This is a genomic window from Microbacterium sp. UNCCL10, assembly GCF_000746195.1.
In the GTDB taxonomy this organism is placed as follows: Bacteria; Actinomycetota; Actinomycetes; order Actinomycetales; family Microbacteriaceae; genus Microbacterium; species Microbacterium saccharophilum.
Window position 1 is genome coordinate 1 of sequence record NZ_JQKT01000015.1, and the last position, 56354, is coordinate 56354.

Genomic DNA, 56354 nt, shown 5'->3' on the forward strand with positions numbered 1-56354 from the left:
GAGATGTCCGCGCACGCCCAGTTCCGCGTTGACACGGGCATCCCTGTGTTCTTCGCCGACCCGCAGTCGCCCTGGCAGCGCGGAACGAACGAAAACACGAACGGCCTCCTCCGGCAGTACTTCCCCAAGGGCACCGACCTGTCCCGCTGGTCCGCCGCGGAGATCGACGCCGTCGCTCACGCACTCAACACGAGGCCCCGCAAGGCACTCGGCTGGAAGACCCCCGCTGAAGCCTTCAACGAGCAGTTACTGTTGCTGTAACAACCCGGTGTTGCAACGACCGGTTGAATCCGGTCAGTTTCGTTCGCGGCGCTTCCAAGCCGAACTCGACCGGAACGGGCTCGCCGGCTCCATGGGTCGAGTCGGCGCTGCCGGCGATAACGCGGCCATGGAATCGTTCTTCGCGCTGCTGCAGAAGAACGTGCTCAACAGCCGCCGCTGGGCCACCAGGGACGACCTCCGCCTCGCGATCGTGACCTGGATCGAGCGAACCTATCACCGCCGTCGCCGGCAACGAGTCCTCGGCAAGTTGACGCCCGTCGAGTTCGAAGCCATCATGACCACACAAGCCACGTCCGCGGCCTAACAAGAAGAGTCACCAAGACCCTCAGCAGTCCCTTCCCGACAAACGACTGTTCGGAAACGCGTGGCGATGACAAACAGTCTTTACGTGACACGGCAATTGGCGGCGACGACGGTTTGCTCACCGGCGAGGATGGCGGTGGCATCGACTTAGGAATTGCCAGCGAAGACGCCTATCGCTGCGACCCGTCGCATCATGGCGCGGCTCCGATCGCTCAGGCGTGTTGTTCGGGCGAAGGATCCTCACTCGGCAGCTCCTGCATCGCGTGCAACAGCGCACGGATCCCCTGGGTGAGCGCGCGCAGGTCGTCGAGGGCAAGCCGATTGAGCGGAGTGCGGCTGAGCTCCGGCCGTCCGGCGAGCAACCGCTGCACGGTTTCACGCCCAGTGGCGGTGGCCGTGACCCGGCGCACCCGCTGATCGCGGGGATCGAGCGTGCGCTCGATCATTGCCTGGGACTCAAGACGGTCCACGATGCCCGACATGGTCGCGAGGGACACACCGACGGTCTTGGCAAGTGCCTGGATGGTGCTGCCGTCGGGCTCGGTCATCAGGATCGCGAGCACCTTCAGCTGCTGCATGGTGAGCCGCAGCGACAGCATCGGCTCGATAATCTCCGGGACGAACGACGTCTCGAGGTCGTTCTGCAAGTGGATGAGCTCAGCGAGCAGCGCTTCGCGCTCAGTGTGCTCGTCGGTGTCCATGTGTCGAGCGTAACCCTCGGTTCACAGTCGCAGCGCAGACACGCATGCGTAGCCTTATACTAAGCTTCGCGTGAGGCAAACCTTCTCGCGGGCGCTGCGCCCACTCCCTTCAGACTTCGGTGGTGTCCCTTGTATCGTCTTGCTCGCTTTAGCCTGGCCAATCGCACACTGGTCGCGCTCGTCACGCTGCTGATCGCCGCATTCGGAGTCTTCTCGCTGACCCAGCTGAAGCAGGAACTCATCCCGTCGATCGAGTTGCCGCAGACGACCGTGGTGACGGTCGTGCCAGGTGCCAGTCCGGAGGTGATGGATCAGCAGGTGAGCATACCCATCACCCAGGCTGTCGCGGACCTGGAGGGTGTCGAACAGGTAGTCTCGACGTCATCGTCGAGCATGTCGATGGTGTCGATCGCATACGCGTACGGGATCGACGTCGACGAGTTCCGAGCATCTGTGGAACAGGCGCTGGACGGGATCTCCTCGACCTTGCCGACGGACTCCGAACCCAACCTGGTGGCGGGAAGCACATCGGATATACCGGTGATCTTCATGACCGCGTCGTCTTCGGATGAGAACATCGCGTCGCTGTCGAGCACGCTCTCCGACAAGGTCGTCCCGCGCCTGGAGGCGATCGAAGGCGTGCGCTCCGCCGCGGTGTCGGGTGGCACGGTGGAGCGAGTCGTCATCACGCCGGACCTGGCTGCTCTCGCGAGGAACGGGCTCAGCGGGCAGGCGATCTCGCAGACGCTCGACGCGAACGGCATGACCCTTCCGCTGGGCAGCGTCACCGAAGACGGTGCCATGCTACCGGTGCAGGGTGGAACCCCGGTCACCTCGACCGACGACATCGCCGCGCTTCCGGTGGCGAGCCAGACCCAGCCCGGCAGCGTCGTGACCATCGGAGACGTCGCCGACGTCGAGCTGGTCACCGAGGATCAGACCTCGATCACTCGCATGAACGGGGAAGAGGCGCTGTCGATCTCGATCACCGCGAACCAGGGCGGCGACGTCGTCGCGATCTCCCACGCCGTCGGCGACGCGATCACCGAACTGACCGACGAGATCCCCGGCCTGGAACTGACGATCGTCTTCGACCAGGCGCCATTCATCGAGGAGTCGATCCAGCACCTGGCCACCGAGGGCCTCCTTGGTCTGCTGTTCGCGATCGTCGTGATCCTGGTATTCCTGCTGTCGGTGCGCTCCACGCTCGTCACGGCGATCTCGATCCCGCTGTCGGTGCTGGTGACCTTCATCGGACTGAACCTCGGCGGCTATTCGCTGAACATGCTCAGTGTCGGGGCGCTCACGATCGCGATCGGCCGTGTCGTGGATGACTCGATCGTGGTCATCGAGAACATCAAACGACATCTCTCCTACGGCGAGGAGAAGATCCACGCCATCCTCGCCGGCGTACGCGAGGTCGCCGGCGCCATCACGTCGTCCACGCTGACCACCGTGGCGGTGTTCCTGCCGATCGCCCTGGTCGGCGGCATGGTCGGCGAACTGTTCGCCCCGTTCGCGCTCACCGTGACGATCGCGATGCTGTCGTCGCTGCTGGTCGCGCTCACCATCGTCCCGGTGCTCTCCTACTGGTTCCTGCGTCCGCCGAAAGACATCGCCGACCCGGAGGCGGTGCGCGTCGCAGCGGAGGAGAAGGAGCACAAGACGTGGCTGCAGCGTGGCTACAAGCCGATCCTCCGCGGTACGCAGAAGCACCCGATCATCACCCTCGTCGCCTCCGGCCTGCTGCTAGTGATCACCGTCTCGCTGGTCCCGCTCCTGAAGGTCGACTTCCTGGGCAGCACCGGTCAGAACATGATCATGGTCACCCAGACCTTCCCCGCCGGCTCCGACCTCGCGACCATCTCCGACGGTGCCCGTGACGTCGAGGACTCCCTCCTGGACATCGACGGCGTCGAAGACGTGATGCTGATGGCCGGATCCGGCGGCGGCGGCGCCGGCGACTTCTCCGCGCTGCTGGGCGGTGGCGGCGGGACGGCGACCTTCATCGTGAACACCGACCCGGACGCCGACCAGTCGGCGCTGCAGGACGAGGTGCGCACCCAGCTGGCCGAGATCGACGGTCCCGGCGAGGTGGCCCTCACCGACCAGGCTGCCATGAGCGGCTTCGGCGGCTCGGTCGACGTCGTCGTGCGTGCCGCGAATGAGTCCGAGCTGGATGCCGTTGCTGACGACGTTTACGCCGCGCTGGAGGACACTCCGAACGCGACCGACGTCACGAGCGACCTCGCTCCCGCCCAGCCGACGGTGCAGATCGCCGTCGATCGCACCGTGGCGCTGGAGAACGGGTTCACCGAGATCCAACTGCTCGGCCTGGTCGGCAGCATCCTCTCGCCGCAGAGCATCGGCACGGTCACGATCGACGACAAGGAGTATCGCATCTTCATCGACGCCGCACCGGCACCGCAGACCGTGGACGAGCTGCAGAACTTGCAAATCCCCACCTCCACCGGGCTCGTGCCGCTGACCGACCTCGCCAGTGTCGAGGAGGTCATCGTCCCGACCTCGCTGACCCGTCAGGACGGCGACCTGGTCGCGACCGTGTCGATCACTCCCGCCCAGGGTGAGCTCGGCGCTGTGACGACCTCTGTGCAGGAGAGCCTCGACGACCTGGGTCTCCCTGACGGCACGAGCGCAACGATCGGCGGTCTCGCCCAGACTCAGCAGGAGTCGTTCCAGCAGCTGGGCATCGCGATGCTCGTCGCCATCGCGATCGTGTTCCTGCTGCTGGTGGCGACGTTCCGTTCGCTCGCGCAGCCGCTCATCCTGCTCGTATCGATCCCATTCGCCGCGACCGGCGCGATCGCACTGCTGCTGGCCACTGGTCGCCCGCTGGGCATCTCCGCGCTCATCGGCATGCTGATGCTGATCGGCATCGTGGTGACCAACGCGATCGTCCTGATCGACCTGGTCAATCAGTACCGAAAGCAAGGTCAGAGTGTGCGGGATGCCGTCCTCAACGGTGCCCGGCAGCGCCTGCGCCCGATCCTGATGACGGCGCTGGCGACGATCTTCGCGCTCATCCCGATGGCGCTGGGCGTGACCGGGTCCAGCGGTTTCATCAGCCAGGATCTCGCGATCGTCGTCATCGGCGGTCTCATCTCCTCCACCGCTCTCACGCTGATCCTGGTCCCGGTGCTGTACCTGCTGTTCGAGGACGGCCGTGAGCGTCGGGCCGCGAAGCGGAACGCCACCCCGGCGACGATCGAGTCCTCCGGCGACGGCGAGCACCCCGCGATCCGTCGCGAGTCCCGCACGACCTGAAGCCCGTGCCGACGGGATGGGTACCCCCGGAACTCCGCCCATCCCGTCGGCGCGTTCCAGCAGACCGCGGAGGTATTCCTCACAGGCCCTCTGCCCGGCAGAAATCCCAGGGCACCGTCCATCAACCGAGCCCGAGGCCGGTCAAAGCCTCGTCGAGGACGTCGGCGGGAGACCGGTCGCCGCCATGGTCGGCCCACCAGACCAGAGCGGTGTAGGCGGCGGCAGTCCACGCGGCAGCGAGCGTGATTGCGCGCAGACCATCGGGCGAGACGCGTTCGCTGTGGGCGATGTGCTCGGCGATGTGGCGGCTCATGCGTCGACGGGCGTCGGCACCCCACGCGTACACGTTGGGGTTCGCGTCGATCAGCTGCAGGCGCAGACGGGTCACGTCTGCGGTCGCTCCTAGCGGGGCGATCGCGGAGACGTACGCGGCCTTCACCAGCTCGGCGAGCGGCGTACCCTCTGCCGGCCTCGCAGCGTACGCCGCCTCGAATCGTTCATCCGCCTCCACAGTGCCGCCCCACACGAGGGCTGCTTTGGAGGGAAACCAGCGGAACAGCGAACGCCGACTGATCCCGCACGCCTGGGCGATCTTCGTCATGGTGATGCCGTCCGCTCCGTGCTCCGCGAACAGCCGCAGCGCCGTGAGCGCGATCGCATCCGGATCGGCTTCGATCGGACGCCCTGGGCCGCGCGAGGTGCTGCGTTCACTCTGCTCATCGACCATCCTCAAATTATGGCACTCAGTGCTAGTATTGGATCGAAGGACGGGGATCCCGACTTCATTAAGGGGTGAGGACAATGACCAACACAGTCGTCCCGGGCCGGTTCGCCGACAAGATCGCTGTCGTGACGGGCGCGGGTTCGGGAATCGGAAAGGCGACCGCGACCCGGTTGCTTGTTGAAGGAGCCACCGTGGTGGCCACCGACATCTCGCAGGAACGCCTCGACGCGTTCGCATCGGAGCCGGGTACCGAGAACCTGCGGATCGTCGCCGGGGATGTCGCGGCGCAGGCGACCATCGACGCGGTGATCGAGGCGGCCGGAGGCCGGGTGGATGCGCTGGTGAACAACGCCGGCATCATGGACGGGTTCGTCCCGACCGCCGAGATCGATGACGAGACGTGGGATCGGGTGTTCACGGTCAACGTGACGGCGCCGATGCGGCTCAGCCGTGCGGTGCTTCCCGGGATGGTGGAGCGCGGTGCGGGAACGATTGTCAACGTGGCCAGTGAGGCGGGAGTGCGTGCGGGGGCCTCGGGTACGGCGTATTCGGCGTCCAAGCACGCCGTCATCGGGCTGACCAAGAGCACCGCTTTCTTCTATGCCCCGAAGGGCGTGAGGGTCAACGCCGTGGCGCCGGGTGCGGTGAAGACCAACATCGAGGCACCATTCCGGTCGGCGTGGGCAGGGGAACGCCTCGGCCCGCTCATGCAGGTGACGGTGCCGCCCGCCGCGGAGTCCGAGGAGCTCGCCGCAGCGATCACCTGGCTGCTCAGCCCCGACTCGGCCAACATCAACGGCGTCGTGCTCTTCTCCGACGGCGGCTGGTCCACGATCTAAGGGCCCCTGCGGACCCACCGGCTGCTCTGAACCGATGGGTCCGCGACGATCATCGGCGCGCGAGTGCCGAGCTGATGGACCACAACCGAGAAGCCTGGGGGCCGCCCATCCGTGCTGCCGGATCGTCCGATGTGCGTTGTCGTCCGTGCGAGAAATCCAGTGCAGCTCCGTGGACGACGTGCGGCGTCGGGGGACGATCTGCTGAGGCCCAGCTACTGGGAGCACCCGCATCACCTCTCGCAAGCGAAGTCGGTGTCCGACCTTGCGAGGACGACGGGCTGATCGGAGCCCCATCGCTCCTCTATCCAGTTCCGACGTTCTTCCCCGGCGAAGAACAACCCGTCGTCGTCATCGGCGTGTCGTGACACTCGATGTCATTCAACCGCCCGCCTGTGTCGCGCAAGGCCGGTTTGTGTCACCCGAACACGTTTCCGACAGAAAGGTCTTGACGGGCGGCATCCGTGGGTCTAATCTACAACCAAATGGTTGTACAAGACACGCCCCAGCACTCCCCGCGGCACCGAGAGCTGACCGATGATGAGACCGATCGCCTGTTCCACGCCCTCGCGGCGGCGACGCGCCGTGACATCCTGCGGCGCACCGTGGAGCGCGAGCAGTCCGTCTCGGCTCTCGCGGCGGATTACGACATGTCGTTCGCGGCCGTGCAGAAGCACGTGGCGGTCCTCGAGGCCGCCGGCCTCATCGTCAAGCGCGCCGAGGGACGTGAGCGCCTCGTGCGTGCGGACCCCGTCATGATCGCCCGCGCCCGGGCGCTGCTGGCGCGCTACGAAGACCTCTGGCGCAGCCGGGTCGATCGCCTGGACGCCCTGCTGACCCACCCGGAACACCCGCAATACCCCGAACGCTGACACCGCCACCGGACGAAGGAGACCGACATGCCTGTCACCGATATCACCACCGATCCCGAGAAGCTCGAGATGACGCTCGTCGCGGAGTTCGCCGCGCCGGCGCACCGCCTCTGGCATGCGCTGACCGACCCGCGGCAGCTCGAGCGGTTCTGGGGCCCGCCGGGTTGGCCGGCCACCTTCACGGAGTTCGACTTCACCGTCGGTGGCCGCGCGAGGTACCACATGACGAGTCCCCGCGGCGAGGCCTCCCGAGGCGCGTGGGAGTTCCTGCGCATCGACGACGGCTCCTCGTTCGAGGTCATCGACTCGTTCGTCGACGAGCACGGCGCGGCGCTGGAGGGCTTCCCCGCCATGCGCATGACGTTCGCGGTCGACGACGCAGGAGGGGGCTCGCGCCTCACGAACGTGTCGCACTTCACCTCGCTCGAGGCGCTGGAGCAGATCGTGGCGATGGGCGGCGTCGAGGGCGCTCGCCAGGCGATCAGTCAGCTCGACGCGGTCCTTCAGGACCTCCGCGCGTACGCGCAGGGCACGGGCACCCGCACGGAGCTGCTCGATGACACGCACGTGCGGATCACGCGGCTCATCGACGGCCCCCGCGACGTCGTCTGGCGCGCCCACCATGACCCCGAGCTCATGAAGAAGTGGCTGCTGGGTCCGGACGGCTGGTCGATGACGGAGTGCGAGATCGCCCAGGGGGCCGGCGACCGCTACCGGTACGTCTGGGAGCAGGACGGCGTGCCAGACAGCGGCTTCGGCTTCGAAGGCGAGTCGCTCCTGAGCGAGCCGCCGCGCCGCGAAGTCACGACCGAGAAGATGATCGGGATGGAGGGCCCCTCGACTGTCAATGACATGACGCTCTACGAGGAGGACGGGGCGACCCTGCTGACGCTGCTCATCGAGTATCCCGACAAGGACACGCGCGACATGATCCTCGCCACCGGGATGACCGACGGCATGGAGGCCAGCTACGCGCGGCTCGAGGAGCAGGTCATCCGCGCCTGACGACGACGGACGCCCTCCCCGGGCTCAGGCGCGGGCGAGGGCGTCTTCCAGCGCGACCCATGCGAGCATCGCGCACTTCACGCGCGCGGAGAACTTCGAGACGCCGGTGAGGGCGGCCGCGTCCCCGTAGACGTCCTCGTCGAGCTCGAGCTGTCCGCGCGAGCGCAGCGCCTCGCGGAAGCCGTCGATCAGCGTGCGCGCCTCGGTTCGCGGCATCCCTTCGACGAGATCGGAGAGCATCGATGCCGACGCCTGCGAGATCGAGCAGCCCGACCCCTCCCACGTGACGTCGCGGATGGCGTCGCCGTCCGACGTGATCCGCGCGCGCAGCGTGATCTCGTCGCCGCACACCGGATTCCGCTGGTGCGAGGTGGCGTTGGCGCCGTCCTCGGCGGCGAGGCCGAAGTGCTGCGGGTGCTTCGAGTGATCGAGGATCAGTTCGCGGTACAGGCCGTCGAGGTCGCTCATGATTCCGCTCCGAAGTAGGCGCGGATGCCGGAGACCGCGTCGAGCAGCTCGTCGATCTCGTCCGCGGTGTTGTACAGCGCGGCGCTCGCCCGCACGGATGCCGTGATCCCGTACTGCCGGTGCAGGGGCGCGGCGCAGTGGTGGCCGACGCGCACCGCGATGCCCCGGGAGTCCAGGAACTGTCCGGCATCGTGCGCGTGCACGCCGTCGACGTCGAAGGACCACAGCCCGACCCGCTCGACCCCGGCGGCGTCGCCGAGGAGGCGGATGCCGGGGATCTGGCGGAGACCGTCGCCCAGGCGCGTCGCGAGGGCGCTCTCGTGCGCATGGATCGCAGCGAGGCCCACGTCGCCGAGGTAGCGGACGGCGGCTGAGAGGCCGATCGCCGGCCCCACCGGCTGCGTGCCCGCCTCGAACCGCTGCGGCGGCGGGAGGTATTCGGCGCCGTCGAGGGTGACGGTGGTGATCATGGAGCCGCCGGTGAGGAACGGCGGGAGGGCTTCGAGGACCTCGGCGCGGCCGTACAGCCCGCCGACGCCGTAGGGTCCCAGCATCTTGTGGCCGCTGAAGACCGCGAGATCGACCCCGAGGGCCGGAAGATCCAAGGGCAGGTGCGGCGCCGACTGGCAGGCGTCCAGCACCGTGACGGCGCCGACCTCGCGCGCGAGCGCGACCAGCTCGGCGACGGGATTGACGATGCCGAGCACGTTGGAGACGTGCGTGAAGGCGACGAGCCGCGTGCGGGCGCCGATGAGCGATGCCGCGGCGTCGAGGTCGAGCGTCCCGTCCTCGCGGGCGGGGATGTGCTTCAGCACGGCGCCGGTGCGGGCGGCCAGCTCCTGCCACGGGATGAGGTTCGCATGGTGCTCGATCGCCGTGGTGAGGATCTCGTCTCCGGGCTGCAGCGCGAACCGCGCGGCGGACGCGCCGCCGCGGCCGAGCGTCGCGTTGCCGATCGCGTAGGCGACGAGGTTGAGGCCCATCGTCGCGCCGCTCGTCCAGACCAGCTGCTCCGGGGCAGCCCCGACGAAGCCGGCGACGGTGGCGCGCGCGTCCTCGAAGAGATCGGTGGCCTCGGCGGCGAGCGTGTGCGCGCCCCGGTGCACGGCGGAGTTCGCGTGGGTGAGGAAGTCCCGCTCGGCGTCCAGGACCTGACGGGGCTTCTGGCTCGTGGCGGCGGAGTCCAGATAGATGAGCGGGCGCCCGTTCACCTGCTGGCCCAGGATCGGGAAGTCCGCGCGCAGCGCGGCGGCATCCAGACCGGGGATCGTCTGAGGGAGGGCGGAAGTCACCCCTCTAGGCTACGCCGTGCACGCCCGCCGGGCTCCGGCGGCGACGGCCCTACGGCTCCTCGTCGGTGTGCGCGACGAGCCCGTACGTCGCGAGCCGGCCGCCGCGGTCGTCGCCCGGCAGCGGGCGCGACCGGCGGCCGTAGACGAGCTCGGACGAGTCCAGCAGCCACGGAACGAGAGTCACCGTCACGCCGTGGACCATGAGGAGCTGCTGCGCGATGCGCCGCGCGCGGCGGTTGTGCAGCAGGGACTCCCACCAATGGCCGACCATGTACTGCGGCAGGTAGACGGTGACGACCGACGATCCGTGCGTCTCGCGGTACTTCTCGATGAACTGGACGAGCGGCGATGCGTAGTGCCGATACGGCGACTCGATGACGACGAGGGGGATCGGCATCCCATGCACCTCCCAGTCGGTCTGCACCGCGAGGGCGTCCTCCTTCGTCACCGCCACGTGCACCGCGAGCGTCTTGTCGTGGCGCGCGGCCAGCGCGTAGTCCACGGCCTTGGCGACCGGCTTCTGCAGGCGGCTGACGAGGATCAGGGCGAGATCGCCGGACGAGCCGAACCGCACCTCGTCATCCATCGTGATCTCGTGCTCGACATCGCGGTAGTAGCGGTTCACGCCGACCATGAGGACGGCCAGGAGCGGAATCGCGAGGAAGACGAGCCAAGCCCCGTGCGTGAACTTCGTCACCGTGACGATGACCAGCACGAGGATCGTGAACGTCGCGCCCAGCGAGTTGATGACGAGGCCGATGTAGGACTCGCGCCGCTGCCGCCGCCGCGTGGCCGGCAGCAGGCGCAGCTCGCGACGCCAGTGGCGCACCATCCCCAGCTGGCCGAGCGAGAACGAGACGAACACGCCGATGATGTAGAGCTGGATGAGCGTCGTCAGCCGTGCCTGGAAGACCACGAGCACCGCGATCGCGGCGAGGCCCAGCAGGATCATGCCGTTGGAGTAGACGAGGCGGTCGCCACGCGTGTTGAGCGCCTTGGGGGCGTAGCCGTCGCGCGCGAGCACGGAGCCCAGCAGCGGGAAGCCGTTGAACGCCGTGTTGGCAGCCAGCAGCAGCACGCACGCGGTCGCCGCCTGGATGATGAAGAACGGCAGTGAGCCGCCGCCGAAGGTCGCGGCGGCGACCTGCGCCATGAGCGAGGGCTGCGGCGCGGTGCAGTCGAACCCGACCAGGCTGCACGGGTTCTCGGCGTAGTGGACGCCGGTGACGAGTGCCAGCAGCGTGAGCCCGGCGAAGAGGCCGATGGCGATCGAACCCATGAGGACGAGCGTCGTCTGGGCGTTGCGCACCTTGTCCTCGCGGAACGCGGGCACGCCGTTGGACACGGCCTCGACGCCCGTGAGAGCGGAGCAGCCGCTGGAGAACGCACGCAGGATCAGCAGGATGACGGCCACCTGGGTGAGGTCCTCGGCCTGCACCGCGTACTGCGCGCTCTCCGCCACTGGGGCGTCGCCGAGCGCCCAGCGGACGAGACCCGTCACGATCATGACGGCGACGGACCCGATGAAGACGTAGGTGGGGATCGCGAACGCCGACGAGGCCTCCCGGACGCCCCGGAGGTTCACGACGATGATCAGCACGACGAATCCGACCGCGAACTCCACCCGCCACGGGTCCAGGCCCGGCAGGGCGGAGATGATGTTGTCGACACCGGATGCCACCGACACCGCGACCGTCAGGACGTAGTCCACGAGCAGGGCGGATGCCACCACGACACCGGGTACCTCGCCGAGGTTCGTGCGGGCGACCTCGTAGTCGCCGCCGCCGGACGGGTACGCCTTGATGAGCTGCCGGTAGCTCAGCACGACGACGACCAGCAGCGTCACGACGGCCGCGGCGACCCACGGGCTGAAGGCCAGGAACGCCGTGCCGCCGATCAGCAGGATCATCAGCAGCTCCTGCGGCGCGTAGGCCACGGAGGAGAGGGCATCGGAGGCGAAGATCGGCAGCGCACGCCGTTTCGGGAGCAGCTGATCGTCGAGCGTCTCGCTGGTGAGGGGATCCCCGATGAGGATGCGTTTGACGACGGGGGAATCGTCGGCCGGTTCGCCGATGTCGGTAGCCACGGCGGGCGACATTACGCCCGTGCCGCACGGCGTGCAATGCGGCTCTCTTCCGGGGGGAGGGAAGCGGGGCTCTCCTGCACTGGCCCCGTGCAGGTACACGTCCACCGGACCTGCACCCTGCTGCCCCTGCCGCGGTCATCCGACTACGCGGCAGCCGGAGCGAAGCTCAGAACTCGGCGTAGAAGTAGTACAGGATCGCCGTGACGGCGGCTCCGTCGGTGTCGGCCATCATGCTGTAGGAGGGAACCCCGCCGGCCATCGACGAGCGGTCGGCGGCGAAGACGTAGCGCGTGACGCCGTTCCGGTCGACTTCGGCATCCGGTCCGGCGGCCCGCACCGCGTCGACCGTCGTTCCGATCTCGATGCCGAACTCGCCGGTCACCGCGACCTCCCCCACCGTGTTCGCGGTCACGCGCGCCCACGACGGCTGCGAGTACTCCTCGCGCGGAGTGCCGCCCTCGATGGGCACCATGTCGTAGAGGGCGAAACCGCGCCACTGGTACACGGTGTAGTCCGGATAGTGGGTGCCGTCGCCCTTCTCGGTGCGCTGCTCGGGCGCGGCGCCGAACGCCTCGGTGAGGGCGGCGACCGCCGGCGCGCTCGGGTCGGACCAGCCGTAGGTGAACGTCTCCGCGCCGCTGTCGTCCACGAGGGCGAAGCCCGTGGCCACCAGCTGCACGCCCGCCGGCTCCTCGGCCGGGTCGGTCGGCTCGGCCGACGGCGCGGGGCCCTGCTCCGGGGCGGTCGTCTGCGCCGGCGTGCTCGGGCTGGGTGCGACCTGTGACGGCCCGCCCCGCGTGAGGGCGATCGTGAGCGTCACGCCCACGGCGACCGCGAGGATGCCGGCGATGATGCCGAGCACGATCGGGGTCTTGTCGCGACGCTCGCCGTCGGGGTTGTGCGGTTCGGTCACGCGGAGGCCTCCCCGAGGAACTCCCGCGCGGCGACGACGAGCGCGTCCACGCCGCGCTCGATCGTGGGGTGCAGCACGGGTGCGAAGAACGGCGAGTGATTGGTGGGGATGTCCTTCTCGACGGTCCCGGCGCTGACGGCATCCGCGTACTTCTGCGGGTCGACCCCGCCCCAGAACCAGTAGACGAGCGGCACGCCCGCCTCCCGGGCGAACCACGAGACGTCCTCGCTGCCGGTGAACATGCCGGGGTCCACGACCGTCCCGTCGCCGAACGCCGCGTCGAAGGCCGCCGTGAGCCGGGCCGTGGCGGCGCGGTCGTTGATGGTCGGAGGGAGGGAGTGATCGACCGTGATGATGGGGGCCTCCTCCGCGCCGGATGCCTGCGCCTCGGCGCGGATGATCCGCTCCACGCGGCCGAGGATGTTCGTGCGCGCCTCCTCGTCGGGGTAGCGCAGGCTCAGCTCGAGCTTCGCCTCGGCGGGGATGATGTTGTTCTTGAGGCCCGCGTGGATCGAGCCGACGGTCACGACGCCCATCTCACGCGGGTCGATCTCGCGGGACACGACGGTCTGCAGGCGCATGACGGTCGCAGCCGCCATGACGACGGGGTCGATCGTCGAGTGCGGGCGGGAGCCGTGGCCGCCGCGCCCGAGGAGCGTCACGGTGAGCCCGTCGGAGGCCGCCATCTGCGTCCCCGGACGGACCCCGATCACGCCGGCGGGGAGCGGCGTGAGGTGCTGGCCGAGCACGACGTCGGGGCGCGGGAAGCGATCGAGCACGCCGTCGGCGATCATCGCCTGGGCGCCGGCGCCGTACTCCTCGGCGGGCTGGAAGACCGCGACGATCGTCCCGCTCCATTCCGCGCGGGTCGCGGCGAGGCGCTCGAGGGCGCCCAGCATCGCCGTGACGTGCATGTCGTGCCCGCACGCGTGCATGACGGGGACGTCGAGGCCGGCGGGGTCGGTTCCGCGCGCCGTGCTCGCGTAGTCCAGGCCGGTCTGCTCCGGCACCGGGAGGGCGTCCATGTCGGCGCGCAGCCATACGACCGGCCCGTCGCCGTTGCGGATGACCGTCGCGACGCCCGTCTTGCCGAGCCCCTCGACGAACTCGAGTCCGAGGGCCTCGAGCTCCCGCGTGATCACGCCGGCCGTGCGGGTCTCCTGGAAGGAGAGCTCGGGGTGGCGATGCAGGTCGATGTAGAGGGCTTCGAGGTCGATCGTCATGGCCTCGAGCCTACGCGGGCCGCGCCGTCGAGTTCCGGACCACGAGTTCGAACGCGAGGGACGTGGGCTCCGGGGCGTCGCCGGAGCGGAGGACCGCGAGGACCGCCTCCGCGGCGCGCTCCCCCTGGGCGTGCGGGAACTGGTCGACCGTCGTGAGGGCGAAGAAGCCGCTCATCTCATGTCCGTCCACGCCCACGACGGACAGATCCTCGGGGACGCGCAGCCCCCGCTCGCGCGCGGCGAAGATCGCCCCGAAGGCCATCTCGTCGGAAGCCGCGAAGATCGCCGTCGGCCGGTCGGCGCGATCGAGGAGCCGCCCCGCGGCGCGATAGCCGCCGTCGATCGTGAAGTCGGCGGGCTCGAGCAGGTCGCCGTGCACGGGGATGCCGGCATCCGTCATCGCCTGCTCGAATCCGCGGCGCCGCAGCGTCGGCACGTGCACCTCGCCGTGCCGGCCGCGGCTCTCGCCGATGTGCGCGACGGCGGTGTGCCCGAGCTCCAGAAGATGCGCGGTCGCGAGCCGCGCGACGGCGCGGTCGTCGACCGTGAGGGCGACCAGCTGCGGGCTCTGCCGGCCGATCGCGATGACGGGCTTGCCCAGGCGCTGCAGCTCGGCCACCTCCTCGTCGTCCAGGAAGACCGACAGGGCGATGACCGCGTCCACGCGGTTGCGTCGCAGCGACCGGGCGAGCACGTCGCGGCGCGGCGCATGCGCGTCGGGCAGGTTGTAGAGCGTGAGATCGTAGCCCTCGGGCGACAGGCGCGTGGCGATGCCGCTCAGCACCTGGGCGTAGAACCAGCGGTCCAGCAGCGGCACGAGCACCCCGACATTGCGGGTGCGCCCCGTCGCGAGGCTCGACGCCGCGGCCGAGACGACGTAGCCGAGCTCGTCGGCGGCGGCGAGGACCCGCGCGCGGGTGGCGGCGGAGACCGTCCCGCGGCCGCTGAGGGCACGCGAGACGGTCGCCGTCGAGACCCCCGCGCGGCGGGCCACCTCGTCGATGCCGACCATGGGGCTCAGTCTGCCGTGAGCCAGACCGCGGTGTCGGCGGGAAGGTGCGTGCCGTCGAACTCCTCGCTCGCGACGAGCAGCGTGCCGGCCGGCAGGTCGACCGGCTCGCTGCCGAGGTTGGCGATGACCGTGACGTCGCCGTTGCGGAACGCGACGACGTCGTCGCCGTGACCGTTCAGCCACTCCAGCGCGCCGGTGCCGAGTGCGTGGGCGCGGCGGGTCGCGAGCAGGCTCCGGTACAGCCACAGGGTCGAGTCGGGGTCGGCCTCCTGAACGGAGCGCGCGAGCGTCGCCCACTCCTCCGGCTGCGGCAGCCAGGACGCGCCGCTCGGGCTGAAGCCGTAGGCGGGGGCGTCGGCGACCCAGGGGATCGGCACACGGCAGCCGTCGCGGCCGTAGCGCTCGCCGTCCGTCCGGAACCAGGTCGGGTCCTGACGGGTCTCGTCCGGGAGGTGGATGACCTCCGGGAGGCCCAGCTCCTCGCCCTGGAAGAGGTACGCCGAGCCGGGCAGCGCCAGCATGATCGTCGTCGCGGCGCGGGCACGGCGCAGGCCCACCTCGGGGATCGGCTGGCCCGGGGAGTCCGGTCCGATGCCGTGACCCTGGGGGTTCTCCGCGGTCAGCGCGAGACGCGACGCGTGCCGCACGACGTCGTGGTTGGAGAGCACCCAGGTGGCCGGTGCGCCGACGGCGGGGAAGGCGCGCAGCGATTCCGAGATGACCTCGCGGAGCTCCGCGGCATCCCACCCGGTCATCAGGTACGGGAAGTTGAACGCCTGGTGCATCTCGTCGGGGCGCACCCACAGGGCCGTCCGGTCGACGGTCGGGAGCCACGCCTCGGCGCAGAGGGCCCGGTCGCCGTCGTACTCGGCGAGGACGCGGTTCCAGTCGCGGTAGATCTCGTGGACGCCGTCCTGGCCCCAGTACGGCACGTCCTCGTCGCCGCCGCCCATCGAATCCGCCGTGAGGGGGTCCGCGTCGACGGTCGGCAGGTGGTCGGGCAGGCCGTCGGTCTTGACCAGCCCGTGCGCCACGTCGACCCGGAACCCGTCGACGCCGCGGTCGAGCCAGAAGCGGAGGATGCGGCGGAACTCCTCCTGCACCTCGGGATTGGCCCAGTCGAAGTCGGGCTGCGACGTGTCGAAGAGGTGCAGGTACCACTGACCGTCCGGCACGCGCGTCCAGGCCGGGCCGCCGAAGACGGACTCCCAGTTGTTCGGGGGGAGCTCACCGTGCTCGCCCTGCCCGTCGCGGAACATGTAGCGGGCGCGGGCGGCGCTGCCCGGGGCCGCGGCGAGGGCCTCCTGGAACCAGGCGTGCTGGTCGGAGCTGTGGTTGGGGACGAGGTCCACGATGACGCGGATGCCGTGGGCGTGCGCGCGGGCGAGCATGTCGTCGAAGTCGGCCAGGGTGCCGAACAGCGGGTCGACGTCGCAGTAGTCGGCGACGTCGTAGCCGGCATCCTTCTGCGGGGAGCGGTAGAACGGGCTCAGCCAGACGGCGTCGACGCCGAGCGCGGCGAGGTCGTCGAGGTGCGCCGTGATGCCGGCCAGGTCCCCGATGCCGTCGCCGTCCGCGTCGGCGAACGAGCGGGGGTAGATCTGATAGATCACGGCGGTGCGCCACCACTCGGAGCCGGGCCGGCTCTCGCCGATGGGCTCGAGGGTCGAGGTGAGGGGAGAAGTCATGCGCGGAAGTCTACTGCAAGCGCTTGCAGCGGGCCGTGCCGTCCCCGGTGGGCCGCCGGCGGGAGCGTAAGCTCGGCGGGTGCCCTCCGATGCCCTCGCCCGCGCAGAATCCCTCATCGCCCTGACGCCCGATTTCCCGGAGCCCGGCATCCTCTTCCGCGACATCTCGCCGCTCCTGGCGGACGCCGCGGCGCTGCGCGCCGTCGTGGATGCGCTCATCGAGCCGTTCGCCGGCACCTTCGACGTCGTGGCCGGCGTCGAGGCGCGCGGCTTCCTGCTCGCGGGGGCCGTCGCCGTCGCGGCGGGCGTCGGCACCGTCCCGATCCGCAAGGCCGGCAAGCTGCCGCGTCCCGCGGCATCCGTCTCCTACGACCTCGAGTACGGGAAGGCCACGATCGAGATGGCCGCCGACCTCCCGGAGGGGACCCGCGTGCTGCTCGTCGACGACGTGCTGGCGACCGGAGGCACGCTGCGCGCCGGCCGCGCCGTGCTCGCCGAGCTCGGCTACGTGCTGGCCGGCACCGCCGTGCTGATGGAGCTCGAGGCGCTCGGCGGCCAGCAGGTCGCCGGTCCCGTGCACGCCGTCTTCCGCGTCTGACAGGCCGGACGGCCGCGCGGCGGGGGATGCCGGGTCCGCGTCCCTCCGGATGCGATACTCGACAGCGCAGCCTCCAGCGGCAGCGCACCCGACAGAAAGGCTCCCGTGGGAACCGCCACCGAACCTCTCGTTCACCTCACCTCGAACACGCTCGCCCGCATCCACGTGGCCGGGGAGGTCGACGAGGTCTTCGCTTCGACGGAAGAGGGGCTGCGCGGCCGCATCGTCGAGTCGATCCGGCAGCTCGCGGCGTCGGCCGGTGAGCCCGTGACGGCGATCGTCGTCGACGGCGACGTGCGCTGGCCGCTGATCGTCCACCCCGACGGCGCCTTCATCGAGGCCACGGCCCTGGCCGAGCGCGAGAACGGCGAGCCGGCCCCGGCGCCCCACCCCGTGCGCACCGGCGAGGTGCCCGTCGTCGCGGATGCTGCGGACAGCGCGGATGCTGCGGACAGCGCGGATGCTGCGAGCAGCGCGGATGCTGCGGTCAGCGCCGCCGAGCCCGCCGCGGTCGCCGACGAGCCCGCACCCGTCGCGGAGCCGGCACCCGTTGCGGAGCCGGGGCCCGGCGCGGAGCCCGCACCCGTGGCGATGCAGCCGGAGCCCGTCGCGGAGCCCGCGCCGGTCTCCGTGGCGGCGCAGCCGGAGCCCGCTCCCGTCGGACCCCTCCGCAGCGATCTGTCCCGCAGTGACCTCGCGCGTCGCGAGAGCGCGCACCGCGATCCCGCGCAGCGGGCGACGCCAACCGTCGAAGACCTGCTCAACTCCCGCGCCGACCGCGCGAAGCCACGGGCCACCGAGGGCTGGCAGGGTGCCGTGCGCCGCGCCACCGGCGGGGCGATCTCGCCGCGCCCCGGAAAGGCCGAGCAGTCGCGACTGGATCGCGAGCGCATCGTGCAGCGGCGCCTCGACGCACCCCGCACGATCGTCGTGCTCAACCCCAAGGGCGGCGCGCACAAGACCACCTCGACGCTGCTGCTGGCCGCGACCTTCGGCACGCAGCGCGGCGGCGCGACGCTCGCGTGGGACAACAACGAGACCCGGGGCACGCTCGGCTGGCGGGCGCAGAACGCTCCGCACCACCGCACCGCCGTCGACCTGCTCGAGGACCTCGACCGGTTCACGACACCCGACCAGTCCAGCCTCGCCGCCCTCGACACCTACGTCCGCACGCAGGTCGATGCCCGGTTCGATGTGCTGGCCTCCGACGAGGATGCCGCGGCATCCTCCACCATCGACGCCGCCGCCTTCGACCGGTTGCACGGGGTGCTCTCGCGCTACTACCGGCTGCTCATCATCGACACCGGCAACAACATGCGCGCGTCGAACTGGGTCGCCGCCGTCGCCGCGGCCGACCAGCTGGTGATCGTCTCGACCGTGCGCGAGGACACCGCCGCGAGCGCCGCGTGGCTGCTCGACGGGCTGCGCGAGAAGGGCTTCGACGACAAGATCGACGACGCCGTCACGATCCTCGCGGCCCCCTCGGCGAAGCCCGATCGCAAGCTCGCCGAGCGACTGGAGCGCCACTTCGCGCAGGTGACCTCCGCCGTCGTGCACGTGCCGTTCGACGCGGCCCTCGTCGACGGCGGACCGATCGACTTCGACGCCCTGTCGGGCGACACCCGCGACGCGTGGCTCACCGCCGCCGCCGCGATCGCCCAGCGGCTCTGACCCGCGACCCGCGTTCATCCGTCCCTCGGGGTCGCTTCCGCGCACGCGTAGCGGTACGACGGGCCGGATGAACGGATGCGGGCCGAGCACCGCCCGCGCCCCGCGGCTCAGACCGCGCGCAACCCGCCGCCGAGGTCGACGGGGGTGCCGTCGATGTTGCCCACGATCCCGCGGATGATGCCAACACCGTCGGCGCCGCGCAGGCTCTCGTACCAGGCCTCGGTGGCGTCCACGTCGAACGCGTGCGTCTCGTAGCCGCGCTTGCGCGCCCGCAGCACGAGGTCGCCCGCGCGCTCCGCGCGCATCTGCTCGTACCGCTTCAGGGTGTCTTCGACGCTCACGGTGTTCGTCGCGAACGCGATGCCGAGCGCGAAGGCATCCTCGAGCGCCGAGCACGCGCCCTGCCCGATGTCGGGCGCCGTGTTGTGCGCCGCATCGCCGAGGATCGCGACGCGCCCTTTCGCCCACGTCGAAAACGGCGTGATGTCCCAGATCTCGACGCGATTGAGGGATGCCTCGGGATCGATGGCATCCACCAGTGCCTGCACGCCGGGAGCCCACCCGTCGAACGCCGCACGCAGCGGTGCGACGCCGTCGGCGCGGTCGTACTCGAGCCCCGCCGGCTGCGGCACGTCGAACCAGAAGTAGAACCGGTCGCCCGCGACGGGCATGACCGCCGCGCGCTTGCCGTCGGCGACGTAGGTCGTCCACGCGGTGGCGCGGCCGACTGCGGCATCCGTCGGAATCAGCCCGTTGAAGTTGGTGTACCCGGAGTACTCGCGCACGATCTCGGGTGCGCCCTCGGGCTGCACGTAGTCGCGCGTGATCGAGCGAGCGCCGTCGGCGCCGATCAGCAGGTCGCCCGTGTCGGTCGTGCCGTCGGCGAACGTCACCGTGACCTTCGTGCCGTCATCGGCGATGCCGACCACCTGGCGCCCGAGGTGGATGCGATCCATGCCGACGCGTTCCATCAGCAGCGCTTGCAAGTCGGCGCGGGCGACGGGGTAGGGCTTCTGCCCTGCCATCGCCGTGACCGGGGCGAGCGAGAAGTCGCACATCGTCTCACCGGTGTGTCCCTCGAGGTAGACCATGTCGGCCATGTCGCCGCCGAGGGCGGCGACTTCGGCGCCGACGCCGAGCCAGTTGAGCACCTTGACGCCGTTGGACCACAGCGACAGCGCCGCGCCGACCGGCTTGTTCTCACGCATCCGGTCGTAGATGACGACCTCGTGTCCGAGTCGTGCGAGCGCGATCCCCGCGCTCGTCCCGCCGATGCCCGCGCCCACGATGATGACCTTCACATCCGCAGGCTACGGAGGCTGTGTCACCGTCAGGTTTCGTCGCGCTACCGGGGCGTTACGCCGTCACGACCCGCGATACGTCGAGTACGCGAACGGGCTCAGCAGCAACGGCACGTGGTAGTGCGGACGGTCTGCGACGGTGAACGCGACCGTCACCGACGGGTAGAAGGTCTCGACTCCCTGCGCCGCGAAGTACGGCCTGGTGTCGAACCTCAGCGAGTAGTCGCCCGGCTCCAGCACGTCCGGACCGAGCGCGAGCCGCCCGTCGGCGTCGGTCTGTCCCGACGCGACGGCGACGCCGTCGGGTCCCGCCAGGGTCACCGCGACGCCCGTCGCCGGCACACCCGCGGTCGCGTCGAGGATGTGGGTCGTCAGGTGGCTCATGTCAGTCCTCCAGGCTTGAGCGCAGGCGCAGCAGCGCGATCTGGCGCAGCTGATCGCGCGCCTCGGCGGCCTCCGCGGCGTCGTCGTTGCCCAGGCGGCGGCGCACTTCGGCGAGCATCTCTTCGGCACTGCGGCCCGCGGCGCGGATCAGGAACACGCGCCCGAACCGGGCCTCGTAGTCGGCGTTGGCCTGTGCCATGGCATCCGTCGCCGACACGGATGCCGTCGCCATCGCCGCCTGCTCGCGGGTGCTCGCTGCGGCTTCCGCCCCCGACCCCGCGGGCTTCTGCCCGATGCGCGGGTGGTGAGCGAGCGCGGCATCCAGGTCGGCGTCGCTCCAGCGTCGGGCAAGCGCGTCGGCGCGCGCGGCAGCCTCGTCGACCGAGGCGTACGGACGTGCTGCGACGACCGCGTCGACCCACGTGGGTACCGCCGCCCACACCGCGACCGTCGCCGTGGCCGTCTCGCGGTCGGTGGCGTTGAACTCGTCGAGTCTCATGCACCGACCGTATCGCCGCGGCGTTTCGGCCCCGTAACGTGCGCTCAGCGCCCCGGGTCGACGGTGTCGCGTCGGCTGTGGGCCTCGCGACCGCGATGGTGCGGATGGGGCTGAAGACGAGCAAGCGCAGCGAGTACGTGAGCCCGCCCCGCCTCGTCGCTGTGTGAGGCGCTGCCCCGCGGCCGGGGTCACGCGTGATCGCCTGCGCCGTGCACCAGGTCGGAGATCTCGCGCTTGTACGCGTTGAACGCGGGGGTCGTGACATCCCGCGGCTCGGGCAGGTCGATCGGCACGATGCGCGCGATGTGCCCGGGCACGCCGTGCGAGGCCCCACCGGTCATCACCACCACGCGGTCGGCGAGGAACACGGCCTCTTCGATCGAGTGCGTGACGAAGACGACGGTTGTGCGGGTCTCGAGGTGGATGCGCTTGAGCTCGGCCTGCAGGTCCGAGCGGGTCAGCGCATCCAGCGCGCCGAACGGCTCATCCATCAGCAGCACGCTCGGCTCGTTCGCGAGGACGCGGGCGATCGCGACCCGCTGCTGCATGCCGCCGGACAGCTCGCCCGGGTACCGGTCGGCGAAGCGGCTGAGCCCGACGGTCTCGGTGAACCGGTCCGCAAGCTCGCGCACACGTGCGCGCGGCAGGCGCCGCCGTTTCGGGCCGTAGGCGATGTTCTCGCGCACCGTGAGCCAGGGGAACAGCCCGTAGTCCTGGAAGACGACCCCGCGGTCCGGACCGGGGGCGGTCACGGGCCGCCCGCCGACGGTGACGCTGCCGCTCGTGGCGGGCTCGAATCCGGCGAGGATGCGCAGCACGGTGCTCTTGCCGCAGCCGGATGCGCCGACGACGGCGATGAACTCGCCCGCCGCGATGTCGATGTCGACGTCGGCGACGGCCTGCACGCCGGCCCATTCCGGACCGTAGCGCTTGCCGAGATCCTGCAGGACGACGTCGGCGGTGGTCAGATCGGTCATGTGCTGTGCTCCCGTCACTTCACCAGGGGGCGCCCGCGCGTGAGCAGGCGGAAGACTCCGACGAGGATGCGGTCGGAGAGGAAGCCGGCGAGGCCGATCACGATCATGCCGACGACGATCATGTCGGTGCGCACGACGTCGCGGGCGAGGATGATCGCAGAGCCGAGGCCGACGTTGACGCCGACGCTCTCGCCGAGCACGAGCACGACCCAGGCGAGCCCGAGCCCGACGCGCATTCCGTTGATGACGGCTGCCGCCGAGGCGGGCACGACGATCTGGCCGAGGATCTCCCACCGCCTGGCGCCGAGCATCTGCCCGGCCTCGATGAGCCGACCCGGGACCTCTTTGGATCCGCTGATCGCGCCGAGCACGATCGGGAAGAACGACGAGAGGGCGATCAGGAAGATCGTCGCCTGGTCGCCCCAGCCGATGAGGAGGCCGACGAGGGGCACCCACGCCGTCGCCGGAATCGGCCGGAACAGGTTGATGAACGGATCGAACATCGCGTCCATCTTGTAGTAGCGGCCCATCAGGATGCCGAGGGGGATGGCCAGCACCGACGCGATGAGGAAGCCGATGAGCACCCGCAGCGACGACGCCCCGAGGTTGACCCACAGGTCGCCGGAGAAGGCGTCGTCGTGGATGCCCCCGAATGCGTAGTCCCACAGCGACGCGACGACGTCGCCGGGGGCGGGCAGGTACCCCATCCGGATGCCGATGAGGGGAATCTCCCACGCCTGGTCGCGCCCGACCTGCCACAAGACGAGGAACAGGAACGGGATCGGGATCCCGAGGAGGATCCGCGTGAGGAGTGCGCGCTGATTGGGTCGTTGCGCGGGAGGGCGTCGGCGCACGGGTCGCGCCGTCGTCTGCGTGGCCATGCGGCCGCCCTTCTGGCGTGCGGGGGAGGCCGCAGCCGCCCCCGCACGCGCGATCACGAGGTGAAGGAGGTGTCCACGATGTCGTCGCCCGTGGGCGTCGTGGTGATGAGCCCGATCGAGGCCATCGCCTCGGCGAGGGCGGAGAGCTGTCCGACGTACTCGTCGGACAGATCCGAGCGCAGCCAGAAGTTCGCCAGCGCCGACGTGAACACGTCCTCGTCACCGCCGAACTCCTCGACCATGCCGGGCAGCCACTCCTCGATGTTGTCGGCCATGTAGGCGGTCGTCGCGGCGTGCGTGTCGACGACTTTCTGCACGAGCTCGGGGTTCTCCTCGATGAGCTTGCCGGTGGTGACCAGGCCGATGTTGACCTTGCCGATGGGCGTCGAGTACGGATCGACGACCTCGGTGCCGCCCGCGTTCTTCGCGATCGAGACGCCGATCTCGACGCCCATGAACGCGTCGATGTCGCCCGCGATGAACGCCGACGCCATCTCGGGCACGGGGATCACCGAGAGCTCGAAGTCCTCGGGGGTGAGGCCGGCCTCATCGATCAGCAGGCGGAGGGCGACCTCCTGGGCCGAACCCTGGACGATGCCGATCTTCTTGCCGACGAGCTCGTCGAGGCTCGACTCGCCGTTGCCGATGAAGCCGGATCCGCCGTCGGCGGCGCTCGCGATGATCTTGAGGTCGCGGCCCTGCGCGATGGAGGAGATCGTCGGGGTGACACCCGAGATGGCGAAGTCGATCGACCCCGACACGAGCGCGTCGGACAGGGCGGGCGTCGTGTCGAGCGTGACGACCTCGAACTTCACACCGTCGACGGCGTGGTCGTCGTAGAGGAACGGCTGGTAGAAGTGCGGCTGGCCGCGCAGGGTGCCGATCTTGACGGTGACGGTCTCGGCGGCATCCGACGACGCGGGTGTCGTGTCACCCGAGCTGCAGGCGGACAGGATGAGGACGGATGCCACGGCCAGCGCGGCGGCGATGCGAGGACGGAATCGTGCCATGTGAAGGACTCCCGGGTTCGGTCCGCCGTCGACACGGCCGACGGACGGTGCGAGGTACTGTGTGGCCCCAGTAAAGCGAGCGCGGTCGCGCTCGCCATGAAGGCGGTGTAACGGTTGTGTTAAGTCATGACTGAACACGCGCGGAGTCGGTCGCGCATACGATGGGTCGCGCACGAGGACCGGAGGATGCCGTGGAAGAGAGCCCCCTGCCCGCACAGATCGGTGCGCGACTGCGTCGGCTGCGGACGGCCTCGGGCCGCTCCCTCGCGTCGGTCGCACAGCAGCTCGGCATCTCGTCGAGCGCGCTGTCGCAGATCGAGACGGGCACGATGCGTCCCTCGGTCAACCGGCTCGTCGAGCTCGTCGCCGTGCTGGGCGCTCCCGTGTCGGCGATCTTCGATGATCTCGATCTGTTCGCACCCGACCTCGATCACGCCGCAGGTGACGTCGCCGAGCCCGTCCCGGGGGTCCTCGTCACGCAACCGGGCGAGGCTGCCCCCGCACAGCTGGACCAGGGCGTCGTCTACCGGCGGCTGTCGCCGGCGCCTCTTCCCGGCGTGGACTTCTTCGAGTCGATCTACCCGCCTGGCTCCGCGTCGAGCGCCGACGGTGCGATGCTCGTGCATGACGGCCTCGAGTCGGGCTACGTGCGCTCGGGCGAGCTCACGTTCGAGTTCACGGAAGGCGCCGTGCGGCTCGGCGCAGGGGGGTCGCTCTCGTTCGCCGCGTCGCGGCCGCACCGCGTCGTCAATCAGACGGCGGAGGTGGCCTCGGCGATCTGGCTGACGATCCTCCCGGCGTGCGGCGTCTGAACCCCGCGGCGTTTCACACGCCCGTTACGTGGGGGTAATCGCTCGCGTCACGTTAAGCAATAGCTTTAGAAGCGTGAAGACCGGTGAAGTGCAGGTGGATGCCGCGGAGCTCGTGATCCGTGCGGAGCGCGCGTGGATCGACGGTGCGTTCCGCCCGGCCGAGGTCGTCGTGCGCGGCGGCGTCATCGCGGACGTCCGGGTGCCCCACGGTGCCCCGCGCGGCGCCGTCGAAGTGCCCGAGGACGCGGCCCTCGTCCCCGGTCTCGTCGACTCGCACGTGCACGTCAACGAACCCGGCCGCACCGAATGGGAGGGCTTCCGGTCGGCGACCCTCGCCGCGGCCGCGGGCGGCGTCACGACCCTCGTCGACATGCCGCTCAACTCGATCCCGCCGACGACGACGACCGAGGCCCTCGAGATCAAGCGGGCGGCGGCCGCGGCATCCGCCTATGTCGACATCGGGTTCTGGGGCGGCGCCGTCCCCGAGAACCTCGGTGCGCTCGGGCCGGTCCACGACGCCGGGGTGTACGGGTTCAAGTGCTTCCTCGCACCGAGCGGCGTCGACGAGTTCGGCCACCTCGATCGCGCCCAGCTCGACCGGGCGATGGCCGAGGTCGCGTCGATCGGCTCGCGCCTGATCGTCCATGCGGAAGACCCCGACCTCCTTTCCGGTGACGGGTCGCTCGGGCGCGGCTACGCCGCCTTCCTCGCGTCGCGCCCGCCGGCGAGCGAGGAGGCCGCGATCGACGCCGTCATCGCCGCCGCGCGGCGTCACGGCGCACGCGCCCACATCCTGCACTTGAGCGACGCCCGGGCTCTGCCCGCGATCGCCGCGGCGAAGGCCGACGGGGTCGACCTCACCGTCGAGACCTGCCCGCACTACCTGACGATCACCGCCGAGGAGATCCCCGACGGCGCGAGCGAGTTCAAGTGCTGCCCGCCGATCCGCGAAGCAGGCAATCAGGACCTGTTGTGGCAGGGCATCCTCCACGGAACGATCGACGCGATCGTGAGCGACCACTCGCCCTCCACCGTCGACCTCAAGCGCTCGGGGAACGGCGACTTCGGTCTCGCGTGGGGCGGCATCGCCGGCCTGCAGGTGGGGCTCTCGGCCGTCTGGACCGAGGCGCGCCGCCGCGGCATCCCGCTCGACACCCTCCTGCCGCTGTTCACGACCGGTCCCGCGCGCGTCGCGGGGCTGACGGGCGTCGGCGAGATCGTCGTCGGCGCGCCCGCGCACCTCGCGGTGTTCGGCCTCGACGACACCCTGCGCATCGAGGCGCGCGCCCTGCAGCACCGCAACCCCATCTCGGCCTACGACGGCAAGGTCCTCACCGGACGCGTGCGCCGCACGTGGCTGCGCGGGCAGAGTGTGTACGACGCGAGCGAAGGCGGCGCCGGCGAGGCGCCGTGGCTGAGGCGCTCACCGGCGGGCCGCCTCCTGTCGAGAGGAACGGCGTGAGCGAGATCCTGCAGCCCGGAGTCGGGCCCATCCCCGGCGACCACTACGTCGCCGCGTCGCCGCAGACGGTGCTGTGGGGGAGGTTGCCGTGCGAGACGGATGCCCCGGTGCTGGCCGTTCCGGCCGGGGCGACCGTCACGTTCGACACCGTCAGCCACGAAGGCATCCTGCCTGATCAGGGGCAGGATCCGTTCGCCTACTTCACGGGACACGGGGTCGCGCCCGAGGCCGTGCTCACCGACGCGATCGAGATCGCGGCATCCGTCCCCCGCGACGCCGCCGCGGACGGGCCGCACGTCGTCACGGGTCCCGTCTTCGTTGAGGGAGCCGAGCCCGGCGACCTGCTCAAGATCACGGTCGTCGATCTCGCACCGCGCGTGCCGTACGGCGTCATCTCGAACCGGCACGGCAAGGGGGCCCTGCCCGGCACGCTGCCGCGCGGCCCCGAGAACGTCAGCGTCTTCACGCCGGTGGCCGGCGGCGCGGGACGCCTGCCGCTCGTCGAGGGTGGCGAGCGCGTCGTGGGCTTTCCGCTCGCGCCGTTCCTCGGCACGATGGGCGTCGCCGTAGCGGGTCCGGAGCGCCCGCACTCGGTGCCCCCCGGGTCGCACGGCGGCAACATCGACATCAACCTTCTCGTGGAGGGCACGGTCCTGTACCTGCCCGTGCAGGTGCCGGGCGCCCTCGCCTACGTCGGCGACCCGCACTTCGCGCAGGGCGACGGCGAAGTAGCCCTGACGGCGCTCGAGGCATCCCTGCGCGCGACGCTGCGCTTCGAGGTCGTGCCGCGCGCCGAGGCGCTCGCCGCCTTCGGCGAGATCACCGGCCCCCTCGTGCGGACGGGCGAGTACCTCGTGCCGACGGGCCTCGACCCCGACCTCAACGAGGCGATGCGCAAGGCCGTGCGCGCGGCGCTCGACCTGCTCGCGGGCCGGTACGGCATGGCCGAGCACCTCGCCTACGCGTACCTGTCGGCGGCCACCGACTTCGACATCTCGCAGGTCGTCGACATCGTGTGCGGCGTGCACGCCCGCATCCGCGAGGCCGACTTCGCCGGCGTCGAGACGGCGGGTGACGCGTGAGCGCGGCGCATAACTCAGGCTGTTCGGGGCTCAAGCCGGGGTTTCGACGTCCGCGGGCGGGGTTCTGCCTGAGTTGTGCGCCCGCGTCGGCGGAGAGGGGTGACGCATGACCGAGATCCCCGCCGACCTGCGCGCGGCTTTCGACGCGTACGAGGCCGCGATCCTCGCGAACGACATCGATGCGCTGGATGCCGCGTTCGCGCCCGGCGCCGAAACGATGCGCGGCGACGGTGCGGGCCTGCTCGTCGGGCACGACACGATCAGCGCGTTCCGCGGCGTGCGCGGCGGGGTTCCGCCCCGGACGATCGAGCGCATCGAGTACCGCCCGCTGGCAGACGACGTCGCGCTGCTCGTGTCGGTCTCGCGCTTCCGCGGTGGTGGCACGGGACTGCAGACGCAGGTCTGGGAGCGCCTCGACGGGCGCTGGCTCATCACGGCCGCCCACGTCACGCCGCGCGCGCAGGCGCTCGACCGGTCGGTCTGGCGATCGGTCGGTGACCCGCTGTTCCAGGGCGCGTGGGAGGGCCCGCTCGAAGGCCTCACCGTCGCCGTCAAGGACCTCTTCGCGATCAAGGGCTACCGCATCGGCGCGGGCAACCCCACCTACCTCGACTCGGCGCGCGCCGAGACGACGACGGCTCCCGCCGTCGCCGACCTGCTCCGCGGCGGCGCGTCGCTGCGCGGCATCGCCCGCACCGACGAGTTCGCGTACTCGATCGCGGGCGACAACGCGCACTACGGCACCCCGCCCAACGGAGCCCTCCCGGGGGCCCTGCCCGGCGGCTCGTCGAGCGGACCGGCGACCGCCGTCGCGACGGGCCAGGCCGACATCGGCCTCGCGACCGACACCGCCGGATCCGTGCGCGTGCCCGCGTCGTACCAGGGGCTGTGGGGTCTGCGCACGACGCACGGCCTCGTGCCGCGGCAGGGCCTACTCCCGCTCGCGCAGAGCTTCGACACCGTCGGCTGGCTCACGCGCGACGGCGCGACCCTGCAGCGCGTCGCGGACTGGTGCCTCAGCTACGACGGGTCGGACTCGACCGAGTCGGTCTTCGGTGAGTCCGGCGCCGACCTGCCGTGGCGCTTCGTCATCCCGGCCGAGGCGCTGGATGCCGCAGATGCCGCCACGCGCGCCGCGTTCGAGGCCTTCGTCGCGGCATCCGCTCTGCCGGTCGAGACCGCCTCGATCGGCGACCTCGACGACTACCTCGTGCCGTTCCGCACGGTGCAGGGCGCGGAGGCCTGGCGCAACAACGGCGACTGGCTGCGCGCGCACCCGGGCGCCACGGGACCGGCCGTCGCCGAGCGGTTCCGTGCGGCCGCCGCCGTCACGGCCGCCGACGAGGCCGCAGCCCGCACCGCCATCGCCCCGTTGCGCGCGCGGCTGATCGACCTCGTGACGGATGCCGTCCTGATCCTGCCGACCGCGCCCGGCCCTGCCCCCGCGCGCACGGCCGGCGGCGCGGGCATCGACGCCGTGCGCCAGGCGACGCTGCGGCTCACGACCCCCGCCGCCGTCGCCGGGTTGCCCGCCCTGTCGGTGCCGCTGCTCACGGTCGCCTCGCCCCTCGGCCCCGCACCCGTCGGCGTCTGCCTCGTCGCGCGCGCCGGAACTGACATCGCCCTCGTGCGCCAGGGCCTCGCCCTGCACGCCCTCACCACCGGAACGGAAGCACCATGACCACCGTCATCCCCGGCCCCGCTATCCCCGGCCCTGCGATCCCCGGCCCGGTGGACCCGCCCGCACGCCTGCTGATGGGCCCTGGCCCCATCTCGGCCTACCCCAGCGTCCTGCGCGCGATGTCGGCACCGCTCGTCGGGCAGTACGACCCGTTCATGACGACCGCGATGGCCGAGACGCAGGAACTCTACCGACGCGTCTGGAACACCGCGAACGACGCGACCCTGCTCATCGACGGAACGAGCCGCGCCGGCATCGAGGCCGCCATCGTCTCGCTCGTGCGACCCGGCGATCGTGTGCTCGTGCCCGTTTTCGGGCGGTTCGGGCACCTGCTCGCCGAGATCGCCGAGCGCGCGCAGGCCGAGGTGCACACGATCGAGACTGAATGGGGGCAGGTGTTCCCGGCATCCGTCATCGAAGAGGCGATCATCCGCGTGAAGCCGACGCTGCTCGCCCTCGTGCAGGGCGACACCTCGACCACGATGAACCAGCCGCTCGAGGACATCGGCTCGATCTGCGCCCGCCATGGGGTCCTGTTCTACTCCGACGCGACCGCGTCGCTCGGCGGCAACGCGTTCGATGCGGATGCGTGGGGACTGGATGCCGCGACCGCCGGCCTGCAGAAGTGTCTCGGTGGGCCGTCGGGCTCGTCGCCGATCACGCTGTCTGAGCGCGCCGTCGACGTCATCCGCTCGCGCGGGCGTGTCGAAGCGGGCATCCGCGAGGCGGGCGACGTCGCGGCATCCGACTTCGTGCTCTCGAACTACTTCGACCTCGGCATGATCCTCGACTACTGGGGGCCGCGGCGGCTCAACCACCACACCGAGGCGACGAGCATGCTGTACGCGGCGCGCGAGTGCGCGCGCGTGCTGCTGCTCGAGGGGCGTGACGACGTCATCGCCCGGCACGAGCTCGCCGGCCGCGCGATGCTCGCGGGCGTGCGGGGCCTCGGCCTCGGCGTCTTCGGCGACGTCGCGCACAAGATGAACAACGTCGTCGCCGTCGAGATCCCCGAGGGCGTGCCGGGGGATGCCGCGCGTTCGGCCCTGCTGGAGGACTTCGGCATCGAGATCGGCACCTCGTTCGGACCCCTGCACGGACGCGTCTGGCGCGTCGGGACGATGGGCTACAACGCCCGCAAGGACGCCGTGCTCACGACGCTCGCGGCGCTCGAGGCCGTGTTGCGGCGGTTCGGGGCATCCGTGCCCGCGGGCGGCGGTGTCGAGGCCGCCGCTGACGTCTACGCGGGGGCCGCGTGAGCGCTGCGCCTCGCCTGCTCACCGCGTCGCCGGATGCCGTCGCGGCAGCAGCGCGCCGCGTCATGGCGCGCTGCGACGAGCTCGCCCGCGTCACCGCGACGCCCGGGCGCATCGAGCGCGTCTACCTCTCGCCCGAGCACGCCCGCGTCAACCGTCTCGCCGCCGAGTGGATGCGCGAGGTCGGCATGCGCACGTGGCAGGATGCCGCCGGCAACCAGGTCGGGCGGATCGAGGCGGCCGGTGGTCGAGTGCCGTCGCGCAGCGACGGTGTATCGAGACCATCCGACACCCCCGCACTGCTGCTCGGATCGCACCTCGACACCGTCATCGACGCGGGCCGGTTCGACGGCATCGCGGGCGTGCTCATCGCGCTTGAGGTCGTGCGGCTGCTGCGGGTTCCGACCGACACCGGCTGGGCCGTGCCGCTGCCGTTCCCGATCGAGGTCGTCGCCTTCTCGGACGAAGAGGGCACCCGGTTCGGCAAGGCGCTGCTGGGTTCGTCGGCTGTCGCCGGTTCGTGGAACGACGCGTGGTGGACGCTGACGGATGCCGACGGCGTGAGCCTGCGGCAGGCGTTCCTCGAGTTCGGTCTCGACCCCGCGCGGATCGGAGAGGCGGCCCGCCGCCCCGATGAGCTCGTCGCGTACCTCGAGGCCCACATCGAGCAGGGCCCCGCGCTCGACCGCGCCGGCGAACCCCTCGCAGTCGTGTCATCGATCGCGTCGGCACGCCGGTTCCAGCTCGTCGTCGAGGGTGAGGCGCGGCACGCCGGCGGCACCCCCTACGACATGCGCCGCGATGCCCTGCTGGGCGCAAGCGAAGCGGCACTCGCCGTCGAGCGCGTCTGCGCGGCGGAGCACCACATCATCGGCACGGTGGGCCGGTTCGAGGCCTTTCCCGGCGCCGTCAACGTGATCCCCGGCGAGGTGCGGTTCTCGCTCGATCTGCGCGGCGAGTTCGACGGCGAACGCGACCGCGTGTGGGACGTGCTCTCGCGCGACCTCGACGAGATCATGGGCCGCCGCGGACTGCGCTGGTCAGCCCGCGAGGTGCACAGCGCCCCGGCGGTGTTCTGCGCGCCCCTGCTGCAGGATGTCGTGGCCGCCGGCATCCGTGCAACCCTGCCCGTGCGCTCCGACGCGGCGCCCGTGCTGTTCAGCCCGGCCGGCCACGACGGCATGGCGCTCGGTGCGATCACCGACGTGGGGATGCTGTTCCTGCGCAATCCCGACGGCATCAGCCATCACCCCGACGAATTCGTGTCGGCGGGCGATGTGGCTTACGGCATCCGCGCCCTCGCCGAGTCGATCCTGCACCTCGCCGCCGAGCCGCGCTGACCCTCCGCGCTGCGCTGACCCACCGCTCCGCGCCGCGCTGACCCTCCGCGCCGCGCCGCCGTGTCAGGGCCGCACGGGCAGCGACAGCGCGCCGGTCATCTCGGCGCCGGGGGATGCCTCGCTGTGCGCCGGCGGTACGTAGTCGCGCAACCGCGCGAGGGCCTCGTCGGCCTCGGTCGCCACGACGAGCATGTCGGTGTAGCGCGGGTGGGTGAAGCCGCGGTCGCGCATGTTCGCGACGAACGCGAGCAGCGGATCGAAGTAGCCGTCGATGTTGAGCAGGCCGACGGGCTTGGTGTGGATGCCCAGCTGCGCCCACGTCCACTGCTCGGTGAGCTCCTCGAGCGTGCCCGGCCCGCCGGGCAGCGCCAGGAACGCGTCGGCCCGGTCGGCCATCATCATCTTGCGCTCGTGCATCGTGTCGACGATGACGAGCTCGGCGATGTTGTGGTTGACGGCCTCGCGCGCCTGCAGTGCGCGCGGGATGACGCCCGTGACGTGCGCGCCGGCTGCCACCGCGGCATCCGCCACCGTGCCCATGAGCCCGACGTGTCCGCCGCCGTAGACGAGGTTCATGCCGGCGCGACCGATCGCGGTGCCGACCGCGCGGGCGGCGTCGACGTAGATCGGGTCGAACCCCGGCGAGGATCCGCAGAAGACCGTGACTGTGAACCGTTCCATGGATAGACGCTAGAACCCGCGTGTTTCCGGGGCGTGCCTGCGTGTTTCCAGGCCGTGACAGCGCGGAAACATCGCCCGGATACCGTGACGAGCATGTCTCTTCTGGTCACCCACGCGCGACTCATCACGATCCCCGCCGGCACCGCCGACCCCGGGTACATCGAAGACGGCTGGATGCTGATCGAAGACGGCCGCATCGCCGCGATCGGGTCGGGGACGCCGGATGCCGCGGCCGACGAGACCCTCGACGTCGCGGGCGCCTTCGTCGCGCCCGGCTTCGTCTCGAGCCATTCGCACCTGTTCACGAGCGGCCTGCGCGGCCTCGGCGTCGCCGACACGCTCTACGGCTGGTGCGACGCGATGCTCGGCACGACCGCGCACATGACGCCCGAGCAGCTGTACTGGTCGACGCTGCACGGGTCGCTCGACTTCCTGTCCAACGGCGTCACGACGGCGTACAACTTCACCGACCCGCTGCAGGCGTGGGAGTCGATGGTCGACGGCAAGCGCACGGGCACCGCGGGCATCCGCGGACTCGAGTACCACTACCGGCAGGCTGACGGGACGCTCGATGCGGGCATCCGCTTCGTGGATGCCTCGGGCATGGACGTCACGGTCGGCAGCTCCGACGAGGTTTTCGACCGCTTCGCCGCCGAGGTCGCGCACACCCGAGCGATGGACGCCGACTTCGCCCTCGGCTCGTCGATCATGGGCCAGGTGCAGTGGTCGCCGCATCCTGAGGCCGCCGAGTTCGAGGTCGAGGCGATGCGTCGCTACGGCGTGACGAACCAGGCGCACTTCCTCGAGTCGCCCGAGGCGGTCGAGCACCAGCAGTCCAAGTTCGCGCTGTATCGGGATGCCGGGGCCCTCGGCCTCGGGCTCATGTTCGGCCATTTCATCCAGACGACCCCCGAGATCATCGCCGAGTCGGTCTCAGGCGGTGCGTCGATGTCGTGGCAGCCGGCATCCAACGGTCGCCTCGCATCGGGCGTCGCGCTGGTACCCGAAATGCTCGAGATGGGCATGAAGGTAGGTGTCGGGCTCGATGATCAGGCGTGCACCGACGTGAGTGACCCGTGGCAGAACATGCGCATGGGCATCTACATGCAGCGGGCACGCACGAAGGATCCTTTGTCGATGATGCCCGAGCTCATGCTGCGCCTGCACACTCTCGGCGGAGCCGAGATCATGGGCGTCGACGACCGCGTCGGATCGCTCGAGGTGGGCAAGTTCGCCGACTTCGTCGTCGTCGACCCGCGGATGCCGGATGTCGGGCCGCTGTGGCATCCCGTCCGCTCGTACGTGCTCGCGATGAGTCCCCGCAACCTCAAGGCCGTCTACGTCGGCGGCCGCCTCGTGAGCGAGAATGGGGTGTCGACCAACCCGCTGGCCGCCGAGGCGTCGGCGAAGGTGCACGAGCTGCCGGCATCCGTCATCCCGCTGCGCGGCCACCCCCACTGAGTGGCCCGCGGCGCGGCATCCGTCCGCCGCGCGGCTTCCAGCCCCGCCCCGCAGCATCCGCCCGCAGAACCATGTCCCAAAAATCGCTGGTTCAGCGCGCCAAACCCAACCTCTTTTGGGACATGGTCTGCGATAAGTGGGACATGGTCTGCGACCGTCAGGCGGTCAGCGGGACATGCCCATGCGGGTCAGGACGATGTTCTCGACGATCTGCACGAGGTTGTAGAGCAACAGCGTGATGAGCGTGATGAGCGCGATCGACGACCACAGCTGCGCGAACTGAGCCTGCGCGTTGAACTTAAGGATCGACCCGCCGATGCCGGCGCCCGTCGACAGCCACTCGGCCAGCAGAGCACCGGTCACCGCCCCCGGCACCGACACGCGCGCCGCCGCGAAGATCGACGGCAGCGCCCCGGGCAGGTTGACCTTGCGCAGCGCCGTGAGGCGTCCGCCGCCGAACACGTGCACGACGTCGAGACTCTGCCGGCTCGCCCGGCTCAGCCCGAAGAGCACGTTGGCGAGAGCGGGGAAGAGCACGACGATGGTGCCGATGACGGCGACGGATGCCGTGGTGCCGCGCCCCGTCATGAGGATGATCACCGGCGCGATCGACACGAGGGGGATCGTCCGCAGCAGCAGCACGAGCGGCATGACGCCCGCCTCGACCGCCTTCGACAGGCTGAACGCCACCGCCAGCACGATCGCGACGATCATGCCGACGACGAACCCGAGCGACGAGTCCACGAGCGTCTGCCCGACGAGCGGGAACAGCTGTGCGCGGTTCGCCTCGGCATTCGGCGACGTGAAGAGGAACTCCCACACGTCCAGCGGACCCTTCGCGATGTACGGCGAGATGCCGGTGAGACTGACGACCGCCTGCCACAGCAGAAGCAGCACGATGATCGTGATCCCGGCGTTACCGAGCGAGCGCAGCACCGTCTTGCGCAGTGCGCGCCGGCGCTCGGCGCGCAGGCGCGCCTGCGCCGCGGCATCCGCTGCCACGGCCAGCTGGACGGTGGCTCCTCCGGCGGTGACCGGATCGAGAGTTGCACGCGGAGACATCAGGCCGCCTTCCCAGCCACACCCGCGGCGCCTGCGACCCAGGGAGTGACGAGCTTGATCACGAGGCCGAACAGGCCGTACGCGGCGAGGGCGAACACGGCGCACAGCAGGAACACCGACCACACGCCGGCCGAGTCGAGTTGCCCCTGCAGGCGGATGAGTGTGGGCCCGACTCCTGCGGTGATTGAGCCGAGGTATTCGCCCAGCACGGCGCCGAGGAACGCGGTCGGCACGGCGATCTGCAGGGCGTTGAGGATCGCGGGCAGCGCCGCGATCAGCCGCACCTTGCGCAACTGCGTCCAGGCGCCGCCGCCGTAGACGCGGACGACGTCGAGGGATGCCTTGTCGGCGGACTTGAAGCCGAGGATCGCGCCGACGACCGTCGTGAACACGCACACGAGCGCGGCGAGGAAGATCGCCGTCGCCGATGGGTCGCCGGGGTTCTTCGCGCCGCCGAGCACGACGACCGAGATGCCGCCGACCGCGACGACCGGCAGGCAGTAGGTGACGACCGCGATCTGGGTGATGACGGTCTCGGTGCGGGGGAAGACGAGCACGGATGTCGCGAGCACGAGTGCGATGCCGTTGCCCCACAGATACCCGATCGCGGCGGCCGTGATCGTCGGCTGGAAAACGCTCCACGCGCCGGCGATGTTGCCCTGGATGAACAGCCATTCGAACACGGCGTACGGCGAGGGAACGGGCGTGAAGGTCGTGCCCTCCTGCTGCTGGAACGCGAGCAGCGAGAACAGCCACCACGCGAGGACCAGCCCGACGCCTCCGAGCGTCGCGGCGAGCCAGCCGGGTATGTGAGCCTTGGTCACCTCACGCCTCCGCTTCGGCGTGCCCGTCCGCACCGAACAGCAGTTCGGATGCCCGGTCCACGAGCGCGTGGAACTCGGGCGTGCGCATCATCTCGGGGGTTCGTGGGCGCGGCAGGTCGACCTCGATGATCTCCTTGACCCGCCCGGGACGCGGCGACATGACGGCGACGCGGTCGGCGAGGAAGATGGCTTCGCTGATGCCGTGGGTGACCAGCAGCGTCGTCGCGGGCTTCTCGGTCCAGATGCGCAGCAACTCAAGGTTGAGGTTCTGGCGGGTCATGTCGTCGAGCGCGCCGAACGGCTCGTCGAGAAGGAGCACAGAGGGCTTGAGCACGAGGGCGCGCGCGATCGAGGCGCGCTGGCGCATGCCGCCCGACAGCTGCGCGGGCTTCGCGTTCGCGAAATCACGCAGGCCCACGAGGTCGATGAGCTCGTCGACGTAGGCCTTGTCGACGGGGCGACCGGCGACCTCGAACGGCAGCTCGATGTTCTTGCGGATGCTGCGCCAGGGCAGCAGCGCGTGGTCTTGGAAGGCGATGCCCAGCTCGCTCTTCGCGCGAAGCTGGTCGGGCGTCTCGCCGTCGACGAGCGCCATGCCGTCGGACGGGTGGTCGAGAGCTGCGAGGATGCGCAGGATCGTGGATTTGCCGCACCCGGACGGCCCGAGCAGGGCCAGGAATGACCCCTTCTCGGTGTGCAGGTCGGTGTTCTGCAGCGCCTGCAGCGACCTGCCCCCGCGCAAGGTGAACGACTTCGATACTCCGGAGATCTGGATGCCGGTGCCCGCGAGAGCACCGGCATCCAGGGTTTCTGCCATGGTCATGTTGTTACGGGAGGTACGACTTCAGGTCGGGGTTCTCGGCGTAGATCTCGTCGATGATCGTCGTGTCGAACAACTGGTCGGCCGTGAGGTCCCAGCCCGAGGCGGCGAGCGACGCGAGGGTCTGCGTCTTCAGGTCGTCCGAGATCGTGAACAGACCGTTCGCCTCGGTCTCGTCCGTCGAGATCAGCTTCGCCTGGGCCTCGACGCCGGCCGCGACCTTGTCGGGGTCGAGGTCTCCGAAGGTGAGGTCACCGGCAGAGGCCGACTCGTTGTAGTACTTCGTCACGAGCGCGACGGTGTCGTCGATGGGCTGTGTGAAGGTGTCCGTCCAGCCCTTGATCTCGGCGATCAGGAACGCCTTGATGAGGTCCTTGTTGTTCGCGAGGTAGTCGTCGGTCACGGCGTACGACTCCGCCACGTAGGGCAGGCCGTTCTCGGCGTAGGCGAGGTTCGTGACCTCATAACCGGCCATCTCGACCGTGATGGCCTCATTGGTCAGGTATGCCATGAAGCCGTCGACGTCGCCGTTCATCAGCGGAGTCGGGTCGAAGTCGACCGGGACGATCGTGAGCTGGTCCTCGGTGATGCCGTTGGCGGCGAGCAGGGCCTTGAAGACCGAGGCGTTCGAGTCCTGCACGCCGATCTTCTTGCCGATGAGGTCCTCGGGCGTCGCGATGTTCGCGCCGTCCTTCAGCGACAGGATCGTGAACGGGTTCTTCTGGAACGTCGTCGCGATGATCTTCAGCGGGGCATCCTGCTCGGCCACCGCAGCGCCGACCGAGGCAGCGTCGGTGAGGGCGAACTGGACCGAGCCGGAGAGCAGCTTCGCCACGCCGGTGTCGGGGCCGGCGACGCCGACGACGTTCGAGAAGCCGGCCTCGTCGTAGTAGCCGTTGTCATAGGCGTAGAACTCGCCGGCGAACTCCTCGTTCTTGATCCACGAGTACTGCACGCTGATCTCGCCGAAGTCGGCGGAAGCGCCCGCGTCGCCCGAGGAGGACGCCGAGGGGGCGGCCGTCGACGAGCAGGCGGACAGGGCGAGCGCGGCGGCGGCCGCCAGCGCGAGGACGATTCCGCCGCGGCGGCGGATGGTGTGAGATGCGGGCATCGGGTCTCCTTGAGTGCTGTTGGTGCTCTCGTGACCCTAGGTCGCTTACGTTTCGGGCGTCCGTTCGGTGGTGTTTCCGGGATGTGACGAGTGTGCGAGACGCCACACCCGGTCGCGGCTGAAGGGCTGCGCGAAGGGCCGGATGCCCAGGGCGCGCGCGATCGCGTTGCCGATCGCGGGTGCCACGGGGTTGTACGGCGACTCGCTCATCGACTTCGCGCCGAACGGGCCCAGGTCGTCGCTCGTGTCGGCGAAGTACACCTCGGTCTCGGGCACGTCGGCGAACTGCGGCACGCGATACGTGCGGAAGACGGGCGTCGTGACCTTGCCCTCGGGCGAGACCATGACCTCTTCGTACAGCGCGCTGCCGATGCCCTGCGCGACGCCGCCCTCGATCTGGCCGCGGCACTGCGCGGGGTTCATGACGAACCCGGCATCCGCCGACTGGATCGACTGCAGGATGCGCACCGTGCCGGTCGTCGGGTCGACGGCGACGCGCACGGCGTGCACGTTGAACGCGAGCGAGCGCTGCTCGCCGAGCTCGCTGCCGTCGGCGGTGAGCTCACCGTCGGCGCACAGCTCGGCGAAGCCGACGAGCCCGGCGATCGTCTCGACTCCCGTCGAGGTGAGCGAAGCGGATGCCGCGTCGGTGCCGGTCAGCGCCGCTGCGCGCGCGCGCATCCGCCGCGCGAGCGTCAGGCACGCGGCATGCAGGGCCTTGCCCGCGACCGTGATGCCGGCCGACGCGAACGCGCCGGTGTCGTGCGCGACGGCATCCGTGTCGGCGTGCCACAGCTCGATGCGGTCGAAGTCGGCGGCGAGATCGGTCGCCCCGATCTGACGCAGGACCGTCGTCGTGCCGTTGCCGAACTCGGCCGTGCCGGCCCGCAGCAGGTACGTGCCGTCGGCGCGCAGGGTCGCGGTCGTGTGCGCGATGTGGCCGAACGGGGCCATCGTCGCGATCATCGCGGCCGCCATCCCCTCGCCGACGAGCCAGCCGTCGGGGGCGGTCGCGCCGTTGCCGCGCGCCAGGGCGTCCTGCGCGAGGTCGAGGCACTGGTCGAACCCGTAGCTGCCCCACACGAGGTCGTCGTGCCCGGGGTCGTCACCCGACCGGATCGCATTGATCCGCCGCAGGTCGAACGGGTCGATCCCGAGCCGCTCAGCGAGCATGTCCATCGCCGATTCGACGCCGAGCACAACCTGCCCGAGGCCGTACCCGCGGAACGCACCGGACGGGATGTTGTTCGTGTAGACGACCTCGGCGTCGACGCGCTTCAGCGGCACCCGGTAGATCGTCGTCGACTCGGCGAGCGAGTGGAACATGACGCCGCGCGAGTGGTTGCCGTAGGCGCCGGTGTCGCTCAGCAGGTCGATCTGCATCGCGGTGAGCGTGCCATCCGCATCCGCCCCGAGCGTCACCGTGACGCGCATCGGGTGCCGCACCGCGGCACGCAAGAACTCGTCGGTGCGGGTGAACTCGTACGCGACAGGGCGCCGGGTGCGCAGCACCGCGAGGGCGACGAGGTCTTCCGTGAAGATCTCCTGCTTGCCGCCGAAACCGCCGCCGAGCCTGGCCGCATGTACACGCACGCGGTCGCGCTCGAGGTCGAACAGTCGCGCGATCTCGTCGCGCGCAAGGAACGGTACCTGCGTCGACGAGCGGATGACCAGGCGCCCCTCGTCGTCGAGCCAGCCGACCGAGCCGTGCGTCTCGAGCTGCGCGTGCGTCACGCGCGAGGTCTGCCACGTGCCGGTGACGGTCACGGCGCTTGCGGCGAGGGCGGATGCCACGTCGGGCCCCGCGTGCACGCTCGCGATGACGTTGCGGTGCGCCTCGTCGACGCGGTCGTCCGGCGTGCGATCGGGGTGGATGAGCGGCGCGCCGGGCATCCGCGCCTCGTCGGGGTCGAAGACGGCCGGGAGCACGTCGTAGGTGATGTCGACGAGGCGGCACGCGGCATCCGCCGCTTCGGCCGTCTCGGCGACGACCGCGACGACGCGCTGGCCGATGTAGCGCACGACGTCGTCGAGCATGCGGGTGTCGTCGGGGTCGTCGGTGCGGTGCTCGTGGCGACCCGACGAGTAGCGCACCTGCGGGACGTCCTCGTGCGTGAAGACGGCGACGACGCCGGCAACGGCGCGCGCGGCGGTGGTGTCGATCGCGGTGACGCGCGCGTGCGCGTGCGGGCTCGCGACGACGCGCAGCACGAGCGCATCCGTCGCGGGGTGATCCGGCGGCAGATCGAACGTGAACGGCTCGCGGCCCTGCACGATGCGGCGCGCGGCCTCGGGGCGGGCGGAGGTGCCGACGTGCTGCAGGGCCGCCGTGGCCGGTGCCGTCGTCGCGGATTCGGCTCGCGGCCCCGTCTCGCGCACCTCGCCGAGCACCGACGCGCGGATCGCCTCGCGGATGGGGCGGTAGCCCGTGCAGCGGCAGAGGTTGCCCTTCATGCGGCGGTCGAGGTCGTCGAGATCATCGCCGCACAGCGTCGAGGCGGTCACGGTCATGCCGGGCGTGCAGAATCCGCACTGGAAGCCGAAGCCGTCGGCGATCGCCTCCTGCACGGGATGCAGCTCATCGGCGGGCGCGAGGCCCGCGGCGGTCGTGACGGCGTGGCCCTCGACGCGCACGGCGGGGATCAGGCACGAGTGCACGGGCACCCCGTCGAGCAGCACCGAGCACGCGCCGCAGTCGCCCGCGTCGCAGCCCTTCTTCACCTCGGTGTGGCCCGTCTCGCGCAGGAGGGTCCGCAGGCACTGGCCCGCGCGTGGGTCGGCCTCGACCGGCTCGCCGTCGACGTCGAAGATCATGCGAGCTCCGCCCGGATGCGTGACGCGAGCTCGACGCTGACCGCCCGCCGCCAGTCGGCGGCACCCAGGGGGTCGGTGTAATAGCCGGGAGCGGACGCCACGGCATCCGCCAGTTCCGTCTCGGTCGGCAGCAGCGCGAATCGCAGCACCGTCGGCGTCGCCGTGGCAGCGGTCACGGTGAAGACGGTCGTGCCGTCGGGGTCGACGCGGCCCGTCACGACAGCGCCGGAGCGGCCGTGCTCGGCGAGGGCGATCTTGCGCAGCAGGGCGCGCGAGGCGAGCGCGTGCGTGGGGATCTCAACGGCGCGCAGCACGTCGCCTCGGCCGAGGTTCGTGGTGCCGTTGCCCGTCACGAGATCGGCCACGGGCATCCGCCGTTCGTCGTCTTTTGTCCAGATGACAGCGACGGCGTCGAGTGCGACGCTCAGCGACACCATCGCTCCCGCGGCGAACGCGCGGCAGATGTTGCCGCCCACGGTCGCGGTGTTCCAGATCTTGAACGATGCCAACAGGGCGTTCGCGGCCGCCGGCACGAGCTGCGCGGCGGGCCAGTGCGCGGGAGCTGTCGCGGCCCACGCGACGAGGTTCGCGATCGTGCACGTCGCTGCGACGCGCAGGCCCTCGGGGGTCTCCTCGAGGTCGGGCCAGGCGAGCCCGGTGAGATCGACGAGGCCGGTCGTGGCGGGCTGCGGCTCGCTCATGATCCAGGTGCCCCCGGCGAGGAGAGCCTCGCCGGGGGCAAGCTGCAGATCCTCCCGAGAACGGGCGACGCGGTACGCCTGCACCGACGTGATGTCCATGTTGCCCTGCTCTCCGGATCGCGGCCCTAGCTCGCTGTCGCGCCCGATCGAGTGAAGCAGGCCCCCGTTTCGCGGGTGTTTCATGGCCGCAACACGGCCGCAATCCGGGGCGCATACCGTGAATGGCATGCGTGAGATCCTGCCTGTCGCCGCCCGTTGGGCGGGTGCGGAGCAGGCGTTCGCGATCGCGACGGTTGTCGGCGTCGGCGGCAGTGCGCCGCGCGAGATCGGCGCGAGCATGGTCGTCTCGGCGAGCGGCGAGGTGTTCGGCACGGTGTCCGGCGGATGCGTCGAGGGCGCCGTCTACGAGCGCTGCCTCGAGGTACTGGCCGGTGCCGCACCTCACGTCGACCGGTTCGCGTACAGCGACGCCGACGCGTTCGCCGTCGGGCTGACATGCGGCGGGACGATCGATGTCCTCGTGCGGGCCGTGCCCCCGGGGAGTGCCGCCGCGGCCGATCTGCAGCTGCTCGCGGCGCGCGAGGCCGCCGCGATCCCGACGGGGTTCGCGCTCGTGACCGCGGGGCCGGAACTCGGCGTCGGGCGAGTCGTGTCGTCGGACGCCGCAGCGCCCGCGGCGGTGCCGGGTGTCGTCTCGCTGCGGGTCGGGGTTCCGGCGCGGTTGATCGTCGTCGGCGCGGTCGAGTTCGCCGTCGCGCTCGCGCGGCTGGGCGCCGCGATGGGGATGCGGGTGACCGTCGTCGATCCGCGCGAGGTGTTCGCGACCGAGGCCCGATTCCCGGGTGCCGAAGTCGTCGTCGACTGGCCCGACCGGTACCTCGCGGGGGAGCGGCTGGATGCCGGAACCGCCGTCTGCGTCTTGACGCACGACCCCAAGATCGATGTCCCCGCGCTGCGCGCGGCGCTCGCGTCGCCGGCCGGATACATCGGGGCGATGGGCAGTCGCCGGACCCACGACGACCGCATGCGGCGCCTCGGTGACGCCGAGGTGCCGCTGGCCGCGCGGATGCGCGTGCGCTCGCCGATCGGACTGGATCTGGGCGGACGCAGCCCCGAGGAGACGGCCCTGTCGATCCTCGCGGAGATCGTCGCCGACCGGCACGGTGGCACGGGGGCCCGGTTGTCGGGGCTGTCCGGGCCTGTGCACGCTGCGGTCGGGCCGGGGGCGGGTTCGGGTTCTGATGCGGCTACCCAGGTTCCTGCCGCGGTGCCTTCGTCGGTGCCCTCGATCGAGTGCGCCTGGATGCCCGACGTCCCCGCCCGCTCATGAGCGTCGTCGGCATCGTGCTCGCCGCCGGCGCGGGCACGCGGTACGGCCACCCGAAGGCGCTCGCGACGGATGCCGACGGGCGAGGGTGGATCGCTTCTGCCGTCGAGACGCTGACGGATGCCGGATGCGCGCCCGTGCTCGTCGTGCTCGGCGCCCGACACGACGAGGCGACCGCGCTCGTCCCCGCCGCCGCGACGATCGTCGTCGCGGTGGACTGGTCCGACGGGTTGTCGGCCTCGGTGCGGGCGGGACTCGCCGTCGCGGCGGAGACCGCCGCGACGGCCGCACTCGTGGTCCCCGTGGATGTGCCCGAGCTGCCGGCATCCGCGTGCATCCGCGTCTCGGCGGATGCATCCGCCGAGACGCTGCGGCAGGCGGCCTACGGCGGCGAGGTGGGCCACCCCGCGCTCATCGGGCGGGCGCACTGGAGCGCGCTCGCCGCCGAGCTGGCCGGCGACCGCGGCGCGGGCGGATACCTGCGCGCGCACGGTGCCGCCCTCGTCGAGTGCGGCGACCTGTGGCACGGCCGCGACGTCGACGCGCCGCCCCCGCGGCATCCGTCCCTTCCCGCCGCATTCGCGCGCCCGTAGCGGCGCCAACGGCCGGATGAGCCCCGCGCGCGGCGCGCCGACCCCGCGGCATCCGTCCCTTCCCGCCGCATCCGCGCGCCCATAGCGGCACGGGCGGCCGGATGAGCCCGCCGCCGTGTAGCGCCACCACCAAGACCCGACGCATCCAGGAGGCGACGATGATTCCCGAGATCGACTATTGAGGATGCCGCGGCATCCTCCACCATCGACGCCGCCGCCTTCGACCGGTTGCACGGTGTGCTCTCGCGCTACTACCGTTTGCTGATCATCGACACCGGCAACAACATGCGCGCGTCGAACTGGGTGGCCGCGGTCGCGGCGGCCGACCAGCTCGTCATCGTCTCGACCGTGCGCGAGGACACCGCCGCGAGCGCCGCGTGGCTGCTCGACGGGCTGCGCGAGAAGGGCTTCGACGCGAAGATCGACGACGCGGTCACGATCCTCGCCGCGCCGTCGGCGAAGCCCGACCGCAAGCTCGCCGAGCGCCTGGAGCGCCACTTCGCGCAGGTGACCTCCGCCGTGGTGCACGTGCCGTTCGACGCGGCGCTCGTCGACGGCGGGCCGATCGACTTCGATGCGCTGTCGGGAGACACCCGCGACGCGTGGCTGACCGCCGCCGCCGCCATTGCCGAGCGCCTGTAGCCCCGCTCCGGCCGGGACCACAGGCGGGTCGCGCGGGCCGGTGCGCGGGCGGCCTGGTCCCCAACTCAGTCTCCTCGCGCCGGATCCGGCTGGTCTGAGCCCGCTGGGGCGCCACGAGCACCAGAGCAGACTGAATTGTGCCCGCTCGCTCCCGCGCACCGCGCACCCCGCTCTCTCCCGAGCACCGCGCCCGCGCGGGCCTCAGGTGCGGATGACGATGTTCTCCGGCTCCTCGTCGGCGAGCAGGTGCGCGATCTGGCGCTTCACAAGCGCCGCGATGCGCGGGTGCATGGCGCTGGAGGCTCCGCCGACGTGCGGCGCGATGAGCACGCCCGGAAGCCCCCAGAGCGGGTGCCCCTCCGGCAGCGGTTCGGGGTCGGTGACATCGAGCGCCGCGCGGATGCGCCCCTCCCGCACGTGCCGCACGAGCGCGTCGGTGTCCACGAGCGGTCCGCGCCCGACGTTGACGATCAGCGCGCCGTCGGGGAGGGCGGCGAGCTCGGCGTCTCCGATGATGTGCCGCGTCGCATCTCCGCCGGGAAGGGTCAGCACGACGATCTCCGCCGTCGGCAGCAGTTCCGGCAGCTCGTCGATGCCGTGCACGCGGATGCCGTCCTCGCCGCGCGCCCGCGACGCCACCGGCACGAGGTCCACCTCGAAGGGCGCCAGCCGTGCGGCGACCGCCTTGCCGACGCCGCCGTAGCCGAGCAGCAGCACCCGCCGGTCCGCGAGGCTCTGGGCGTAGCGAGGATGCCACACCCCCGCGCGGGTGTCGACGGCGAACGCGTCGAGGTGCCGCTGCGCGGCGAGGGTCAGCCCCACCGCCAGCTCGGCGGTGGAGGTCTCGTGCACAGTCGCGGCGTTGGCGAAGACGATCCCGGGCGGGAGCTTCTCCGCGGTGCCCTCGTAGCCGATGGACTGGCCCTGCACGAGTCGGGTCGTCACCCCCGCCAGCAGCGACAGCCCGTTGCCGCCGGACATGTAGGGCGGTACGACCAGGTCGATGCGGTCGCGCGGGGCTGCGGCATCCATCGCCCATACGATCACCTCGACGCCGTCCGGGAGCGGCTCGAGGTCGCGGGCGAGTTCGGGGCGGGGGACGGAGACGACGAGACTCATGACCTCGACGCTACCCGCCCGTGCGACGGGCGCGCCCAGTATCCTCGCCCCAGGAGGTGCGCATGTTTCCGGAGATCAACTACTGGGCGGTGCTGCTGGCGACGGTGGCCGCCATCGTCATCGGGTCGGTCTGGTACACGCCTCGCGTGTTCGGCGACCGGTGGAAGAAGTGGGGGCAGGTCGCCGATCCCGAGACCTCGGCGCAGTCGTGGCTGCCGATCCTGGTCTCGATCGTCCTCGCGTTCCTGCTCGCGTGGGTGCTCGCCGGGTCGGTCGCCATCGCCTGGCACTTCTACGGCGGCACCTACTTCGGCTCCGCGATCGTGACCGGGCTGACGCTGTGGGCCGGCTTCACGGCCGGTCGCTTCATCACGCACGACGTCTTCGCCGGGCGCCCCTCGCAGCTGACGATCCTCAACATCTCCTACGAGCTGGTGCTCGTGCTGGTGATGTCGGTGATCATCGGCGTGTGGCCACCCGCGGGCACCGTCTGACCGGCCGATGCCGCGGCGCGCGGCATCCGTGCGTGTATCGCGCGGCGCGGGTCAGGCCGCGGCGCCCACGACGGCCGCAACCGCCGAGGTGAAGAACGCGAGACCGTCGACGCCGGAACGCATCGCGGCGGCGGTGTCGGGGCCGAAGCCCGGCTCCACGGCGTGCTCGGGGTGCGGCATGAGGCCGACCACGTTGCCGCGGGGGTTGGTCAGGCCGGCGATGTCGTCGAGCGAGCCGTTCGGGTTGACCCCGACGTAGCGGAACGCCACGAGCCCCTCGCCCTCGATCCGGGCGAGCGTCTCCGCGGAGCAGATGTAGCCGCCGTCGGCGTTCTTCAGCGGAATGGTGATCTCCTGCCCGACCTCGAACTGCGACGTCCAGGCCGTCGAGGCGTTCTCGACGCGCAGGCGCTGGTCGCGACGGATGAACTGCTGATGCGCGTTGCGGATGAGCCCGCCCGGCAGCAGGTGAGCCTCGACGAGCATCTGGAAGCCGTTGCAGATGCCGAGGATCGGCATGCCGGCGGCGGCGGCATCCTTCACCTCGGCCATGATCGGCGCGAGCGCGGCGATCGCGCCGGCGCGCAGGTAGTCGCCGTAGCTGAAGCCGCCGGGGAGGACGAGGGCGTCGACGCCCTCGAGGTCGTGCGAGCCGTGCCACAGGGCGACGGGCTCGGCGCCGGCGAGACGGATGGCGCGCTGCGCGTCGCCGTCGTCGAGGGAGCCGGGGAACGTGATGACCCCGATGCGTGCGGTCACTCGACGACCTCGATGCCCACGACGTCCTCGATGACGGCGTTGGAGAGGATCTCGTCCGCGAGCTTCTTGACCGTCTCGAGCGTCGCGTCATCGGCGCGCTCGACGGTCAGCTCGAACCGCTTGCCGATGCGGACACCGGAGAAGCCGTCGACCCCCAGCCGCGCCAGTGCGCCGGCGACGGCCTTCCCCTGCGGGTCCAGCAGCTCGGCCTTGGGCATGACGTCGACGACGATGGTGGGCATTCGAGGCTCCAGGAGTCGCGGGATGGGGTGCGCCGTCCAGTCTACGGGGCCGCTCGTGCGGCGACCCCCGTCGGCTTGTGACCGAACCGTGACCTGACTGTGGGAGCGCTCCCTTGACGCGCGTGGGAGCGATCCCATAACGTGTCCATCAATCGGTGAGAGCGCTCCCATCCTGGGACGGGAATGCGACCCGACGCACCCAGCATCACCCACATCCACAAAGGAGTGACACGTGAAATCACGCGCACTGCGACGCATCGGCCTCGTGGCCGGCTTCGCGACCACGTCGGCGATCGTCCTCGCGGGCTGCGCCGGCGGCGGCAGCACCCCCGCCCCGACCAGCGGCAGCGACGGCGACTTCGAAGGGGTCGAGCTCACGCTCGCCACCTTCAACGACTTCGGCTACACCCCCGAGCTCCTCGCGGAGTTCGAGGAGGAGACCGGCATCAAGGTCGTCCACAACAAGGCGGCGACCTCCAACGACGCCCGCGCGAACTTCTTCCAGAAGCTCGGCAAGAGCGGCCTCGCCGACGTCGAGGCCGTCGAGGTCGACTGGTTCACCGAGATGATGCAGTACTCGGACCTCGTCGCTCCGGTCCCCGACGACCTCAAGGGCCGCTGGCTGGACTGGAAGGAAGCCGCCGCGACCGACGCCGACGGCAACCTCGTGGCGTACGGCACCGACGTGGGGCCGCAGGCCATCTGCTACCGCTCCGACCTCTTCGGTGCGGCCGGTCTGCCCACCGACCGTGAAGAGGTCGCCGGCCTGTTCACCACGTGGGACGACTTCTTCGAGGTCGGCGCCGACTACGTCGAGAAGACCGGCAAGCCGTTCATCGACTCGGCCAACTCCGCGCTGCAGGGCCTCGTGAACCAGCTCGAGATCGCGTACGAGGAGCCCGACGGCACCATCGTCGCGACCGAGAACGACGACATCCGCGCCGCCTACGACACCGTCGTGGACAAGGCCATCCCGATCTCGGCGTACGCCGGACAGTGGAGCGACGACTGGTACGCCGCCATGGCCAACGGCGACTTCGCCGCGATGCTGTGCCCGCCGTGGATGCACGGCATCATCTCCGGTGAGGCCCCCGACATCACCGGCTGGGACGTCGCCGACGTCTTCCCCGAGGGCGGCGGCAACTGGGGCGGCTCGTACCTCGTCGTCCCGGCCAACGGCGAGAACGTCGCCGCGGCGCAGAAGCTGGCCGACTGGCTGACGGCTCCCGAGACCCAGGCGAAGGCCTTCGTCAACGCGGGTACGTTCCCCAGCCAGATCGAAGCGCAGGAGAGCGCCGAGCTGACCGGCTTCACCAACCCGTACTTCAACGACGCCCCCACCGGTGAGATCGGCATCAACCGCGCCAACGCGGTCAAGGTCGCCACCTATAAGGGCGAGAAGTACTTCCAGTTCCACGACGCCCTGCAGAACGCGGTCACCCGTGTCTTCGACGGCCTCGAGGACAAGGAGACCAGCTGGGACACCTGGGTGAACGAGGTCGGAGCCTTCTGAGCTCCCCCTCTCCCTCCGGGGGTGCGGGCCGTCAGGCCCGCACCCCCGGGCATCCCACCCGAACCCGAAGGGCGATCGTGACCGCTACCGATTCGCGACCGGCGACGCGCGCCGAGGCCGCATCCACACCCCCGCGCCAGCCGCGCGTGATCTCGTTCTCACAGAAGCTCAGCAAGTGGGACCTGAAGTTCTCGCCGTACCTCTACATCTCGCCGTTCTTCATCATGTTCGCGGTCGTCGGGCTCTTCCCGATCGCGTACACGGCGGTCATCTCCTTCATGGACTGGGACCTCGTCCGCAACTCCGGTGAGTTCATCGGCTTCGACCAGTACATCTGGATCCTGAGCCAGCCCCACTTCTGGACGGCGCTGCGCAACACGTTCAGCATCTTCCTGCTCTCCAGCGTCCCGCAGCTGATCCTCGCGATCTTCGTCGCGGCCGTGCTGGACCGCAACATCCGCGCCAAGACGTTCTGGCGGATGAGCGTCCTCGTGCCGTTCGTCGTGGCGCCGGTCGCCGTCGGCCTCATCTTCAACGCGATGTTCGCCGACCAGTCCGGCCTCATCAACAGCTGGCTGCAGACGATCGGCATCCCCGCCATCCCGTGGCACAAGGACCCATTCTGGAGCCACGTCGCGATCGCGACGATGGTCAACTACCGCTGGATGGGCTACAACGCCCTCATCCTGCTGGCGGCCATGCAGGCGGTGAACCGCGACTTCTACGAGGCCGCGACCGTCGACGGCGCAGGTCCGATCCGCCAGTTCTTCAGCATCACGATGCCCTCGCTCAAGCCGACCCTCATCTTCGTGATCATCACCTCGACGATCGGCGGCCTGCAGATCTTCGACGAGCCCCGCGTGTTCGACCAGTTCGGTCGGGGCGGAGCCGCGCAGCAGTGGCTCACCATCACGCTGTACCTCTACGACATCGGCTGGGGACAGTGGAACTTCGGCCGGGCCGCCGCCATGGCGTGGATCCTGTTCATCATCATCCTCGGCATCGGCCTCATCAACCTGCTCATCACCCGCTCGCTCGTGCGTGACGAGGGGCTCCGCGGCGGGATCAGCAAGGCGCAGCAGAAGAAGTCCGCCCGCGAGGCGAAGAAGAAGGTCAAGGAGGCCCAGCGATGAGCACCATCGGCACCACCCCCGCCTCCCTCGCGGTCGTCGAGGAGAACATCCCGAACGCGAAGAAGGCCCGCCGCGCCGGCAAGGGCATCCGCATCCGCGGGTCGCGCCCCGGCTTCTGGGCGTACGCGACGCTCGCCGTCGTCTTCCTCTCGGCGATCTTCCCGCTGTACTGGTCGTTCATCATCGGCTCAGGCGACGCCACGACGCTGCGCAAGCCCTTCCCGTGGATTCCGGGCGGCAACTTCTTCGAGAACGCGGCGGCGGTCATGAACAACCCGGCCGTGAACTTCTGGCCGGCGCTGTGGAACTCGATCTACAGCTCGTTCCTCATCGCCGCCGCCGTCGTCATCACCTCGACCCTCGCCGGCTGGGCGTTCGCGAAGCTCCGGTTCCACGGCGGCCCCGCACTGCTCGTCTTCGTCGTCGCCACGATGGCGGTGCCGCAGCAGCTCGGCGTCGTGCCGCTGTACATCCTCTTCAGCGAGCTGGGCTGGACGGGCCAGATCGGCGCGATCATCATCCCGGCGCTCACGAGCGCGTTCGGTGTGTTCTGGATGACGCAGTACCTGCGCCAGTCCGTGCCGGATGAGCTCATCGAGGCGGCCCGCGTCGACGGCGCATCCATGATCCGCACGTTCTGGACCGTCGGTGTCACCGCCGCCCGTCCCGCGGCGGCCATGCTGTTCCTCTTCACCTTCGTCGGGTCGTGGAACAATTTCTTCTGGCCGTTCATCGTGCTCGACCGGCAGAACCCTACGCTGCCCGTCGCGCTGTCGCTGCTGCAGTCGAACTACTTCGTCGACTACTCCGTCGTGCTGGCGGGCGTCGTCCTCGCGACGATCCCCCTCCTGCTGTTGTTCATCTTCGCGGGCAAGCAGCTCGTCAGCGGCATCATGCAAGGCGCGGTCAAGGGCTGACGCCCCGACCGCTCACGAAAGGCACCACACACATGACCGATACTTCGCGCGCGTTCCCGGCGGGCTTCCTCTTCGGCGCGGCAACCGCCGCGTACCAGATCGAGGGCGCCGCGTTCGAGGACGGCCGGCGGGCATCGATCTGGGACGAGTTCAGCCGCCTGCCCGGAGCCGTCATCAACGGCGACAACGGCGACGTCGCCTGCGACCACTATCACCGGTACCAGGGCGACGTCGCGATCATGAAGGACCTGGGCCTGGACACGTACCGGTTCAGCGTGTCCTGGTCGCGGGTCCGTCCGGACGGGGGCCCGCTCAACCCGAAGGGGCTCGACTTCTACAAGCGCCTCGTCGACGAGCTGCGGGATGCCGACATCCTGCCGTGGCTGACCCTCTACCACTGGGACCTCCCGCAGGCACTCGAGGCGCGGGGCGGCTGGACCGTCCGCGAGACGGCCGACCGGTTCACCGAATACGCGCTCGACGTGCACGATGCACTGGGTGACCGCGTGGCGAACTGGACGTCGCTCAACGAGCCCTGGTGCTCGTCGTTCCTCAGCTACACCGCCGGCATCCACGCGCCCGGCCGCTACAGCGTGACCGACGGCGTGCTCGCCGCGCATCACCTGCTGCTCGGCCATGGACAGGCCGTGCGCGAGCTGCGCGCCCGCGACGCGTCGCTGAGCCTCGGCATCACGCTGAACCTCACCGTCGCCGAGCCGGCGAACCCGCAGGATGCCGCCGACCTCGACGCCGCCCGCCGCATCGACGGCCAGTTCAACCGGTGGTTCCTCGACCCGATCTTCCGCGGCTCGTACCCGGCCGACACCGTCGAGGACATCCGCGCGGTGGATGCCGGCGCCATCGACGCGCTGGACGCGGCGACGCGGGACGGCGACCTCGCCACGATCGCGCAGCCGCTCGACGCGCTGGGCGTCAACTACTACCACGGCGAATTCGTCGGCGGCCGGCCCGACCCGAACCCGCCGGCGCCCGGCGATGCGCCCACCGACCGTCGCGCCGAGTCGCCGTTCCCCTCGCACGAGGGCATCCACTGGCACGAGCGGGGCCTCCCGCGCACGTCGATGAACTGGGAGGTGCAGCCCGCCGGGCTCACCGAGCTGCTGCAGCGCGTGTCGACGGAGTACGCCGCGCCGGCCGGGACCGCGCTGTACGTCACCGAGAACGGCGCCGCCTACGACGACGAGCTCGTGACGGAGGACGGCGAGCGTCGTGTGCACGATGCCGACCGCGTCGCCTTCCTGCGCGGACACCTCGGTGCCGTGGCGGATGCCGCCGCCGCCGGCGTGGACGTCCGCGGCTACTTCTACTGGTCGCTGCTCGACAACTACGAGTGGGCGTGGGGGTACGAGAAGCGCTTCGGCATCATCCGTGTCGACTACGACACCCAGGAGCGCACCCTCAAGGACAGCGCGCTGGAGTATCGTCGGGTCATCGCCGCCCGGGCGATCGACGTCCCCGTACTGAGGTAGAGAAGCGCCGTGACCATCGAGACCTCGCGCGCAGCCGCCACCATCGAGGAAGTCGCCGCCGTCGCCGGCGTCTCCCGGTCGACGGTGTCGCGCGTGGTCAACGGGTCGACCGCCGTGAGCCCTGCCGCGCTCGCGGCCGTACAGCGGGCCATCGCCGAGCTGAACTACGTGCCCAACCGCGCGGCGCGCTCGCTCGCGAGTCGCGCGACGATGGCCCTGGCCCTCGTCGTGCCCGAGGACACCACCCGCTTCTTCGGGGACCCGTTCTTCGCCGCCATCGTGTCGGGGATCAACGCCCGGTTGAGCCGGTCGGACTACGTCCTCAACCTCATCATCGCGAGCGACGATCCGCGCGACAAGACGACGGCGTACGTGCGCAGCGGCGCCGTCGACGGCGCGATCGTGGTGTCGCATCATACGAGCGACACCTTCATCGACCGGATCGCCGCGGCCGTCCCGGTCGTCTACGGCGGCCGGCCGGTGCGCGAGCGGGAGCGCGACTACTACGTCGACGTCGACAACCTCGCCGGCGCGCGCGCCGCGACGGAGTACCTGATCGCCAAGGGTCATCGGAAGATCGCGACCATCACGGGTCCCCTCACGATGCCCGCCGGCATCGACCGCCTCGCGGGGTTCCGGGAGGCGCTCGGCGACGCCGGGCTCGAAGAGGTCGCCGTGGAGGACGGCAACTTCACGGCCGACGGGGGCGGCGCGGCGATGCAGCGGATCCTCGCCTCCGGCGCGGAGTTCGACGCGCTGTTCATCGCGAGCGACCTCATGGCCCGCGGGGCGCTCGCCTCGCTCGCCCGCGCGGGACGGCGTGTGCCGGACGACGTGGCGATCATCGGCTTCGACGACTCCCCGGTTGCGACGAGCGTGCGCCCGAACCTCACGACGATGCGCCAGCCCTCGCACGCACAGGGCGAGCGGATGGCCGACGTCCTGCTGTCGCTCCTGGCCGGCGGCACCCCGCCGCACGTCACGATCCTCGAGACCGAGCTCGTCGTCCGCGACTCGGCCTGAGTCGGCCGGGAGGCCGTGGCTCGTCCGGGTCGCCGGCTCGGTGCGATCTGCAGGATCGAGTGTGACCCGTGGGGCGGGGGAGGCTCATGCGCCCCATCCGTCACACGGCATCCTGCAGTTTGCTGCGGAGGCGCCCCGAAACGAGGGGATGCCGGTGGCCATCGCTCGCATGAACGACGGGCCACCGGCATCCGGGTGTGCGCGGGCTACTGCGGGTCGCCGCCCAGCTGGCCGATGGGGACGATGGGTCCGCCGTCGTCGGCGCCGGTCTTGCGCGCCCGCGCGATCGCGTTGCCGACGTGGTAGATGACGAGCGCCGCGACGGTGCCGAGGACGATACCGCCGAAGGTCAGCGCGCCCCAGTTCATCGAGTAGCCCGCGATCGCGAGCACGAAGGACACCGCGACGGTGTACTGGTTCACCGGGCGGGAGAAGTCGACCTGATTGTCGACCCAGATCTTGATGCCGATGACGCCGATGAGGCCGTACAGCGCCGTCGTGACGCCGCCGATGACGCCGCCGGGGACGGTGAAGAGGACCGCGCCGATCTTCGGCGAGAACGCCAGGACGATCGCGATGGCGCCGGCGACCCAGTAGACGGCGGTCGAGTAGATGCGGGTGGCGGCCATGACGCCGATGTTCTCGCCGTAGGTCGTGGTCGCCGAACCGCCGAAGCCTCCCGCGAGGGTCGTCGCGAGTCCGTCGGCGATGAGCGCGCGCCCGGTCTGCTTGTTGACCGACGGGTCGGCCGCCATGGTCGCGACACCGCGGACGTGTCCGACGTTCTCCGCCACGAGCACCAGCACGACCGGGAGGAACATCGGGACGAGGCCCCACGCGACGCCGTCGCCGAAGGCCGGGAGGTGGAACTGCGGCAAGCCCAGCCAGGCGGCCTCGTTCACCGCGGTGAAATCGACCTCGCCGAGGAAGAGCGCCACGATGTAGCCGACGACGACGCCGAGGAAGATCGAGATGCGACCGAGGAAGCCGCGGAAGAGGACGCTGAAGAGGATGGTCGCCGCGAGCGTGATCGTGCCGAGCAGCGGCTGCGTCTGGAAGTTGTTCCACGCGGCGGGCGCGAGGTTGAAGCCGATGAGGGCGACGATGGCGCCGGCGACGACCGGCGGCATGAGCTTCTCGATCCAGCCGGTGCCGAACGCCTGCACGACGAAGCCGACGACGGCCAGCAGGACGCCGGCGATCACGACGCCGACGAGCGCCTGACCGATCTGCTCCGGCGTCTCCAGCGGCGAGCCGTCGTTGAGCGCCGTGATGGGGGCGATGAACGCGAACGACGATCCCAGGTAGCTGGGCAGGCGGTTCTGCGTGATGAGGAGGAACAGGAGCGTGCCGACTCCCGAGAACAGCAGGGTCGTCGAGACGGGAAAGCCGGTCAGCAGCGGCACGAGGAAGGTCGCGCCGAACATGGCGACGACGTGCTGCGCGCCGACGGCGATGGTGCCGGGCCAGCTCAGACGCTCGCCGGGCTTGACGACGGCGCCGGGGGCGACGTGCGTGCCGTCGCCGTGCAGGGTCCAGATGGGCATGGGGGTGCTCCTCGGAATCGGGTGGGGGATGCTGCTGTCACCCTACTCTGGGAGTTCCCTGGGAGCCGCCACATCGTGCGGGGCGGCGTGCGGGCCGGATCAGGCGGCGGTGAGGCGCGCGAGGAGTTCGCGGTACTTGGCGCTCGTCTGCTCGACGATCTCGGCCGGAAGGGTGGGGGCGGTGCCGGTCTTGTCCCAGTTCGCGGCGAGCCAGTCCCGGACGATCTGCTTGTCGAAGCTGGCCATCCGCTCGGCGGGCGTCGCACCGCTGCGCCAGGTCTCGGCATCCCAATAGCGGGAGGAGTCGCTCGTCAGCACTTCGTCGGCGAGCGTGAGGACGCCCTCGGCGTCGAGGCCGAACTCGAACTTCGTGTCCGCGAGGATGAGCCCGCGGGCCTCGGCGATCGCCGCGGCCCGCGCGTAGATCTCCAGCGATGCGTCGCGCAGTTGTGCGGCGAGGTCGGCGCCGACCAGCTCGGCGGTCTGCTCATACGAGATGTTCTCGTCGTGCTGACCCATCGGCGCCTTGTAGGCGGGCGTGAAGATCGGCTCCGGCAGGCGGTCGCCGTTGGCGAGCCCCTCCGGCAGCGGGATGCCGCACACGGTGCCGCTCTCCTGGTACTCCGCCCAGCCGGAGCCGGTGAGGTAGCCGCGGACGACGCACTCGACGGGCTGCATCGCGAGCGCCTTGACAACCATGGCACGGCCCGCGACGGCGTCCGGGATGAGGCGCTGCACGTCGTCCGCGGTGTTCGCGATGCCGTCGGCGCCGAGGGTGAGCTCGTGGGAGGCGGCGAGGTGGTTGGGGATGCGGATGCCGCCGTCGGCGCCGGAGAGCTGGTCGAACCACCACAGGCTGAGGGTGGTCAGCAGGGTGCCTTTGCCGGGGATCCCGGGCTCGAGCACGACATCGAACGCGCTGACCCGGTCGCTCGCGACGACGAGCATGCGGTCCTCGCTGCCGTCCTCGGGCCGGTAGAGGTCGCGGACCTTTCCGGAGTACACATGGGTCCAGCCGGGCAGGGGGAGGGTGGCATCCGTCACCTGCCCATTATCGACTGCGGCGGCGGGTGCCCGAGTCTTCGTCGATCCATAGGGGACCGAGAGGATGCCCTTGTGGCGGTGCGGAAGACTTTCGAGCATGATCCCCGAACCCGACCAGACCCCGGACGGTCCCGCCTTCGAGGGCCGCCTGCTGCACCGAGCCGACGAGGAGGTCGTCGATCAGGGCGCCGCATTCGATCTCGGCACCCTGGTGAGTCGCCGCGGCATCCTGAGCCTTGTCGGCATCGGCCTGGGCGCCGCCGCATTGGCCGCGTGCGCGCCGTCGGCGACCGGCTCCGGGCCGACGGCCACAGGGACCGCTTCAGGGACACCGACGCCATCCGCGACGCCTTCCGCCGACGCCGCCCTGCCGTCCGGCGAGATCCCGGATGAGACGGCCGGCCCGTATCCGGGCGACGGGTCGAACGGCCCGGACGTCCTGGAGCGCACCGGCATCGTCCGCAGCGACATCACCTCGAGCCTGGGCGGAGGAGCCACGGCCGCAGGCGTGCCGCTCAGCTTCACCCTCGCGATCACCGACACCGCGAGCGGCGACCGCCCGTTCGCGGGGGTCGCGGTGTACGCGTGGCACTGCGATGCGGAGGGCCGGTACTCGATGTACTCCGACGGGGTGCAGGACGAGACGTACCTCCGGGGCGTGCAGGTGGCCGGCGCGGACGGCACGGTCACCTTCCGCTCGATCGTGCCGGGCTGCTACACCGGCCGCTGGACGCACATCCACTTCGAGGTGTATCCCGACGTCGCGTCGATCACCGACTCGACGAGCGCAATCGCGACCTCGCAGTTGGCCTTCCCGCAGGCGATGCTCGACACCGTGTACGCGGGCAGCGGCTACGACGGCTCCGCCCGGAACCTCAGCCAGATCTCACTGCAGTCCGACAACGTCTTCGGTGAGGATGCCGCCGCGCTGCAGATGGCGACCGTCGCAGGCACCGCGGATGCCGGCTACACCGCCTCCCTGTCCGTGCGCGTCGACACCCGGACGACGCCCACCGGCGGCGGTGCACCCGGCGGCGGCGGAGGCCCGCGTCCGTGACGCTGTGACAGTGCCGGCGCCAGGACAGAGCTCTCCCCCACGCCTCAGCTGACGAGGTCGTACCGGGCGCGGCCGCCGAGCCGTGGCCGTCGGGCAGGATCCAGCCAGGCCGGCGGGACGAACCAGACGCGCGCCGTGACGCCCATGCCCTCGACCCTGATCTCCCAGCCATCGTCGTGGATGCGGTGATGACATGCGGTGCAGAGCAGGATGCCATTGCTGAGATCGGTCGGTCCTCCGTCTCGCGCCCACCATCGGATGTGATGCACGATGCAGCGGGCCGGGGGAGCGCCACAGGAGGCGCAGCCGCCGTCGCGCTCGCCGAGGGCGAGCTTC

Annotated in this window: 53 protein-coding genes and 1 pseudogene (1 of these 54 running past the window's edge); 26 read left to right on the plus strand and 28 right to left on the minus strand. The window is 70.6% G+C overall.

All coding sequences use genetic code 11. From position 1 onward, the window contains the following. Positions 1-261 (plus strand): IS30 family transposase (locus tag BR85_RS13415; RefSeq protein ID WP_156106816.1); only part of this gene is annotated, 261 nt, incomplete at its 5' end. Between the two features lie 34 nt (positions 262-295). Further along, positions 296-586 (plus strand): annotated as a pseudogene (locus tag BR85_RS13420) (integrase core domain-containing protein); the annotation flags it as partial. Between the two features lie 211 nt (positions 587-797). Here BR85_RS13420 and BR85_RS13425 read toward each other — a convergent pair. Then, positions 798-1286, minus strand: coding sequence for a MarR family winged helix-turn-helix transcriptional regulator (locus tag BR85_RS13425; protein WP_028497130.1), 489 nt, complete (start codon positions 1284-1286; stop codon positions 798-800). Positions 1287-1415: 129 nt separating this feature from the next. Here BR85_RS13425 and BR85_RS13430 point away from each other — a divergent pair, with 129 nt between their 5' ends. After that, on the plus strand, positions 1416-4571 hold the full coding sequence (locus tag BR85_RS13430; RefSeq protein ID WP_051526397.1) for an efflux RND transporter permease subunit: 3156 nt from the start codon (positions 1416-1418) through the stop codon (positions 4569-4571). Between the two features lie 121 nt (positions 4572-4692). Here BR85_RS13430 and BR85_RS13435 read toward each other — a convergent pair whose 3' ends face one another. Beyond that, the gene (locus BR85_RS13435; RefSeq protein WP_036273141.1) at positions 4693-5298 is read right to left on the minus strand and encodes a TetR/AcrR family transcriptional regulator; all 606 of its coding nucleotides are present in this window, start codon (positions 5296-5298) and stop codon (positions 4693-4695) included. A gap of 74 nt (positions 5299-5372) precedes the next feature. Here BR85_RS13435 and BR85_RS13440 point away from each other — a divergent pair, with 74 nt between their 5' ends. The 3 genes from BR85_RS13440 (at position 5373) to BR85_RS13450 (ending at position 8008) form a co-directional block, all read left to right on the plus strand. After that, entirely contained in the window at positions 5373-6134 is a 762-nt protein-coding gene (locus tag BR85_RS13440) for an SDR family NAD(P)-dependent oxidoreductase (protein ID WP_028497131.1), read from the plus strand. Between the two features lie 482 nt (positions 6135-6616). After that, positions 6617-7003: an ArsR/SmtB family transcription factor gene (locus tag BR85_RS13445; RefSeq protein ID WP_051526398.1), complete on the plus strand. Its 387-nt coding sequence runs from the start codon at positions 6617-6619 to the stop codon at positions 7001-7003. Between the two features lie 27 nt (positions 7004-7030). Then, positions 7031-8008, plus strand: a complete 978-nt coding sequence (locus BR85_RS13450; RefSeq protein WP_028497133.1) for an SRPBCC family protein — start codon at positions 7031-7033, stop codon at positions 8006-8008. A gap of 24 nt (positions 8009-8032) precedes the next feature. Here BR85_RS13450 and sufU read toward each other — a convergent pair whose 3' ends face one another. The 7 genes from sufU to BR85_RS13485 form a co-directional block, all read right to left on the minus strand. Beyond that, positions 8033-8476, minus strand: a complete 444-nt coding sequence (gene sufU / locus BR85_RS13455; RefSeq protein ID WP_028497134.1) for a Fe-S cluster assembly sulfur transfer protein SufU — start codon at positions 8474-8476, stop codon at positions 8033-8035. After that, positions 8473-9768, minus strand: a complete 1296-nt coding sequence (locus BR85_RS13460) for an aminotransferase class V-fold PLP-dependent enzyme (protein WP_028497135.1) — start codon at positions 9766-9768, stop codon at positions 8473-8475. The genes sufU and BR85_RS13460 overlap by 4 nt, the downstream gene beginning before the upstream one ends. A 49-nt stretch (positions 9769-9817) precedes the next feature. After that, complete coding sequence (locus BR85_RS13465) at positions 9818-11866, minus strand: APC family permease (protein ID WP_028497136.1); 2049 nt, start codon at positions 11864-11866, stop codon at positions 9818-9820. Between the two features lie 154 nt (positions 11867-12020). Then, on the minus strand, positions 12021-12767 hold the full coding sequence (locus BR85_RS14990; RefSeq protein ID WP_051526399.1) for a hypothetical protein: 747 nt from the start codon (positions 12765-12767) through the stop codon (positions 12021-12023). After that, positions 12764-13990, minus strand: a complete 1227-nt coding sequence (locus BR85_RS13475) for an amidohydrolase (RefSeq protein ID WP_028497137.1) — start codon at positions 13988-13990, stop codon at positions 12764-12766. Before BR85_RS13475 ends, BR85_RS14990 begins: the two co-directional genes overlap by 4 nt. A 10-nt stretch (positions 13991-14000) precedes the next feature. Then, a complete protein-coding gene (locus tag BR85_RS13480) occupies positions 14001-15002 on the minus strand; it encodes a LacI family DNA-binding transcriptional regulator (protein ID WP_028497138.1) in 1002 nt (333 codons plus the stop codon). A gap of 5 nt (positions 15003-15007) precedes the next feature. Then, entirely contained in the window at positions 15008-16690 is a 1683-nt protein-coding gene (locus tag BR85_RS13485) for a glycoside hydrolase family 13 protein (RefSeq protein WP_028497139.1), read from the minus strand. Positions 16691-16769: 79 nt separating this feature from the next. Between BR85_RS13485 and BR85_RS13490 the strand changes: the two genes are divergently transcribed. Together BR85_RS13490 and BR85_RS13495 are read left to right on the plus strand one after the other, a co-directional pair. Then, complete coding sequence (locus BR85_RS13490; RefSeq protein WP_028497140.1) at positions 16770-17288, plus strand: adenine phosphoribosyltransferase; 519 nt, start codon at positions 16770-16772, stop codon at positions 17286-17288. Positions 17289-17393: 105 nt separating this feature from the next. Further along, positions 17394-18959 carry a chromosome partitioning protein gene (locus BR85_RS13495; protein WP_028497141.1) on the plus strand — a complete coding sequence of 522 codons (1566 nt, stop codon included), beginning with the start codon at positions 17394-17396 and terminating at the stop codon, positions 18957-18959. 107 nt (positions 18960-19066) lie between these two features. Here the strand turns inward: BR85_RS13495 and hpxO are convergent, their stop codons facing one another. From hpxO to uraD, 3 genes are all read right to left on the minus strand, one after another. Then, entirely contained in the window at positions 19067-20260 is a 1194-nt protein-coding gene (hpxO, locus tag BR85_RS13500) for an FAD-dependent urate hydroxylase HpxO (protein ID WP_028497142.1), read from the minus strand. A 63-nt stretch (positions 20261-20323) separates the two neighbouring features. Continuing rightward, positions 20324-20644: a hydroxyisourate hydrolase gene (uraH, locus tag BR85_RS13505; protein WP_028497143.1), complete on the minus strand. Its 321-nt coding sequence runs from the start codon at positions 20642-20644 to the stop codon at positions 20324-20326. Position 20645: 1 nt separating this feature from the next. Beyond that, on the minus strand, positions 20646-21143 hold the full coding sequence (uraD, locus tag BR85_RS13510; protein ID WP_028497144.1) for a 2-oxo-4-hydroxy-4-carboxy-5-ureidoimidazoline decarboxylase: 498 nt from the start codon (positions 21141-21143) through the stop codon (positions 20646-20648). A 38-nt stretch (positions 21144-21181) separates the two neighbouring features. Between uraD and BR85_RS15815 the strand changes: the two genes are divergently transcribed. Beyond that, positions 21182-21310 carry a hypothetical protein gene (locus tag BR85_RS15815; RefSeq protein WP_261798687.1) on the plus strand — a complete coding sequence of 43 codons (129 nt, stop codon included), beginning with the start codon at positions 21182-21184 and terminating at the stop codon, positions 21308-21310. Positions 21311-21331: 21 nt separating this feature from the next. Here BR85_RS15815 and BR85_RS13515 read toward each other — a convergent pair whose 3' ends face one another. Genes BR85_RS13515 through BR85_RS13525 form a run of 3 tightly spaced genes read right to left on the minus strand, consistent with a single transcriptional unit; the run spans position 21332 to position 24011 of the window. After that, positions 21332-22120, minus strand: coding sequence for an ABC transporter ATP-binding protein (locus tag BR85_RS13515; protein WP_028497145.1), 789 nt, complete (start codon positions 22118-22120; stop codon positions 21332-21334). Between the two features lie 14 nt (positions 22121-22134). Then, positions 22135-23001, minus strand: a complete 867-nt coding sequence (locus tag BR85_RS13520) for an ABC transporter permease (protein ID WP_051526407.1) — start codon at positions 22999-23001, stop codon at positions 22135-22137. A gap of 53 nt (positions 23002-23054) precedes the next feature. Continuing rightward, positions 23055-24011 carry an ABC transporter substrate-binding protein gene (locus BR85_RS13525; protein ID WP_028497146.1) on the minus strand — a complete coding sequence of 319 codons (957 nt, stop codon included), beginning with the start codon at positions 24009-24011 and terminating at the stop codon, positions 23055-23057. Between the two features lie 191 nt (positions 24012-24202). Between BR85_RS13525 and BR85_RS13530 the strand changes: the two genes are divergently transcribed. The 6 genes from BR85_RS13530 to BR85_RS13555 all read left to right on the plus strand — a co-directional run bounded on the left by BR85_RS13530 (position 24203) and on the right by BR85_RS13555 (position 31644). Continuing rightward, a complete protein-coding gene (locus BR85_RS13530) occupies positions 24203-24823 on the plus strand; it encodes a helix-turn-helix domain-containing protein (protein ID WP_036273144.1) in 621 nt (206 codons plus the stop codon). An 88-nt stretch (positions 24824-24911) separates the two neighbouring features. Beyond that, positions 24912-26285, plus strand: a complete 1374-nt coding sequence (allB, locus tag BR85_RS13535) for an allantoinase AllB (protein WP_197018636.1) — start codon at positions 24912-24914, stop codon at positions 26283-26285. Further along, complete coding sequence (locus BR85_RS13540) at positions 26282-27367, plus strand: acetamidase/formamidase family protein (RefSeq protein WP_028497148.1); 1086 nt, start codon at positions 26282-26284, stop codon at positions 27365-27367. Before allB ends, BR85_RS13540 begins: the two co-directional genes overlap by 4 nt. A 106-nt stretch (positions 27368-27473) precedes the next feature. Next, positions 27474-29048 carry an AtzH-like domain-containing protein gene (locus tag BR85_RS13545; RefSeq protein WP_028497149.1) on the plus strand — a complete coding sequence of 525 codons (1575 nt, stop codon included), beginning with the start codon at positions 27474-27476 and terminating at the stop codon, positions 29046-29048. Beyond that, positions 29045-30307 (plus strand): pyridoxal-phosphate-dependent aminotransferase family protein, encoded by a 1263-nt coding sequence (locus tag BR85_RS13550; RefSeq protein ID WP_051526401.1) that lies wholly within the window; start codon positions 29045-29047, stop codon positions 30305-30307. Before BR85_RS13545 ends, BR85_RS13550 begins: the two co-directional genes overlap by 4 nt. After that, positions 30304-31644: a Zn-dependent hydrolase gene (locus tag BR85_RS13555; RefSeq protein ID WP_028497151.1), complete on the plus strand. Its 1341-nt coding sequence runs from the start codon at positions 30304-30306 to the stop codon at positions 31642-31644. The genes BR85_RS13550 and BR85_RS13555 overlap by 4 nt, the downstream gene beginning before the upstream one ends. A 63-nt stretch (positions 31645-31707) precedes the next feature. Here the strand turns inward: BR85_RS13555 and BR85_RS13560 are convergent, their stop codons facing one another. Next, positions 31708-32325, minus strand: coding sequence for an LOG family protein (locus BR85_RS13560; protein WP_028497152.1), 618 nt, complete (start codon positions 32323-32325; stop codon positions 31708-31710). Between the two features lie 93 nt (positions 32326-32418). Between BR85_RS13560 and BR85_RS13565 the strand changes: the two genes are divergently transcribed. Then, positions 32419-33786 carry an amidohydrolase family protein gene (locus BR85_RS13565; protein ID WP_028497153.1) on the plus strand — a complete coding sequence of 456 codons (1368 nt, stop codon included), beginning with the start codon at positions 32419-32421 and terminating at the stop codon, positions 33784-33786. A 165-nt stretch (positions 33787-33951) separates the two neighbouring features. Here the strand turns inward: BR85_RS13565 and BR85_RS13570 are convergent, their stop codons facing one another. The 6 genes from BR85_RS13570 to BR85_RS13595 are packed head-to-tail and all read right to left on the minus strand — an operon-like array spanning position 33952 to position 41217. Next, positions 33952-34848 (minus strand): ABC transporter permease, encoded by an 897-nt coding sequence (locus tag BR85_RS13570; RefSeq protein WP_036273146.1) that lies wholly within the window; start codon positions 34846-34848, stop codon positions 33952-33954. Next, positions 34848-35672, minus strand: a complete 825-nt coding sequence (locus BR85_RS13575) for an ABC transporter permease (protein WP_028497155.1) — start codon at positions 35670-35672, stop codon at positions 34848-34850. Before BR85_RS13575 ends, BR85_RS13570 begins: the two co-directional genes overlap by 1 nt. Position 35673: 1 nt before the next feature. After that, a complete protein-coding gene (locus BR85_RS13580; RefSeq protein ID WP_174799848.1) occupies positions 35674-36495 on the minus strand; it encodes an ABC transporter ATP-binding protein in 822 nt (273 codons plus the stop codon). A 4-nt stretch (positions 36496-36499) separates the two neighbouring features. Then, positions 36500-37603, minus strand: coding sequence for an ABC transporter substrate-binding protein (locus BR85_RS13585; RefSeq protein ID WP_028497157.1), 1104 nt, complete (start codon positions 37601-37603; stop codon positions 36500-36502). A gap of 45 nt (positions 37604-37648) precedes the next feature. Further along, a complete protein-coding gene (locus BR85_RS13590) occupies positions 37649-40417 on the minus strand; it encodes a molybdopterin-dependent oxidoreductase (RefSeq protein WP_028497158.1) in 2769 nt (922 codons plus the stop codon). Further along, entirely contained in the window at positions 40414-41217 is an 804-nt protein-coding gene (locus tag BR85_RS13595) for an FAD binding domain-containing protein (RefSeq protein WP_028497159.1), read from the minus strand. Before BR85_RS13595 ends, BR85_RS13590 begins: the two co-directional genes overlap by 4 nt. A 127-nt stretch (positions 41218-41344) precedes the next feature. On the opposite strand from BR85_RS13595, the gene BR85_RS13600 reads away from it, so the two are divergent. The 3 genes from BR85_RS13600 to BR85_RS13610 all read left to right on the plus strand — a co-directional run bounded on the left by BR85_RS13600 (position 41345) and on the right by BR85_RS13610 (position 43680). Continuing rightward, complete coding sequence (locus BR85_RS13600; RefSeq protein ID WP_051526402.1) at positions 41345-42448, plus strand: XdhC family protein; 1104 nt, start codon at positions 41345-41347, stop codon at positions 42446-42448. Next, positions 42445-43038, plus strand: coding sequence for a nucleotidyltransferase family protein (locus BR85_RS13605; protein WP_051526403.1), 594 nt, complete (start codon positions 42445-42447; stop codon positions 43036-43038). Before BR85_RS13600 ends, BR85_RS13605 begins: the two co-directional genes overlap by 4 nt. Positions 43039-43296: 258 nt before the next feature. Further along, the gene (locus BR85_RS13610) at positions 43297-43680 is read left to right on the plus strand and encodes a MinD/ParA family ATP-binding protein (RefSeq protein WP_231565523.1); all 384 of its coding nucleotides are present in this window, start codon (positions 43297-43299) and stop codon (positions 43678-43680) included. A 201-nt stretch (positions 43681-43881) separates the two neighbouring features. Here BR85_RS13610 and BR85_RS13615 read toward each other — a convergent pair whose 3' ends face one another. Beyond that, complete coding sequence (locus tag BR85_RS13615) at positions 43882-44799, minus strand: 2-hydroxyacid dehydrogenase (protein WP_028497160.1); 918 nt, start codon at positions 44797-44799, stop codon at positions 43882-43884. A 62-nt stretch (positions 44800-44861) separates the two neighbouring features. On the opposite strand from BR85_RS13615, the gene BR85_RS13620 reads away from it, so the two are divergent. After that, entirely contained in the window at positions 44862-45293 is a 432-nt protein-coding gene (locus BR85_RS13620) for a DUF1761 domain-containing protein (RefSeq protein ID WP_028497161.1), read from the plus strand. Positions 45294-45344: 51 nt separating this feature from the next. Here the strand turns inward: BR85_RS13620 and purQ are convergent, their stop codons facing one another. Together purQ and purS are read right to left on the minus strand one after the other, a co-directional pair. Beyond that, entirely contained in the window at positions 45345-46052 is a 708-nt protein-coding gene (gene purQ, locus BR85_RS13625) for a phosphoribosylformylglycinamidine synthase subunit PurQ (RefSeq protein WP_028497162.1), read from the minus strand. After that, entirely contained in the window at positions 46049-46294 is a 246-nt protein-coding gene (purS, locus tag BR85_RS13630) for a phosphoribosylformylglycinamidine synthase subunit PurS (protein WP_028497163.1), read from the minus strand. Before purS ends, purQ begins: the two co-directional genes overlap by 4 nt. Before the next feature lie 232 nt (positions 46295-46526). Here purS and BR85_RS13635 point away from each other — a divergent pair, with 232 nt between their 5' ends. The 5 genes from BR85_RS13635 (at position 46527) to BR85_RS13655 (ending at position 52370) form a co-directional block, all read left to right on the plus strand. After that, entirely contained in the window at positions 46527-47807 is a 1281-nt protein-coding gene (locus BR85_RS13635; RefSeq protein ID WP_028497164.1) for an ABC transporter substrate-binding protein, read from the plus strand. Between the two features lie 77 nt (positions 47808-47884). Beyond that, the gene (locus BR85_RS13640; RefSeq protein ID WP_028497165.1) at positions 47885-48940 is read left to right on the plus strand and encodes a carbohydrate ABC transporter permease; all 1056 of its coding nucleotides are present in this window, start codon (positions 47885-47887) and stop codon (positions 48938-48940) included. Beyond that, positions 48937-49857 carry a carbohydrate ABC transporter permease gene (locus tag BR85_RS13645; RefSeq protein ID WP_028497166.1) on the plus strand — a complete coding sequence of 307 codons (921 nt, stop codon included), beginning with the start codon at positions 48937-48939 and terminating at the stop codon, positions 49855-49857. The genes BR85_RS13640 and BR85_RS13645 overlap by 4 nt, the downstream gene beginning before the upstream one ends. Positions 49858-49889: 32 nt before the next feature. Beyond that, positions 49890-51347 (plus strand): GH1 family beta-glucosidase, encoded by a 1458-nt coding sequence (locus BR85_RS13650; RefSeq protein ID WP_028497167.1) that lies wholly within the window; start codon positions 49890-49892, stop codon positions 51345-51347. 9 nt (positions 51348-51356) lie between these two features. Further along, the gene (locus tag BR85_RS13655) at positions 51357-52370 is read left to right on the plus strand and encodes a LacI family DNA-binding transcriptional regulator (protein WP_028497168.1); all 1014 of its coding nucleotides are present in this window, start codon (positions 51357-51359) and stop codon (positions 52368-52370) included. Positions 52371-52576: 206 nt separating this feature from the next. Here the strand turns inward: BR85_RS13655 and BR85_RS13660 are convergent, their stop codons facing one another. Continuing rightward, positions 52577-53917 carry a uracil-xanthine permease family protein gene (locus BR85_RS13660; protein WP_028497169.1) on the minus strand — a complete coding sequence of 447 codons (1341 nt, stop codon included), beginning with the start codon at positions 53915-53917 and terminating at the stop codon, positions 52577-52579. Positions 53918-54016: 99 nt separating this feature from the next. Next, on the minus strand, positions 54017-54961 hold the full coding sequence (locus BR85_RS13665) for a phosphoribosylaminoimidazolesuccinocarboxamide synthase (RefSeq protein WP_028497170.1): 945 nt from the start codon (positions 54959-54961) through the stop codon (positions 54017-54019). Between the two features lie 97 nt (positions 54962-55058). Between BR85_RS13665 and BR85_RS13670 the strand changes: the two genes are divergently transcribed. After that, the gene (locus BR85_RS13670) at positions 55059-56018 is read left to right on the plus strand and encodes an intradiol ring-cleavage dioxygenase (RefSeq protein WP_051526405.1); all 960 of its coding nucleotides are present in this window, start codon (positions 55059-55061) and stop codon (positions 56016-56018) included. 44 nt (positions 56019-56062) lie between these two features. Here BR85_RS13670 and BR85_RS13675 read toward each other — a convergent pair whose 3' ends face one another. Continuing rightward, positions 56063-56354: the 3' portion of an HNH endonuclease gene (locus BR85_RS13675; protein WP_028497171.1), read on the minus strand. Its footprint extends 1040 nt past the window's final position; only the last 292 of its 1332 coding nucleotides appear in the window; the start codon falls outside the window, past its right edge — the gene reads right to left on this strand; its stop codon occupies positions 56063-56065.

What these genes read in the sequence shown, in the direction of transcription:
- BR85_RS13425 (WP_028497130.1), bottom strand. Translation starts at nt 1,286, where the DNA reads ATGGACACCGACGAGCACACTGAGCGCGAAGCGCTGCTCGCTGAGCTC.
- BR85_RS13435 (WP_036273141.1), bottom strand. Translation starts at nt 5,298, where the DNA reads ATGGTCGATGAGCAGAGTGAACGCAGCACCTCGCGCGGCCCAGGGCGT.
- BR85_RS13440 (WP_028497131.1), top strand. Translation starts at nt 5,373, where the DNA reads ATGACCAACACAGTCGTCCCGGGCCGGTTCGCCGACAAGATCGCTGTC.
- BR85_RS13445 (WP_051526398.1), top strand. Translation starts at nt 6,617, where the DNA reads ATGGTTGTACAAGACACGCCCCAGCACTCCCCGCGGCACCGAGAGCTG.
- BR85_RS13450 (WP_028497133.1), top strand. Translation starts at nt 7,031, where the DNA reads ATGCCTGTCACCGATATCACCACCGATCCCGAGAAGCTCGAGATGACG.
- sufU (WP_028497134.1), bottom strand. Translation starts at nt 8,476, where the DNA reads ATGAGCGACCTCGACGGCCTGTACCGCGAACTGATCCTCGATCACTCG.
- BR85_RS13465 (WP_028497136.1), bottom strand. Translation starts at nt 11,866, where the DNA reads ATGTCGCCCGCCGTGGCTACCGACATCGGCGAACCGGCCGACGATTCC.
- BR85_RS13475 (WP_028497137.1), bottom strand. Translation starts at nt 13,990, where the DNA reads ATGACGATCGACCTCGAAGCCCTCTACATCGACCTGCATCGCCACCCC.
- BR85_RS13480 (WP_028497138.1), bottom strand. Translation starts at nt 15,002, where the DNA reads ATGGTCGGCATCGACGAGGTGGCCCGCCGCGCGGGGGTCTCGACGGCG.
- BR85_RS13485 (WP_028497139.1), bottom strand. Translation starts at nt 16,690, where the DNA reads ATGACTTCTCCCCTCACCTCGACCCTCGAGCCCATCGGCGAGAGCCGG.
- uraH (WP_028497143.1), bottom strand. Translation starts at nt 20,644, where the DNA reads ATGAGCCACCTGACGACCCACATCCTCGACGCGACCGCGGGTGTGCCG.
- uraD (WP_028497144.1), bottom strand. Translation starts at nt 21,143, where the DNA reads ATGAGACTCGACGAGTTCAACGCCACCGACCGCGAGACGGCCACGGCG.
- BR85_RS13515 (WP_028497145.1), bottom strand. Translation starts at nt 22,120, where the DNA reads ATGACCGATCTGACCACCGCCGACGTCGTCCTGCAGGATCTCGGCAAG.
- BR85_RS13520 (WP_051526407.1), bottom strand. Translation starts at nt 23,001, where the DNA reads ATGGCCACGCAGACGACGGCGCGACCCGTGCGCCGACGCCCTCCCGCG.
- BR85_RS13525 (WP_028497146.1), bottom strand. Translation starts at nt 24,011, where the DNA reads ATGGCACGATTCCGTCCTCGCATCGCCGCCGCGCTGGCCGTGGCATCC.
- BR85_RS13545 (WP_028497149.1), top strand. Translation starts at nt 27,474, where the DNA reads ATGACCGAGATCCCCGCCGACCTGCGCGCGGCTTTCGACGCGTACGAG.
- BR85_RS13550 (WP_051526401.1), top strand. Translation starts at nt 29,045, where the DNA reads ATGACCACCGTCATCCCCGGCCCCGCTATCCCCGGCCCTGCGATCCCC.
- BR85_RS13560 (WP_028497152.1), bottom strand. Translation starts at nt 32,325, where the DNA reads ATGGAACGGTTCACAGTCACGGTCTTCTGCGGATCCTCGCCGGGGTTC.
- BR85_RS13565 (WP_028497153.1), top strand. Translation starts at nt 32,419, where the DNA reads ATGTCTCTTCTGGTCACCCACGCGCGACTCATCACGATCCCCGCCGGC.
- BR85_RS13570 (WP_036273146.1), bottom strand. Translation starts at nt 34,848, where the DNA reads ATGTCTCCGCGTGCAACTCTCGATCCGGTCACCGCCGGAGGAGCCACC.
- BR85_RS13580 (WP_174799848.1), bottom strand. Translation starts at nt 36,495, where the DNA reads ATGACCATGGCAGAAACCCTGGATGCCGGTGCTCTCGCGGGCACCGGC.
- BR85_RS13585 (WP_028497157.1), bottom strand. Translation starts at nt 37,603, where the DNA reads ATGCCCGCATCTCACACCATCCGCCGCCGCGGCGGAATCGTCCTCGCG.
- BR85_RS13590 (WP_028497158.1), bottom strand. Translation starts at nt 40,417, where the DNA reads ATGATCTTCGACGTCGACGGCGAGCCGGTCGAGGCCGACCCACGCGCG.
- BR85_RS13595 (WP_028497159.1), bottom strand. Translation starts at nt 41,217, where the DNA reads ATGGACATCACGTCGGTGCAGGCGTACCGCGTCGCCCGTTCTCGGGAG.
- BR85_RS13600 (WP_051526402.1), top strand. Translation starts at nt 41,345, where the DNA reads ATGCGTGAGATCCTGCCTGTCGCCGCCCGTTGGGCGGGTGCGGAGCAG.
- BR85_RS13605 (WP_051526403.1), top strand. Translation starts at nt 42,445, where the DNA reads ATGAGCGTCGTCGGCATCGTGCTCGCCGCCGGCGCGGGCACGCGGTAC.
- BR85_RS13615 (WP_028497160.1), bottom strand. Translation starts at nt 44,799, where the DNA reads ATGAGTCTCGTCGTCTCCGTCCCCCGCCCCGAACTCGCCCGCGACCTC.
- BR85_RS13620 (WP_028497161.1), top strand. Translation starts at nt 44,862, where the DNA reads ATGTTTCCGGAGATCAACTACTGGGCGGTGCTGCTGGCGACGGTGGCC.
- purS (WP_028497163.1), bottom strand. Translation starts at nt 46,294, where the DNA reads ATGCCCACCATCGTCGTCGACGTCATGCCCAAGGCCGAGCTGCTGGAC.
- BR85_RS13645 (WP_028497166.1), top strand. Translation starts at nt 48,937, where the DNA reads ATGAGCACCATCGGCACCACCCCCGCCTCCCTCGCGGTCGTCGAGGAG.
- BR85_RS13650 (WP_028497167.1), top strand. Translation starts at nt 49,890, where the DNA reads ATGACCGATACTTCGCGCGCGTTCCCGGCGGGCTTCCTCTTCGGCGCG.
- BR85_RS13660 (WP_028497169.1), bottom strand. Translation starts at nt 53,917, where the DNA reads ATGCCCATCTGGACCCTGCACGGCGACGGCACGCACGTCGCCCCCGGC.
- BR85_RS13670 (WP_051526405.1), top strand. Translation starts at nt 55,059, where the DNA reads ATGATCCCCGAACCCGACCAGACCCCGGACGGTCCCGCCTTCGAGGGC.